This is a genomic window from Vibrio variabilis (assembly GCF_003263785.1).
Taxonomy (GTDB): domain Bacteria; phylum Pseudomonadota; class Gammaproteobacteria; order Enterobacterales; family Vibrionaceae; genus Vibrio; species Vibrio variabilis.
Map to the genome: position 1 here is coordinate 1 of NZ_JYJK01000010.1, position 44,331 is coordinate 44,331.

Sequence of the window (44,331 nt, forward strand, 5' to 3'; positions counted from 1 at the left end):
TACGCTAAAGCGTATCAGACGCTCACGCAATTGGACGCTGAGCGGAGAGCCTTCGGCATTATCAAAGTTCTCTATCGAGGCCAATGTCGGTTGGATCTCTGTAGCGATAGATAAAGTCCTAGATGGCTACAAGTCGCCCATTCAAGAAGTCCTAGAGAGAGAGCCTGAGATCACGGTTGCTGATTTGATGTATCAATCTGGGTGCACGCTGGCAGAAGCTCGTGCGGCGATTGATGAGTTTGAAGATTTGTAATGATAAAAAAGCCGCCTTGCTATGAGCAGAAGCGGCTTCTTTTTTACTTTTACTGTGTGATTACGCGGTCACGTAGCTAATCACAAAGTCGGTGATTTTCACCATGTCATCAACAGCGATGAACTCTTCTGTGGTGTGGACTTTAGACATACCGGTAGATAGGTTTACTGTTGTCAAACCTTTCTCGTTGAAGTTGTTCGCATCGCTGCCACCACCAGTGTGTTTGGTGTTCGCTTCAACACCGTTTGATGCAAACACTTCTTTGATCTTCAGCACGTGTGCATCGTCTTCAGCGATAACAAACGCATCGTAAGCGCGAGTTGACTCAATCTCAACCTCTGCACCAAACTTCTCAGCAGATGCTTGGAAAGTCTCAACCATGTGGTTAACTTGTGCGGTAAGCTTGTCGCTATCTAGAGAGCGCGCTTCAGCAACAACGGTTAGCTCAGGCATAACAATGTTTGTTGCCTGACCGCCGTTAACTGAGCCAATGTTTGCTGTGGTTTGCTCGTCGATGCGCAGCAGCTTCATGTTGGAGATAGCGTCTGCTGCAACCATAGCGGCACTGATGCCTTCTTCTGGAGCAAGACCTGCGTGTGCTGGACGGCCTTTGATCTTAGCAACGATTTTTTGCTGACCAGGTGCACCAGTAACGATAGTGCCGATAGGACCGCCGGTGTCTAATACAATCGCGTTTTTCGATTGAATGTAAGACATGTCGAAGTACTCCGAGCCAAATAGACCACCTTCTTCATGAACGGTGAATGCGACCTCTATCGTTTTGTGTTCGCGGTTTTGCTCTTGTAGACAGCGTACGGCTTCCATTACTGCCGCGATACCTGATTTGTCATCGCCACCAAGGATAGTGTCGCCCTTTGAGCGGATGATGCCATCTTCGATGATAGGCTCGATACCGATGCCTGGTGTTACTGTGTCCATGTGAGCACTGAAGACAATGCTGCCTTCTTGTTTACCCTCTAAACGTCCGTAGACGTTGAAGCCATTGGTGTATTGCTCAGGTACTGGCAATTTGCTTACCACAAAGCCTAGCTCACCAAGTTGCTCAGCGATCGCTTCAGCGACGGCTTTTTCGTTGCCAGATTCACTGTCGATTTTTACTAGTTCACAAAAATGGTTTACGAGGCGCTCTGTATTTACTTGAGTCATGGGGTCACTTCACGTTATGAAACAGGGAAGACCACTTTACACGTTACCGAACCCCCAAGACCTGAGATAAATCAATAAAAGTGTCGCCTTGTAGTTAATCTGACTGTCTTTCTCGCTATTTTTGTTCTGAAAATTTGTAACAAGCTGCAATAGTAGTGGTTATGACAATGAAGCATCCAAGCCACTGCAATATTGACATGGTTTCACTTAGGAACACGCTAGCAAACAGCAATCCAAACATGGGCTCAGTTCCCATAAGCAGCGATGCCTGACTGGCGGGCAAGTGTTTGACGGCGTAATTTTGCACGAAGAACGCGAGCAATGTGCAGCACAGCGCCAAGTAGAGAAGACTCATCCAGTCGCGGCTATTGAGCGTTTGCAGAGTGCTTATCAGTGCGGGTCTATCAGAGTCCAATAAAACGAGACAGAAACTGATGAGCGTCACTACCGACAATTGGATTAGGGTGATGATTTCAATTTGTAATGGTGTTCTAGTAAACGCTTTTCGGCATGTAACCACCATCACAGCTCGAAGCAGGGCTGCAATGATCACTAAGCCAACACCCAGATTTAAGCTCAGCTCACTAGGCTTGCGATCATCACCATGCCAGCAAAACCTATGCTGCAAAACAGCATGATTCCCTTGGGAAGTTTAACTTTGAGCCAAGCCGTTTCGAGTAATGGTGTAAACAGCACGCAAAGACTAATCAGTACCGCAACTTGCCCAGCTTGAGCCAATTTAACAGCCCACGTTTCAGTTAAGAAAATGCAGCTTAAGATAAGCCCTGTTGAGATTCCGACTTGTAGGTAGCGGCACCACCGAGAAGTGAATACTCTGATTTGTTGTTTGAAATAGATAACGCTCATCAGGACGGCGCAGCTAATGGCAAAGCGAACCAAAAGCAGTTCAACTACGGAGAGTTGATTCAGTATCTGCTTGGAGACACCGTAGCTCGTGCCCCAAACAATCGAAACTATCAGTAAACCTATGATTGCCCAATGAAATGAGATCTTGTTAGCGAAATTTGTTTCCATATGCGTCGTTGTAATAAAGTCTAATGCAAGTATATGTTCTACTATGCTAGCTTATGAATATAAGCGTGATAATACTTCCAAACTTCATAGGACTTGTGACTAATGGACACAAATAAGCTCATGGCACTACTGCCAGACATCGTGGCGTTCGTCACGGTTGTTGATTCAGGTAGCTTTACAGCAGCGTCGCAAAGATTGGGAGTAACCCCATCAGGTGTTAGCCGTCAGATCAGTCGTCTAGAGGCCGCTTTAAATGCAGATTTGCTCGAGCGCACGACGAGAAAGCAAGTGACAACTGAAATGGGCAAAGTGGTGTACGAATTCAGTCAGAAGATCATTGATTCTGCTGACGATATTGTCCACGTGACCAGCCAAGAGTTAGGTGAGGTGACAGGCGAGCTGCGCATTGCAGCGCCTAAAGCGTTTAGCCGCCGTATTTTACAACCACTGATGCTTGAATTTTTAGCCAAATACCCCAAAGCCAAACTACGTTTGATGGTCAGTGACGAGTTTGTTGACCCGTTTGGGCATAACCTTGACTTTGTGTTTGAACTGACTCACTTCCCGAGGGAAAACCTGGTTGCGAAGTCGCTAGGGCATACCAATGCGGTTCTGTGCGCCAGTCGAAGTTATTTGCAATCACGTGGTATTCCTTTTCATCCTGACAACTTAACGCAACATGATTGCCTCTACCTTAATGAGCAGCCAAATGACAATGTTTGGCGTTTTTCTAAGGGAGGCGAGGATGTCAAAGTAGAGGTAGAAGGGTCTTACTCGGTCAACCATTCAGAAATTCGCCTTAACGCAGTTAAGCAAGGATTAGGAATAGGCATATTCCCAGAGTTTGTGGTTGAAGAGGCGATTCAAAACGGTGAAGTCATTCAAGTGCTTCCTGAATGGCGAGTGATCTCACGCTATCAAGGTGAGATCACGTTGCAGTTTCCTCAGTCTAAGTTCATGCCGGCTCGAAGACGCGCGTTTATCGACTTTATGGTCACATCGCTAAACCCAGAACCTTAGATCGACCGGAGAGCGGTAAGTTAAGCCCCGGATGATCTCGATTAAACAAAGCGTGTTGGATAGTCAGTAAAGATGGCGTCTACTCTATCTATGTGTTTGAACGATTTAGGGTTGTTTACGGTGTAACACCAGATTTCGACTTCGAGTTCACGCAGCATATTAATGTGATTAGCGGTTAGCCATTTGTAGTCTAAATGGCAACTGAATGCGTTGACGTTTTGAATGCTGGCAATTGCTTTGCGGTTTAAACGCTTGGCGAGAACCCCCAGACGTGTACCCAATTTTGCTTCGAACAGTGCTTGCATCACTTCAGCGCTGAAGCTGGAGATAATAAGGCATTCTCTATCAATCGGATGGATATCCAGCACTGATTTGAGCAAAGAGACAACATGGTTGGCGTCGTGGCGATCGATCTTGATCTCAAGGTTGATGCACATATTGTGCTGGTGACAAAAATCGAGCAACTGTACTAGCGTCATGATGCGTTGTTGCTCGAACGCTTCTGACTTCCAAGCGCCAAAATCAAGCTTACTAAGCTGTTCTAGCGTTTGTTCGTCAATGCGCCCCTTTCCGTTGCTGCAGCGGTTCACTGTGTGGTCGTGACAGACCACTAAAACATCGTCTTTGGTTGGTTGAATATCCACTTCAATCCATTGCAATCCTAGCGCGTGCGCCTGTTGAATACTGACCATGGTGTTCTCTGGGTGAGTCCCTGCTACACCTCTATGACCAACATAAATGACACTCATAAATGAACCTCAGAAAGCGATGTCTATCGCTATATATAATAGGGCTTGTTGCAATGTTGTTAATATCAGGTTATCTTGCATCAAGGTTGTCTGACCAGTTAGCAAGGCTTATGAAAATCCATCAGATTTCAGGTTATATCCAACAGATCTATCTCGCTGAGTATCCAGATAAATTGCTGTTACTGGACGGCGCAAGCCGAGCCGATGTCGGCACGATTTTACGCTATATTCGGGACGAACTGAATCGTCCTGTTTCCGATCTCAAAGCCATAGTCGTCACGCATATGCACCCCGATCACGCCGGAGCCGCTCATAGATTGAAAGCGCTGACTGGGGCGGAGATTGTCTCCAATGAGCAGCCAAAAGCTTGGTATGCGGGGATCGATGGTGTGGCCATGCACCTGACCGATTTGATTTTGGTTGGTATATGGCAAATCGAATGGGTAAGCCCAAGCGCAACTTATGGTACCGACGTAAACTCAAAGTCGACCATGCGGTGGGTGATGGTGACACATTACCGTATTTTGACGATTGGCAGGTGCTCACGACGCCTGGCCATACAGATCGCGACATTTCAGTATACAATGCCAAGCAGTCGACGGTTTATGTGGCGGATCTTATGGTCGAGGTCAAGCAGCGGCTGATTGCACCTTTTCCTGTATTTCATCCCAATCAATATCGAAACTCGATCGATAAAATATATAACCTCAATGCGGAGCAGGTGCTACTTGCTCATCGTGGCCCCGTCTCGTTTGATGAAAAGGCGAAGCAACATATTCTCGAAACAGCGCCAAGAAGACCGGTGACTCATTGGCGCGTGACGAAGATTAAACTTAAAAGCTTAGTCAAATCTCTGCTCGCTAGAGGTTAGCGAGCAAGCGCTAGTTCACTTGAGCTTTGTCGTGTTTGGGGAAGATTAAGTTCTCAGTATCAAATCCAGCGACGTTTGCGCGTTCTACATACTTCTCAAGCTGATTGGATTCAATCGACGGTGTTCGAGAAAGGATCCAAAAATAATCAGAGTTATAGCCGCTTACCAATGCGACTGAATAGTCAGGTTCTAGGTAATAGACAACATAACTGCCATAGAACGGTCCGAAGAAGGATACTTTCAGATGAGCAACGTCTTCAGACTCGACAAACTTAGCTTTTCCTACCGCTTCAGACCATTCCAAATCTTCCGTATCCCAACCACGATTGAGTACTTTTACGCTGCCGTCGTCATTAAGGGAGTAGGTAGCAGAGACGTTATCCAAACCGCGCTCAAAGCTGTGGTCGAGTCTCGCGACTTCGTACCATTTACCAAGATAACGGTCGAGCTCAAAGTTGTTCACGGGTTTAACGCTCTCCGGCATGCCTGTACAGCCAAGGAGTAATACGCTGATAGAAATCAGCAAACATTGACGTAGTAGTTTCATCCTAAAACCTTTAGTAGATTGGTTACTTATTGAATATACGTCATTTTGTGTCGGTAAGACTACAAAGATTGCATCTATTAGGTATTGCGCTTAATCTGAGCAAGTATTGTCTATTTAGCCATTGGGTATTGCTAAAAACATGTTTGAGATTTTTATCGTCTTTGCTCTGCTGGTGGGCTTTTCCATGGCTGCGCTTAAATACTTTGTAAAACAGGAAGATACCAAGTCGTATCAATACAAAGTGAAAGGCCCCATTTTATCTTCTGCGCAAACGGCGTTTTTATAATGCTTTAAAAGAGGCCGTGGGCGACCATGGGGTGATACTGACCAAGGTTAGTATGGCAAACGTTGTGACACCCCAGCAAATGAAAAGCAAGAAGCAGTGGTTTATCGCCAATAACGTGATCGCCAAAAGTTATTTTGATTTCGTCGTCTGTGACCCAAGAACCATGCAGCCGCGCGTTATCATAGAGTATGATAATGGCCAGAAGCTGCACAAAGGCAAAATCGAGCGTCAGCGGCTGATCATGCAAGTGTGTAAATCAGCGAATATCCCGCTGATTGGTGCTTCGGTAAAGCTCAGCTATCAAGTGGGCAAAATTCGCCGTTTACTTGCCGCTCACATCGACTTGATAGAGCCGGACAAAGAAGTTCGCTTCTGTAAGCGTTGCGGCAGTCCAATGACCATTAAAACAGCCATGCAAGGTGAGTTCAAAGGACGACGCTTTTTCACATGTAGCCGCCAACCGCTGTGCCAGTACACAGAGAACTATAATGTGGTGTTTGACGACGAACAATCGGCATAATTCGTCAGTTTATTGATTGCAATCATTTGCCAAAGAGCTGATAGCCTTCACATTTTTTAGGCTCCGACGCATAAAAAAGAGTCGATTTGATGGCGATTAGACCAAACGGTATCAAAAACACAAAAATGTGCTTGCACAGCTAAGGTAGTCTGGTTAATATCCTTCTCGTTCCAGAGAGATGGGTCCGTAGCTCAGTTGGTTAGAGTACTACCTTGACATGGTAGGGGTCGGCGATTCGAGTTCGCCCGGACCCACCATCCTTCTCTGAATGCTTATTCAGAATGGAACAAAAATTTGGGTCCGTAGCTCAGTTGGTTAGAGTACTACCTTGACATGGTAGGGGTCGGCGATTCGAGTTCGCCCGGACCCACCAAATTTTCGAAAAAGCCCGCTTTTAAAGCGGGCTTTTTTGTATCTGGCGCTTACGAAACTATCTCCGAAGCGCTAAGATTTAGTAGAGTGTTTTTTACCTAAAAGACTAATATACCCCACTTAACTAGCAACTTTTTGCCCTAGACCTTTGTTAGGAGATTGGGCCTGCTTCTAAAGCGAGCCTTTCTGTATGGTGCATGTTTGATCATTCAAACTGGAGCAACCTCTGATATTGACGCCTTGAATTGAATTTACTGTGTTGTATCTCTGCAAGTGACGTGAAGTCGCATCAATCGCAAGGTTGAGAAGAGCGGTGATGAAGATATAGAAAATTGCACGATCAAAACGAATATCTTCAAATGCGGAGTCTACATAAAAACCGAGTGTCGCCACTCCCAACACACCAAGGATCGCGGTTTCACGCATAATCACTTCCCAACGATAAAAAAGTAGTGCGAGAAAGCGGCTGTATACTTTTGGTAGTACTTCGTACAGATAGATAGATACCAAACACCCAACGCGAAGACACCCAGTATTATCGATTGGTGTATCTATTCGCAGTTGCACTTTATTGGCAAAGTTTGCGATTAAGAAGCGAGAAGCCCGCCATTGTGAAGTGCCAGTGCAAGAACGGCCGGTAACATTGACGGCCCAAATAATAGTAAGAATACAAATGCTAATATTACTTCTGGTGTTGAGCGCAAAACTATCAAAAAACCTTGACCAAAAACGCGGAAGTGACTGCCAACAAAGAGCTTCATGTTGAGCGGGAATAGCATTAGAGTGAGAATAGCTGATGCTACCAGTGCAATCTGAGTGAGCACTATAGTGTTAATCACGCCTTTTAAAACTTCCCCGTTCATTAATGATGAATACCATTGTAGTGTTTCAGCAACAACTTGTAGATTCACGTCGTCCGCATTACGTAGCGGTGCGGGCCAGATATCGTTTGTTAGAAATTGTACAAATAATGGCCAGTTGGTTGCTTCAAAGTCCGGAAGATAAAACCAAGCCATAACAATCAAGATCGGTAGTGCTTTTGGCTTTAACCAAATGTTAATTGATGCAACCAACAGATAGAAAAGGATTAATATTGCGCCGGCTTGAGAGTAGTTGCCTTCGCTAAAGGCACTCTCTAAATGAAATCCTAATGTTGGCAAACCTACAAAACCAAGTACAGCGCTGGTGCGAAGTGCACACTCGAAGCGGTATCGGGTGTAACTGACTAATTGATGCCATGCTGGGGCTAATTTGGTATAGATGAAAAGATTGACGGCACCCGCTAAGTGGGAGATCGCGAACGTTGGTGTTTTGTCAATCTGATCCAAAGTTTCAGCGTAAACTTTGGCGAATGTACATGCGTAAGGAACAGTGATCGCGAGCAGTCCGGTAAGTGGACTGAGTCCAAAAAGCTGCAGAAAAATAAGTGCCCAAAATAGTTCATGGATTGAGCGAAAGAATGCGCAACAGAGTCTAATCAGGCGATGATGGAATAGCAGCGAGAGGAAAATACCAATAACTGCGCCAAAACAAACCCCAACAAAGCAAAGCTTAAGGTGTAGCAAAGGGCTTCAATGAGGTTTTCTGTCGCATTAAAATCTGGGGTGAGTAGCCCAATTAGAATTCTTCCTAACTCAGTCCACGGGTCGAAAGTGCTGACCTCGATGTCTCCAACCATTGCGCATGCGATGGCGACAACGACAAAAGTGACACTCAGTTTCCATTGAGTACGACCAGAGCTATTAATCATGGTTGGTAGAGTTGGTTGAGCGACACAATGCTAACTTGGTTAGCGGGCTTATCAAAAGCGATGCGCCCCTGCTTGAGACCAATAATTCGATTGAAACATCTGATTGCCAATTTACGATCATGAATAGCAACAATTACGGTATCATGAGTGTTGCAGATGTGTGAAAGCAGAGAGAGTGCTTGGAGCTCATCTAAGTTTGATACGGGTTCATCGCCCATAAATACGGGCTTGGCTCGGTACAAAGCACGTCCTATCGCTACTCGTTGTCGTTGTCCCCCGATAGCTTATCTACTGAAATTGTCATCTTGTCCGTCAAGTTCAAAACGTTAGCTATCGCTTTCACTTCATTCCAGCGCTTGGAAATAGGTTTGATGAGATTGAATAGGTTACTAAATGTACCAAATTGCTCTAACCGGCCCATGTAGATATTGTTGTAAACGCTCAGCGGTTCTACTAGACCATGATCCTGAGGACAGAGAGCCGTTTGTTCTCTCAGGTGCAAGTAAAGTTCGTGAAGCAATGTTGATTTACCGACACCGCTCGTACCAACCAGCGCAATCTTCTCCCCTTTATCAATGGTGAGGTTGACGCCTTGCATCACTGTATTGCCTTCATAGCCCAGTGATGCATTATTAAGCTCTAAAAGCTTCATTAATCGATCAGGCCAATTGAACGGGCGACATCTTCTACCGGTTGAAAGTCTTTGTTGCTAGCCGGAACAAACGCCTGTCGAGGGAAACTGGCTAGCAATTCAGGGTCTTTCATTTCAAGGAGAGCTTGTGTGAGCTTCTCTTTTAAGCTTGTGCCGAATTGCTCATCAATGTCACCTCGAACACTCCATTGATAATCTGGATAAGCGGGTGTTTTCCAAACAACGGCGACTTTATCGAGGTCTATTTTTCCCGCTTTTAGCTCATTTTCCCAGACTTTATAATTAACTGCTCCAACTTGGTAAGCACCGGCTTGGACTTGAGCAATAGTACGACTGTGGTCACCTGAGAAGCCAACTCGTTTAAAAATCTGTTGAGGGGATTGGTTAAAATGCTCACGTAAGAAAAATTCAGGCATCAGACGGCCTGAGGTTGAGCCCTTGGAGCCGAAGGTAAATGTTGTACCAGCCATATTATTTGGAAGAGACTCAGAGAGCTTGATACCTGTTGATGAATGCGCGATGAAGTAGGTTTTAAAAAACTGATCTTCATACCCCTGAGCAATAGCTTCTGAACCGGGGACGATGCCTCGAGCACGAACCCCTGAGAGTCCACCAAACCAAGCCAACTGCACTTGATTGTTTCTGAATGCGGTCACAGCAGCAGCGTACGATTTTACAGGAACATATTTTACATCGACATTGGTCTGTTCACTTAAGTAGGCTGCTACTTTATCGAATCGCTCACGCAGGCGACTTTCGTCTTCGTCTGGTATAGCGGTAAAAGTTAGGGTCTTAGCGACACTGAAAAAACTCATAAAACATAAAAAGCATGCAATGGCTACTCGCATCTGTTCTTAACTCCTGTAATGGCGGTTTAACTTATGTAATTGATTTAAAGTTAACTTTTTCTTTGATGTTAGGAATGCGTTTCAACACTTAGTCTATACGAAGCACTAAGCGTGTATTCTCCCGGCGGGCTAAGTATCCGTCTCGTTCCATGCGATTTACCAAAGGAAGCAGGTACTTTCGCGAGAGCGCGACGCGTTGTTTGATTTCTTGCAAAGTTACTTCGTCCCTCGGTTGGAACCCCGCCAAAACTTTGTTGGTTAATGTTCGGTATATTGTTGTGTCAAAGTAGATGTTATCGCTTATCGCAGTGATGTATTTTTTGTGGGCTAATAGCCTGAGCCATTGCACTTTATAGCTGTAGTGACTTTTGTCGCGTTCAAACCCCTTTGAACCGAAGCTACGGATGTGCTCTAACAGTTGCAATTCCTCCGAAGAAAGATCGTCTTCACTTTCGCCATCACCCAACTGCCACTTGCCGTTGAAGCGCACGATTTTGGCCTTTTGCTTCAGGTTTAGGAGTATGATTTCGGTGATACCTAGCTCCAACTCAAGCAGATGAGCGAGTTCAGTATTCGACAGTGTCCTGTGAGCACTGATGGTTTTATATGCTTGTTCTTCAACTTGATTAAACCAATCTTGCTCAATGATGTAACCTTTTTGAGAAAAGGCGTTGTCTATCATTTCTAAAGGTTCACTGCTCTTGCAGTAACCCATTGACCTGAGAGTTATAGTCACTCTGTCGATATTGCCACGCGCCGAATACATACGATCCAGTTGTTGAAGCAATGCTCTTTTTGACGATCTTGGCACATGCTCATCCCATGCGATCATGCCTGCAGCAAGAACTTTACCCTCGTTGAGGGCGAGAAAGACCATGTTTTGATTCAATTGAACGGGCATCTTGGTATCAAAAACGACTCTATAGAAACGACCACCATTAACCTTTATCAAAGTCGCTTCTATAGCTTTAGTGCCCAAACACGCGAGCACTCGTTTATTGGGCCGACGGTTCATGGGTATTTGTCCAAGGCAGTTGGACAAGGTTTGGTTAATGCAAGGTTTTATTATGCATTGTGTTACTACTCGGATATTTTTGTTTTTAGCTGCGCGTAGTAAAGAGCCTCGTACTAATTTTTGTTTAGGAATCCCCTTAAGAATAAGAGCGACTCGATTCTTGCCCTCAATTTGTGCAACGTGATTACCAATGGCTTGAACCGCTCGTATCTTTCCCTCTATACCATCCGGCTCCAGCACCACTTTGTCACCCACAGCCAAGACTCCTTGGGACAGAGTGCCGGTAATAACGGTACCGACACCCTGAATCGAAAATGACCTATCGATATAAAGGCTTGATGATGCTTGCGTCGCGTCTGCTGGTGAATCTATTTCTTGTGCGTATTGGCATAGATGGCGTTTTACATCATCGACACTTGCTTCATCATAGATACTGGTCGTGATGATATCGGGAACCAGCCCTGAGCAGTCCATTATTGTTTCAAGGACTTCCTCTTCCACTTGTTCAAGTTCACGCTTGGAAACCATATCGGCTTTGGTTATGCAAACTATGATACGTTCTACACCCATTGCAACAGCAATTTGGGTGTGAGTAATGGTCATGGCCATACAGCCTTCTGTTGCTGCTACAACCAGTAACATGACATCTATTTGCGATGCACCAGCGACCATATTCCTCAAATACCTTTCATGACCTGGCACATCAGTGATAGCTACCTCAATGCCCGTTGTTGTCGTAAAGTGAGCAAAATTGATATCTTGGGTCATTCCCAACTTGCGTTCAAGCGCTCGCCGCGTATCTTTTCCTGTTAGTGCTCTGACGAGAGACGTTTTTCCGTGATCAATGTGCCCACCGAGCCCAACAATTAAACTCGGCTTAAAACGGGAGTCTTGGCTGGTTAGGTCGGAGTTTGACAAAGCAATGCTCCTTTTGCACTGTTGCAATCCACTTGGTACTTACTAGATAGTCGTTGAGCTGTCGACAGAAAACGTCCATCTCGTGTTCAAGGACGCTTGAGACGTTGAGTACAAAACGCCCTTTGCTGATGTAACCAATGATCGGAGTAGGCATTCTACGGAACTGTTCTAGGTGATCTTGTGGACTACCTGGTAAATGAAACTCGAATCCCATTGAACTATAGGTCTGAAAAGGTGCAGCTCCGCCGCCAATTTGGGTTTCAAGTTGGCAAACTGACAATAGCGGATTCCAATACTCGGCAAACTGCTCTAAGTAATTAACTTCGTCTTGTCGATTTAGCGAAGAGACACAATGGGAGGATTGCTTGTTCAACTTACGGATCAGCAGCGACTCTAAAAGAGACAATACTAATCGACCAGAGCGAAACGTACGAAACATGGGGTGCTTGTTTAGTTTAGTGACCAACTCTTGACGGCCAACAATCAGTCCGGACTGGGGTCCTCCGAGTAATTTGTCTCCAGAAAAACACACCAAATCAACTCCTTTCCGTAGATAGGTATCGATCGAACGTTCTCGAGGAAGGTCAAATTCGTTGCAAAACCCAGAACCTTGATCGACCATAATGTGAATATGCTTTGGGGTATTTTTGACAAGGTTGTCTAAATTGGGTTCTTGGCAAAAGCCATCAATGGTGAAGTTAGATTTGTGCACCAGCAGTATTGCAGCGGTATTCTCATTAATGGCATCTAGGTAGTCATTTTCGTGGGTGATGTTGGTGGTGCCGACCTCGACCAATTTGGCGCCCGTTGCTGCAAGAATATCTGGTATCCGAAATCCACCACCAATCTGAACCAGTTCGCCCCTTGATACAATAACTTCTTTATCTTTAGCGAGCGCAGATAACATAAGGAAAAGTGACGCTGCGTTGTTATTTACAACAATGGCATCCTCACATCCAACCCACTGTGAAAGTAAACGGGGAAGTAAGCCGTGTCTCTGCCCACGTTTACCTGTAGTAAGGTCAATTTCCAGATTACAAAAGCCGGTATTGATTTCTGTCACATCTTGCCAAACCTCTCGATCAATCGGTGAGCGCCCAAGGTTGGTATGAATCAATATACCGGTAGCATTAATCACTTTTTTCTGTTTGTAAGCAAATATTCGCTCGCACTCTTCAACGATGGAGGCGATGACAGCATAATCATGGTATGCCCCATGCTTAAATTCTTCCGTGGCTCTTATTTCGCTCAGAATTTGACGGACGATACTTGTGACGAGAGGAGTACTGAGTAAACGACAAAATGGATTGATTTGTTCATTATTAACTAAATTGTCAACTCGAGGAAGCCGAAAATTAATGTTCTGTAGTTCTTTTAAGTTGCTAACGTTCATATATTAGAAACTCACTATATATTCGTGGCGGAAGAGGCAGGAATCGAACCTACCAGAACTTATATAGCTCACATCGGTTTTGAAGACCGAGAGGGCCACCAGACCCCATCTCATTCCTTTTAATAAAAACTTATTGGATTATCTGGAATCAAACTTTGATTTAAATCATAAAATCCAACAATGAGTGGCTGATTATAGATATTGTGATTTTAATTGCAGAATTAATTATGGAGCTAAATAATCATAAATATATAGACGTACACGTAAACATATGGTGATTACAATGAAAGATGTAAGGCTCACTCAATACAGTCCCGGTGGAGGATGCGGTTGTAAGCTGTCTCCGAAGGTATTACAAAAAATACTTAACTCTAAAGTTCCGATTCTATCTGATAGCAATTTGCTGGTAGGTAATGACACTAAAGACGATGCTGCAGTATATGACTTGAATAATGGAACTGCGATCATTAGTACGACGGACTTTTTCACTCCAATCGTTGATAATCCTTTTGATTTCGGCAGGATAGCAGCGACGAATGCGATTAGTGACATTTATGCTATGGGTGGTCGCCCAATTATGGCGATAGCTATTCTAGGATGGCCAGTATCAAAGTTATCAGAAGATGTCGCATCACAAGTGATTGATGGAGCGAGGACTGTATGTAAGGACGCGGGTATCTCTCTGGCGGGTGGGCATTCTATTGATATATCCGAGCCTATCTTTGGGCTCGCGGTGACGGGAGTTGCACCAACCGAATCGATTAAGTGCAACAGCACTGCGCAGGTGGGCGATGTGCTTGTTTTGACCAAGTCCATTGGTATTGGTGTTCTCAGTCAGGCTGAAAAAAAATCGTTACTTAAGCAGGAACATCAGGGTGTTGCGGTAGAGACAATGTGTCAGTTGAACCGCGTAGGGGAACAACTATCAGAACTCAAGTATGTGACCGCTATGACTGACGTTACTGGGTTTGGGCTGGGTGGTCATCTTATCGAAATGTGTGAAGGTGCAGGCGTAAGCGCTCGAATCAATTTTGATGACATTCCGTTACTATCAGGCGTTGAATACTATATTGAACAAGGCTGTACCCCGGGAGGGACACGCAGAAACTTTGATAGCTATGGCGCGAAGCTGTCTGCACTTAGCGATTATCAAAAGGCGCTTTTGTGCGATCCTCAGACATCCGGTGGGCTATTAGTTGCGGTACGTCCAGAGCGGGTGTCAGAGCTAAAAAGCATGTTGCATGCTTGTGGTTTTAAAGGTCATGAAATTGGAGAAATTACAGAGTCTTGCGGGGAAGCACACCATATCGCAATTGTAACTGTCACATAAATTTTCAACGTTTCTAATATAAAAAAGAGATAAGTAACTATTTTTTATCTCTTTTTTTATATTCAAATTCCAGTGACGATATAGTCACTAGTGTCGATTAGTGTGTCGAAATATCCCTCTGTTCGTGATTTTAGTCACATAGATACACGTAATTTGTTAGCTTTAACTTGGCTCAAAATTTGCAATTAACTACTTAGTGATCATGTCGTGTCTTTTTTGGAAAATGGACTCGAGAAGTAGGTCTTTTGTAGCGAGTTGTCTGGGATATGACAACGATAATTTTGAGGACGAAAATATGTCAACGAGTACCGCAAAAAACAACTTGTTATTTTCGCCACCAGAGATGATGGCGGAAGCTGAAAAGTTCGCGCTCAGTAAAACTAAAAAATCAAATAAGATGACTATTGGGTTAGCTATGATGGCTGGCGCATTTATTGGGATTGCGTTTTTATTTTATATAACGGTGACGACGGGAAATAGTGCAGGCTGGGGGTTAGGTAGGCTGGCAGGAGGTTTAGCATTTAGTTTGGGTTTGGTGCTGGTTGTATTGTGTGGGGGTGAACTTTTTACTAGCGTTGTACTTTCAGCAATATCCTATGCCAATAAACAAATTAGCTTCTCCAAAATGTTATCTGTTTGGGGAAAGGTGTATGCCGGCAATTTTATAGGGGCATTAGCGCTTTTGGCCATCGTTATGACTGCGGGTATGTACGGGATGAATGGAGGTGCCTGGGGGTAAATGCACTTAATATTGCCCAGCACAAAGTTCACCATACGTTTGGTCAAGCCTTTGCCCTTGGTATTTTGTGTAATACTTTGGTGTGTTTGGCTGTATGGCTAACATTTAGCTCTGCCAACGCAATGACCAAAATGGCCTTAATTATTATGCCTGTTGCTATGTTTGTCTCGAGTGGCTTTGAGCACAGTATTGCAAATATGTTCATGATCCCACTTGGAATTGCTATCTACAATTTTGCACCAGCAGAGTTTTGGTCTGTGACCGGTTTAAGTGCAAGTGCCTATGCTGACCTCACTGTTTCTAACTTTCTATTTGCTAACTTAATTCCAGTGACACTCGGCAATATTGTCGGAGGGGCAGGTTTAGTAGGGCTCGCCAATTGGGCTATTTACCATAAACCAGAGGTGGCACAGGTGAGGACCTCTTCAGTAACACACCTGCCTCAACTTGCACCATCAAAAGGCGGTGAACAAATAGATCAGAGCATTTTAGTCAAAGACTTTATGGATAAATCTCCGGTAGTGCTGCTTGAAAAAGCGCCTATTGGTATCGCAATGGATCGCATGCTTGAGGCTAATGTTTCGGGCGCTCCAGTTTGCGACCATGAGGACAACCTTGTTGGTTTCGTTTCTGCTCATGACGTGATGGTTGAGCTGTGGTGTAAAGAGTACAACGTGAAATCGGGTCAAAGGGTTGGAGACTTAATGGTTCGTGAGGTATTGGCAGTCAATGCGAGTGACCGACTATTGGATGTGGCAGAGTTCTTATGCATTGACAAGGAACAGTTGTATCCATCTACGAGTAGCGGCGTCATTACAACGATGAGCAGCGCGTCACTAGAAGAAAGGGCTCGCTCGATGCGTGTCAATAAACCTCATACTTTGCCTGTACTTGAAGACGGTAAATTTGTCGGTGTTCTGAGTCATCAACACATTTTGAAAGCGATGCGACCAATGTACGAAACCACGGCGCAAGTTGAAGGTGGTGTTGAGGCAGTAGGTGCGTAGCGCGTTTTTCAGTGTGGCTGGTGACTAGGAAGTGAAACCAGCCACGTTTTTAGAAGGGAAAGCTATGAAAAGTTTTGTTGTTGCAGACCCAAAGAAGTGTATTGGATGCAGTACGTGTATGGCGGCATGCTCTGAAGTACACAAAGCGCAAGGTCTGCAGGGGCATCCGAGGTTGAACTTGGTAAAACATAACGACAGCACTGCGCCAGTCGCATGCCGTCACTGTGAGGATGCGCCTTGTGCAGCTGTTTGTCCGGTGGGAGCAATCGTTGCAGACGATGCAGGAGTCTTTATTAAAGAAGCCGTTTGTGTGGGGTGTACTTTGTGTTCAGCAGCCTGTCCTTTTGGCGCCATTTCGTTAGATGGCAGTCGTCCGGTCGCTATGGCGACGAGTTATGACACCTACATCCCATCGACACCACGAAGCAGTAACCCAAGTACGTCGGTGCCATCAACGTTCGGCTCGGACTTGCTGGTGTGGGAACCTGGTGTAAAGAGTATCGCGGTCAAGTGTGACTTGTGTCGTTCTAGAGGTGAGGGGCCAGCGTGTATCGCTACTTGTCCGATGGATGCAATTTCATTGGTTGATGTAGAAGCTGTGAACGTTGCATCTGACACGAAACGTAGACAGGCTGCCTGCGATATGCAAATTGAAGGGATGTCCGCTAAAGGACTGGAGGGCTAAATGATGGTCGCGACAGATTGGTTGTTGGTTGCGGTAGGGTGTCACCTTCTAGCAAGTATTGTCAGTTTGCTTGGTAATAGTAAGCGCGAGGCTCAATTGCTTGTTATAACAGGGGTGCTTACCGCTTTAGCAGGGGCAGTGGTGTTATTGCTGCTGTGTTTTCATTACTGAGTGGTGGTTCAGTTCCAATTGAATTGCCGAGCGTTTTTTTATTTCTCTGAACTTGTAGTGCATTTTGACATGCTAGCCAGTTATATGGTGTTGGTTATCTCTTTAATTGCGCTAGCATCTGGTATTTATGCGATAGATTACTTGCAGGAATATGTCGGAAAAGGAGCGTGGGCAATTACGTTTTTCTTGAACATATTTGTGGTCTCCATGATAGCTGTGATCGTCGTTGCGAACAGTTTCTATTTCATTATCTTCTTCGAGATGATGTCGTTCGCTTCCTATTTTCTCGTATTGGTTGAGCAGAATGGCAAGAGTGTTCGGGCTGGTTTGCAGTACTTTATTATCGCCCATGCTGGGTCAGTCTTTATTATGGTGGCGTTTTTCTTACTGTATCAAGAGACGGGCAGCCTAAACTTTGCAGATTACAGCAATCTAGCACTCTCTCCAGCCAAGGCATCCATTATCTTTGTGTTAGCGTTTTTGGGTTTTGGAGCCAAAGCAGGGATGATTACTTTGCACGCTTGGTTGCCTCTAGCTCACCCAGCGGCTCCGTCTCACGCTTCGGCGTTGATGTCTGGCGTTATGGTCAAAATTGGTGTGTTTGGAATCATCAAATTTGGCTTAGTGTTTCTTGGGGCGTCTCAAGCGTGGTGGGGTTATGTCGTTTTAGCATTTGGCGCGCTGTCTTCCGTTCTCGGCGTTATGTACGCGCTTGCTGAGCATGACATTAAACGATTACTGGCTTATCACACCGTTGAAAATGTGGGTATCATTTTGCTGGGTGTCGGTGTTGCGATGATCGCGACAGCACACAATAGTCCAGTGATTGCTGCTATCGGTTTGTTGGGTGCCTTGTATCACTTACTCAATCATGCGGTATTTAAGAGCTTACTCTTCTTTGGTGCGGGATCTGTCATCTACCGCATTCACACGAAAGATATGGACTCCATGGGCGGCCTCGGAAAGCTGATGCCATACACGGCCGTTGCTTTCCTCATCGGAACAATGGCCATTTCTGCATTACCACCTCTTAACGGGTTTGTTAGTGAGTGGTTTATTTATCAATCGTTGTTTTCTATCAGCCAGCAACCTCAGTTGGTGATGATGATTGCAGGTCCTATTGCCATCGTGATGTTAGCGATCACCGGCGCATTGGCATGTATGTGTTTTGTTAAAGTCTATGGCCTCTGTTTTGGCGGAGCTCCTCGTTCTGAAGCGGCTCAATCTGCGACTGAAGTTCCTGCCACTATGGTGACCAGTACATGGTTCCTCGCGCTCTTATGTGTCGGTTTGGGAGTTGGCGCACCCTGGGTTGCTCCTCATATCAGCGCGGTAGCGAGCAGTGTTTTGGCGATGCTACGGTTGAGGTAGCGCAGGCAACAACAATATACCCTGGTGATATTAGTCAAGCCACACTGTCGACACCAGTCATGGCAATAATGCTTGGGGCAATAGCGTTGGTCGTGCTACTTGCAGTGAAACCTTTTGGTCGTCATCGTTTGGAGCGACGAATTAAGGGTGAGCCTTGGGCTTGCGGCTATAAATTTGAGAACAGTATGACGGTTTCTGCAAGTGGCTTCACTCAGCCACTGCGCTCAATGTTTGCGCCTGCTTACCGTATCAGAAATATCCTTGACCCATCTCATTGGATGGCAGGGACACTCAGAACGACGACTCAATTTGCCAAGCGTATCGAACCATCATTTGAGGTCTACTTAATTGATCCAGGACGCAAGGCAATTAGCTACCTATCTTCTTATGCCAGTAAAGTGCAAGGCGGTGATTTTAGAGTCTATTGCATCTATATGATCGTTGCGCTTTTGGCTTTACTCATCATCCCATTTACATCGGGAGTTAAATAATGCCTGAACTCACGACTTTATCTACCCAATGGGTTGTTCTTGGCGCGCTTCAAGCAGCATTGGTGCTGACGTTGGTGCCCTTGGCAACCGGGTTTTCACGCTTAATTCGAGCCCGCATGCATTCGCGTCGAGGGGCGGGAATTTTACAGGAATATCGGGATCTCAACAAACTGCTCAGACGACAAGCTGTCGGCCCTGCGAACTCAGGTTTGTCTTTTAAGATCATGCCCTGGATTTTGGTTGTGACGATGCTTCTCATCGTCATCGCCCTTCCTGTGCTGACCTACCGCTCTCCAGTGCCAATGTCTGGAGACTTAATTACCGTCATCTATCTGTTTGCTATTTATAGATTCTTCTTCTCATTGTCTGGCATAGATAGCAATAGCATGTTCGCGGGCATCGGCAGTAGTCGGGAGCTCACTATCGGGGTGTTGGTAGAGCCTGTATTAATGCTCGCGACAATTGTTGTCGCTCTTGTCGCGGGTTCGACGGACTTGAGTGTGATGGGGCAAGCGGTCGCAACTGAAGCGAGCGAATACCCCATTGTTTTGATGCTTGCCTGCGTGGCCTGTGCATTTTCTGTGTTCATTGAAATGGGCAAGATGCCATTCGATGTTGCAGAAGCGGAACAGGAAATACAGGAAGGACCATTGACAGAATACTCTGGTCTGGAACTGGCGTTAATTAAGTTGGGTCTTGGACTGAAGCAAGTTGTGATTGCAATGTTCTTTATCGCTATGTTCATACCGTGGGGTAAAGCCAACGATCTCACTGTTATTGGTTTGATTGGTGCGTTCGCGCTGTTAGTCATCAAGGTGGGCGTGTTGATGCTGTTTGTGTGTATCTTTGAAAACAGTGTCGCTCGTGTTCGCTTTGTTGATTCGGGCCATATCACTTGGTCTGCTTTTGCCTTTGCTGTGTTGGCAACGGCGTTCTATATCTTAAGTGTGTGAGGACAAGGTTATGGAATTGATTGCGTTGCTCTCCATTTTCGTTCCATTTATAGGAACATTATTCATCTTTGTATTACCTCAGTTGCGAATAGAGTCCACTCTTGAAGTGAACGGTGGTGTCGCCAGTTATGCTTATAAAGATAACAACAATTTAGTTCGCAGTTTGTGCCAGTTTGGGGCTGGTATCGCGACGTTACTTTCAGTGCTACTGGCTTTTCAGTTCTACAGTAGCGGTATGGTACCCATTACGATAGATATTGTTTCGCTTGGCAACACACTTTTGTTTGGTTTGGTTATAGACAAAGTCAGTACATTGATTTTGGTTGCTGTAGTCGCGATTGGCTTTGTTGTTGTGATGTATTCGCAAGCATACATGAGCCAAGACAACAAAGAACATGCACAAGTCGCGACACCGAGGTATTACGCTTTCCTATTAGCTTTTATTGGCGCAATGGCTGGGGTGGTCTTATCGTCAACCATCTTAGGCCAGTTGCTGTTCTTTGAGATTACTGGAGCGTGTTCTTGGGCATTAATTAGTTACTACCAAACCAACAAAGCCGGGTCCTCAGCGCTTAAAGCGCTAGTTGTTACTCACATTGGTTCACTGGGTCTATTTATTGCCGCTGCATCTTTGTTTGTTTCCACGGGTACTTTTGAACTTGCAGCGATTGCCAAGCTATCACCTGAAATGAAGGTGTTTGTTTTATTTGGGATCCTATTTGCGGCATGGGCTAAATCAGCCCAGCTGCCTCTCCATATGTGGCTTCCTGATGCGATGAATGCACCTACACCGATCAGTGCCTATTTACATGCGGCATCTATGGTCAAAGTTGGGGTGTATATTTTTGCTCGCGCAATATTGGGTGCTGATGGTGTTCCAGAGGTGGTGGCTTACATTGGCATTTTTGGAGCCACTGTCACTATGCTCTACGGCTTCCTGATGTACCTGCCGCAAAAAGATATGAAGCGCTTGTTGGCCTATTCAACCATCGCACAGTTAGCCTACATATTTTTGGCATTGTCGGTGGCGGCTCTGGGCTCGGATTTGGCATTTGAAAGTGCGGTGACATACATATTCAATCATGCATTTGCCAAGTGCTTGTTATTTTTGATAGCAGGTGCACTGAGTTATGCCTGTGGTACGCGAATGCTAAATGAGATTCGAGGACTATTGAAAGGGTCTCCAGTGCTTGCGGTCGGTTTTTGTATTGGGGCAATGACTATCGCAGGTGTTCCACCTTTAGCTGTTTTTTTCAGCAAGTTTCCTATGTTCATGGCGGGCTTTAGCCTGATAGATACGCATCCCATATTGGCGGCAATTCTTGGGATTGCTTTGATTGAGTCCCTTGGTACGTTTGCTTGGTTGCTCTATTGGTTCGGTAAGACAGTGATAGGTGAACCCTCAGAGAACGTATCGTCAATGATGCCACTTCCAATGGTTATGAAAACGACGCTCATCGCCTTGATGGTTATGTGCTTTCTATCCAGTTTCATTGCTTCTTCATGGCTAAGCTAAGGATGTGTTATGAATGAACTCATTAATAATTTAGCGGGCCTTCTTGTGGTGACTTCTTTTTTAGTTGTGATCGCTAGAGGAGTCGGTATTAGTGCTGGTTTATATGCAATACAGTCTATGGTGCTAGTCTTGCTGTTCTGCACTATTGCATATAAATATGATGCTCATAGTCTATACAGTTGGTCGGTCACGGCAGTGCTGACCAAAGTGATTCTTCTCCCCGCGATCTTGTTCTTCCAGCTACGAAGATTAAGTGATCCTGATGCGGATAAAAATCGTTTCCACCCGCTTGCGATAGCTTCAGTCGTCGCACTGCTGAGCGTTGCGAGCATACTTGTGGTTGAACCTGTTGCGCTTCCGTTAGTTGCAGACCTTAAGCCTGTATTGGCTGTGTCATTAGCTCACTTTTTTATTGGCATTCTTTGCATCGTCACAAACCGCAACATCCTAAAACAACTCTTTGGCTATTGCTTAATGGAGAATGGTGCCTCTCTAATGCTTGCACTAATGGCTCATAGCGCACCGCACTTGTTAGAAGTTGGGATCACGATTGATGCGTTTTTCACTGTGATCATTATGGTTGTTTTGTCACGTCTAGTGTTTAAAAACATTCAAACGCTTGATGCAAGCAAACTGAATGTTTTAAAGGGGTAGCGTTATGAATACGTTAGAAAACTTACTCCCGATATTAATTGGTATCCCTTTTTGTGTCGGTGCAATATCGTTATTGAACGCGTTTTTTAAGCACAGCTCTAATCGAGTGTTGGTAACCCTTCATGTTGTGAGCATTGTTTCTATTGCCGTTATCTCCAGTTTACTGGCAGTAGATGTGTTTATGTCGGGAACCTTACTCACAAGCGGTGAGTGGTTCATTTTAGATCCGTTGTCATCGCTATTCTTGGTGGTGCTTGCACTCGTTACTGTGATTACCGGAGTCTACTCAATTGGCTATATTGGTCATGAGTTTACTCATGGTGAACTTAGCGTCACTCAGTTCTCTCTTTACTATGGGCTGTTCAATGTGTTCGTAGCCACAATGATAGTGGCACTTACCACGAATAACATTGTCTTGATGTGGGTAGCAATTGAGGCGACGACAGTGAGCTCTACATTCCTAGTGGGTATTTATTTTCAGCGCTCTTCATTGGAGGCTGCATGGAAATACATCATGTTGTGCAGTATTGGTATTGCTCTAGGGTTATTTGGCACCGTGTTAACGTACGCAAATGGTGTCGCGGTGTTTGATTCGGCGACGAAAGCGTTGTTATGGACCGATATTAGAGACAACGCTGCGCTGCTTGACCCACAGCTTATCCAAATTGGATTTGTTTTCATCATGATAGGTTTTGGCACAAAGATGGGGTTATTCCCAATGCACACCTGGTTACCGGATGCACACTCTGAAGCTCCGAGTCCGGTATCTGCTTTGCTATCAGCCGGCCTATTGAACTGTGCATTTCTGGTTATTCTCAGACACTATGTCATTGGCACTGAGGTGTTAGGCAGCGATTTTACTAACGCATTTTTCATTGGGTTTGGGCTGCTATCCATTGGATTTTCCGCGTTCCTCATTTTAGTTCAGAGCGACGTTAAGCGGCTGTTGGCTTATTCAAGTGTGGAAAATATGGGTTTGATTGCACTTGCGGTAGGTCTTGGACCTCTCGGGGTGTTCGCCGCAATGCTGCATGTCATTAATCATAGTTTGGGTAAAACGCTGATGTTCTGTGGCGCAGGCAACATTATGCTCAAGTACGGGACCCGAGATATGAATGCGATTAAAGGGATTGTTAAAGTCGCTCCTTGGACCGGTGTTCTATTTGGTTGTGGTGCACTGGCACTTGCTGGAATGCCGCCTTTTAATCTCTTTATCAGTGAATTTTTGGTTATCTGCTCTGGGATTTATAGTCAGCATCCCGTGCTGACGATAGTGGTTCTTCTATTGTTAACCATCGTTTTAGCAGGTTTTGCTCGCCTAGTTTCAAAATGTGTGTTCGGAACTTCTCCAAAAGCGATGGAGAGAGGTGAGTTTGGTATCTCGACGGTTGCACCTTTGGTCGTTGTTATCGCCATGATGTTAGTAATGGGGACCAATATCCCTGCGTTTGTTGTTGATGGTGCGGATATGGCTGCACAAGTTGTGCTCAATGAAACTGAGCACTCAGTTCTTGATTCTCTCGATTTACCGTGGGGAACGTTTACTAATAATAGTGACGCTGTCACTTTGATGAGCCAAGAGTAGGAGTAGACCCATGTTGGATAGCATTCTAGATAAAGTCACGACAAGCAAAGTCGGGCAGCAGTATGTTCAGGGAGTAAGGGAGCTCTTTCCTGGCGCCATTCAAAATGAAGAATGGCAAACCAGTAATCAAGTGACGATTACCGTAAAGATGACGGCGTTGGTTGATGTAATGAAGTGGCTGTATTACGAGCAGGGGGCTGGCTAACTGTTTCCTTTGGTAACGACGAACGAAGCCTCAATGGAGGGTTTGGCGTTTATCATTCACTTTCTATGGAGGGTGAGGTGAAGTCATGGGTTGTGGTTAAGGTACTGGTGCCGGAACATGAGCCGGAGTTTATCTCAATCACACCAGATATTCCCGCTGCGGTTTGGGGGAACGCGAAATTCGGGATATGTTTGGACTTAAACCAGTAGGGCTGCCTGATGAGCGTCGCTTGATCTTACCAGACGATTGGCCAGAGGATTTGCATCCATTAAGAAAAGATGCAATGGATTACCGCCAGCGACCACAGCCGACCACCGAAGCGGAAACCTATCCGTTTGTAAACGAGCTGGGTGATGAGAGCAATCGCGTGATACCAGTTGGCCCGATGCATATTACCAATGATGAACCAGGACATTTCCGTCTCTTTGTTGAAGGAGAGCGAATCGTTGATGCGGATTATCGAATGTTCTATGTACATAGGGGTATGGAGAAACTTGCAGAGACTCGAATGGGCTATCAAGAAGTCGGCTTTTTGGCTGACCGAGTCTGTGGAATTTGTGGTTTCACACATAGTGTTGGTTATGCGAATTCAGTTGAAAACGCATTAGATGTGCCAGTTCCGGACCGAGCAAAAATGATTCGCACTATCTTGCTTGAAGTCGAGAGGTTGCATAGTCATATGTTAAACATTGGTCTCTCTAGTCACTTTGTCGGATTTGATTCCGGATTCATGCAGTTCTTCAGACTTCGAGAGAAAACAATGGAACTGGCTGAAGCATTAACCGGTGCAAGGAAAACGTATGGTCTTAATCTCATCGGTGGTGTTCGTCGAGATTTGTTAAAAGAACAACGTAAGTTAGCCATCAAAATGGTTAAAGAAGTTCGACAAGAGTTTACGGAGCTAGTTGAGGTGTTGCTCTCAACGCCAAATATTGAGAGCCGTATCTCAGGTGTTGGTGTCTTGGATAAGACCGTAGCGAGAGACTTTAGTCCTGTAGGCCCTCTAATTCGTGGTTCTGGCTTTGCTCGGGATGTTCGAGTTGTGCATGGTCAAACTTTTGAAGCCTACTCTGCTGTCCCTTCTGAAATACAGTTTTTGGATACTGGGGATGTTAAGGCAAGGGTGCTCATACGCGTACGTGAGACTTTTGACTCGCTAGATATCGTTCAATTTGGACTTGATCACCTTCCCCCAGGTGCGATCCTCACAGAAGACTTCGAGTACGTACCACACAAATTCGCTCTTGGTTACACCGAAGCGCCTCGCGGTGAAAACATTCACTGGAGTATGACCGGAGATAGTCAGAAGCTTTTCCGTTGGCGTTGCCGAGCTGCTACTTATGCAAATTGGCCAACATTACGTTATATGCTACGTGGCGCTAATGTGGCCGATGCCCCATTAATTATTGGTAGTTTGGATCCCTGCTATTCATGTACAGACCGAGTTACTGTTGTGGATACGAAAAAGCGCAGAAGCAAAACTATTCCTTACAAAGCGATTGAGCAATACAGCATCACTCGTAAGAACTCACCACTCAAAGATCTGTAGGGGCAATATGTTTAAACTGATAAAAACGGTTCTTAAAACAGGCGATCAAACGGTCAAATACCCGTTTGCCCCTCTTGAAGTGGCGAAAGACTTTCGAGGCAAGCCAGAGCTAATTGCTAGCCAATGTATTTCCTGTGGGGCATGTGCACGAGCGTGTCCCGCCAATGCGATCGTCATTGAAAATGATATTCCAGCTTTAGTTCGCCAATGGGAACTGTCGATTGCACGCTGCATTTATTGTGGACGCTGTGAAGAAGTGTGTCCTACTCGGGCTATTCGGTTGTCGGAAAGTTTTGAGCTTGCTGTCACAAATAAGCGTGACCTTTATGAAGTCGCAAAGTCAGATATTGCGTGCTGTTTACAATGCGAAAAGCCTTTTGTACCTCAAAAGTTGCTGGACTATACCATAGGCCTACTGAAGCAAACTGGCATGAAGGCTGAGCAGCTTGAGCATAGTCGAGAGCAAATAAAAACGTGCCCAGAATGCCGTCGCAAAGACAATATGCTCGACGCGGCCAATGTGGCGTGCTCTGCATTTCTTCCTAAGTCAGAAAGCTCATTAAGTGAGCCAAAAGAGGAGGTGTTATGAAAGGTATCAAACAAATTGTATCGGCCGACCATACTCAAACTGTCCCAGTCCCTTTATCAAAGGAGCATCAAGCCTTAAAGCAAGAGCTGGCTAAAACCATTAAGCGTTCAGCGTATGTCTATCGGGTTGACTGTGGTGGTTGCAACGCTTGTGAGATTGAGATTTTTGCAGCGACTACCCCTGTTTATGATACCGAGCGCTTTGGCATTAAGGTTGTAGCAACCCCTCGTCATGCCGATATTTTGTTGTTTACAGGTGCAGTTACGCGTTCCACAAGGGGACCTGCTTTACGAGCTTATGAATCGGCCCCTGATCCAAAGATTGTTGTCTCTTATGGAGCTTGTGGCTGTGATGGGGGATTTTCCACGATCTTTATTGTGTATGGGGGGCAGTGACAAAATTGTGCCTGTGGATGTGTATATTCCGGGGTGTCCTCCAACGCCAGCGGCAACGATTTATGGGTTTGCAGTCGCGTTAGGTCTACTTGAGCAAAAAATGAAAGCCAAGACTCATGATGTTGATTCGACCGCCGCACAAGTTCGCCACCCGACCGTACCAATGGACATTCGAGTGATGGTGGAGGCTGAAGCGCGTTTATTAGCAGGCTACCGACAAGGTGGAGATATTGCTGACGAACTTATGGTGATTTTTAGTCATTCAGACAGTCGAAACATTGACGAGAACATCAATACTTACTTAGCTGAGCGTGGCGATCCGCGTCTTACGGAAATTGTTCGACGATTGATGGCAAAGGTATCGGCCTCCTTAACAGGGTGTAGCAAACAAGCCTCGTCGAAGGGTATGCCGGCATGATAGTAGATAAAGTGTACTTTTATTGTCTGAACAGCAAGTTTGTTGATAAAGACGATGTGCCCGAACAAATAAAGCAAGTGATGTATTACAGCTTAACTATCGGGCACCACCTTGGTGTAGTTGATTGCCTAGATGCTCGCGTGACTTGCAGTCGAGACGAATATCGGCGGTGGATCTCGTTATTTGAGTCAAACGCGTCCGTTCATCGAAAGCTATCTGGTTTTATGAAGTATGGCGAGATCACTATTTTTCCTGAACATATTCATCAAATGGCGTTGGCAATGTCAAAGCTAGATGGAAAAGCCCTAGACCAGAAGCAGCGTGATATTACGAAAACCATGATGGAAATGTTGCAGTCCATTCACCAAGAGCCAAGTATGTACATTATGATTCGAGGGCATAACAGTGACTAAACAAGTATTGGTAACAGTAGGTAATGCGATGATGGGTGACGATGGAGCGGGTCCTTACTTGGCAGAGCGCTTGTTAAGCGAACCCATTGAGAACTGGATGTTACTTGATGGTGGTACGATGCCGGAGGATAGTCTCTACAAAATCAGACAAATTCAGCCAGATAGAGTGGTCGTTGTAGATGCTGCTGACTTTGGTGAAAAGGCTGGAGAAATTCGCATTATCGGTGCAGAAACGATCAACGACATGTTTATGGTTTCCACCCATGCCCTTCCTTTGAACTTCTTCATAGAAGAGCTGGAAACGTTTGTTCCTGAGGTGACTTTTGTTGGCATTCAGCCAGCCATTGTTGCTTTCTCATTTCCCATGACTGAAATGGTAAAAAAGAGCGTTGATGAAATCTATAACAGATTAACGTCATGGAAGGGTAGCACTGAGTTTGAACATTGTTAATTGGTGTCGAAATATCGACAAAAGTGTCGATATTTAATTCTTTGCATATTTGATTGCTTGTATGGAGTGCGATTGTCAATTAAAACTCTGAATTTTAGGGGAAATGATCACATTGTTGACTAAGGAGGCTTTGCTAGAGTCTGGCATGAAACATGCTAACTATTAATGGTTAGTGATTTATATTAACACTAAAGGATATCGTATGAATCGATTTATAATTGCCGAAACCAGTCGGTGTATTGGGTGTCGGACGTGCGAAGTGGCTTGTGCGGTGTCACACTGCTCGGATACAAATGCAACTACGCTCCATGATCCGGCTGAGTTTACACCTAGATTACAACTGGTAAAGACCTCTACTGTGACTGCTCCAGTAATGTGTCGTCAGTGTGAAGATGCTCCTTGCGCTAAAGTGTGTCCTAATCACGCGATCGTACAAGAAGACCATTATGTCAAAGTACTGCAGTCTCGTTGTATTGGTTGTAAAACTTGTGCCATTGCATGCCCGTATGGTGCTATGGATGTGGTAACCAAACAAGTTGAGCAGACTGAAGGCGCTTATGCTCTGTTTAATCGTGTGGTTACAGAGAGCCGAGCCTTGAAATGTGATCTTTGTAGTCATCGTCAAGGGGGACCTGCGTGTATGGAGGTATGTCCAACCAATGCTCTGAAATTAGTGAGCCTTGAAGAGGTGGAAAGTCTGAAAAAGAAAAAACGGACGGCTGCCGTTGATGAAGCAGTGTCACTGAGTTTTTGATGTATCAAGAAGTGAGAAATAAGCTATGAAAAAAACTGAAGTCGTTTGCCCCTATTGCGGCACTGGATGCAAGATGAAATTGCATGTTGAAGGCAATAAGGTAGTAGGTGCAGAACCCATGCACGGAAGAACTAATGAAGGTCAACTGTGTCTGAAAGGGTATTACGGGTGGGATTTTCTTAATGATACCAACTTACTAACCCCAAGATTAAAAAACCCAATGATACGCCGAGAGAAAGGTGCTAAATTTGAATCAGTCAGTTGGGATGAAGCAATCGAGTTTACAGCAAGTAAAACTGCTGAAAATCAAAAAAGAACACGGTCCCGACTCTATTATCACAACAGGCTCAGCGCGCGGTCCCGGTAATGAGGCGAATTTTGTGATGCAGAAGTTCGCACGGGCAGTCATAGGGACGAACAACGTCGATCACTGCGCTAGGGTGTGACACGCCCCATCAGTCTCCGGTCTGGAGTCAACAGTAGGTAATGGTACGATGAGCAACGCCATTCCCGAAATTCAAAACACTAATTGCTTATTCATCATCGGATATAATGCCGCTGATTCCCACCCAGTTGTTGCAAGACAAATTATCAAAGCGCGTGAAAAAGGCGCAAAAGTCATTGTATGTGACCCAAGGAAAATTGAGTCGGCTAGAATTGCAGACCAATGGTTACCTCTCAATAACGGTACCAACATGGCAATGGTCAATTCCATCGCCTATGTCATTATTGAAGAAAACTTGTACGACCAATCTTACGTTGAAAACTATACCGAAGGATTTGAAGAGTTTAAGAAGATAGTTTCGGCGTACTCACCAGAGAAAATGCAAGCTATAACAGGGCTTGACCCGAATGATGTTCGACTTGCAGCGAGAACCTATGCCTGTGCCAAAGATGCCATGATTCTTTGGGGTATGGGCGTTACTCAATTTGGACAAGCTGTTGATGTTGTGCGCGGTATCGCAGGCCTTGCTTTGATGACAGGTAACTTTGGTCGTCCAAGTGTGGGGTGTGGCCCAGTCCGTGGTCAAAACAACGTCCAAGGTACCTGTGACCTCGGAATGCTCCCACATGTATACCCTGGATATCAACTCGTTTCAGATGACGCAGTTAGAGAGAAATTTGAGCGAGCCTGGAATGTTGAACTATCGCCAAATCCTGGTTATCGCCTGACACAAGTTGCCCACAAAGTGGCAGAAGGTGCATGTAAGGCGTACTACATCTTTGGTGAAGATCCAGCCCAAACGGAAGCCGATATAGCCGCCGTTCGAGATACATTGAGTAAACTCGACCTTGTCATTGTTCAAGACATCTTTATGACCAAGACAGCAGAATTGGCTGATGTTGTCTTCCCTGCAACAAGTTGGGGAGAACATGAAGGGGTTTATACCAGCGCCGATCGCGGATTCCAGCGCTTTTTCAAAGCGATTGAACCGCCTAAGAATTGCAAACCAGATTGGGAAATTTTCTCATTGCTGGCGACGAAAATGGGCTATCCAATGCATTACAACAATACCAAAGAGATTTGGGATGAGTTGCGATCACTGGCTCCGCATTTCGCAGGCGCAAGTTACGAAAAAATTGAAGCTCAAGGCTCTGTGCAATGGCCATGTCCTACAGAAGATCACCCTGGCACACCATACTTGTTTGAGGGCAATCAATTTTCAACACCTTCAGGCAAAGGGCAGTTTATAGGTGCGGATTGGCGTGCTCCTATCGAGCTACCTAGTGAAGAGTTTCCACTTGTTTTGTCGACAGTTAGGGAGGTCGGGCATTACTCATGTCGTTCGATGACTGGTAATTGCTCTGCGCTGACGACATTAGCTGATGAACCTGGTTATATTCAAATTCATCCTGAGGATGCACAAAAATATAACGTCAATGAGGGTGAATTGGCATGGATTTCTTCTAAGCGAGGTAAAGTAATCTCGAGGATTTCTGTAAACGATCGTGTCAATAGAGGCGCTGTATATATGACCTATCAATGGTGGATAGGTGCTTGTAATGAGTTAACCATTGAACATCTCGATCCTATTTCAAGTACGCCAGAGTATAAGTACTGTGCTGTAAACTTGGTAAGAATCGACGATCAGATCCAAGCGGAAAACTATGTACAACAAGAATATACAAGCCTGAAGTCAAGATTAAAGAAACAGGTTGAACATTCTTAATTTAGATCACAATACTACTCCGTCTATTTTTATAAAATAGACGGAGATTTTGATTGGGAGAGTGTGTTATTTACAAGTTCGTCAATAAAATATAATTTAAAGTACGGGGTGGCTATGAGGTTGGATGATGTTTCGAATAAGTTGCTAGTTGATGTCACCAACGCAGTAATTACTTCTACAGACAAGAAGGAATTATTAAAAATTCTTGCAATAGTTACGTCGAAGCAATTGAGCATTAACAGTATCTCTTTAGTTGACTTAGCAGACAGAAATAATAATTTTGAAAACGCTGACGTTAACAATGTGTGACAAATCAAAGTCAGTGATAGATACTAAAATTCAAAATACAAAACTGCTTGGAAATAACCTTGAATCTGTTATGGGAAGGTTAATAAAAGCTAATGAGAAAAACGAGGCTGAAATAGAGGGAATCTAACCTTTCTTACCTAGTGATACTGGTTGTTTCTGCATTTGGCCTTTGAAGTTTCGCAATTTTCATTTGGGACATATTGTCTACGCCTGGAAAGTTCCATTTTCTGTCGATAGTGAGTGGGAGACACTCGAGTTGCTTGAGCATGTATCTGATAGAATTGCGATATCTATGTATAGCTTTTGCCGACATTTTGTTCAACATAGTGTCGCTCCAGTCGAAGGTTTGATTCCATTAAAACGAAGCTTCTCCAAGTATAAAATCGCCGAGGGGATTGTCGCCCAAAGCGAACAAATGCACGCATTGATTGCACGAGCAAACCTTGTAGCTCAGTGTGATAGTACCGTGCTCATAACAGGAGAAACAGGAACTGGTAAAGAGTTGGTCGCGAGGGCAATCCATGATTCTAGCCAAAGGAAGGATAACAAACTGGTAAAAATGAATTGTGCCGCCATACCAGAATCTTTGTTCGAAAGTGAGCTGTTTGGTCATGAAAAGGGAGCCTTCACAGGGGCTGTTGCTAAGCGAAAGGGGCGATTTGAAGAAGCGAATCTAGGTACGCTATTTTTAGATGAGATTGGAGATTTGCCATTAATTCAGCAACCCAAACTGTTGCGAGTATTACAAGAGAATGAGTTTGAGAGGCTGGGTAAAAATCACTCTGTCGCAGTAGATGTTCGATTGGTCGTTGCAACCAATGTTGATCTAGTCTCAAGGGTGGAAAAGAAGGCATTTCGTAGCGATTTATACTATAGATTGAATATATTCCCTATTGAAGTCCCTCCGTTGCGAGAGAGAAAGGGTGACATTCCAATTCTGGTTCATTATTTCACTCACAAGTTGTCAACAAAATTTGGGAAGAATATTGATTATATTAGCGGCCCAGCGATGGAGGCCATTATGCAATATGATTGGCCTGGCAATGTTAGGCAGTTAAGGAACTTTGTTGAGCGAGCGCTAATATTATCTACTGGCGGCGTACTAACGATTCTTGATGAGCAACTAGCTGAAATAGGGTCATTTAGTCATAAGCCAGTTGCTGCTAATAACCAAACTAGATATCAAAAAGTGAACATTGATAGAGACCTTGTTGTCCAGGCACTAAAGGAAAGTAATGGAATAGTAGCTGGAAATAGAGGTGCTGCCGCTAAATTGGGCATAAAACGTACCACGCTATTATCACGCATGCAAAGAATGGGTATTGATAGTAAAGATTACCTATAGATTATTTGTGGAGAATTTTATGAAAATCTCGCTGAACTTCCAAAACAGAAGTGTTGTTTCTAATAGGGTGATTACGAAATACTTAAAATCGGAAAACTATGTTTTCAATAATGATAGCCTTATTGAGGAAATACCAGTTGCTATTTCCTATAACGGTATTTCATACACCACGATGATGTGTACGCCTTGTGATCTGGAGCATTTTGCTATTGGGTTTTCAATTACCGAAGGAATTGTTGATAAAAGGGCAGATATTCGAGATATAGAGGTTGTTACCGAACATCAGGGCACTACGATTGACGTAACGATTTCTAATCAATGCACTTATAGATTAAAAGAAAGAAAACGTAGCCTAGCTGGCACAACAGGATGTGGGATATGTGGAACTGAGAGGCTGAAAGGTATCTTGAAAGTCAAGCTCCCTGTGTCTAACGAAAGCAAGCTTAACGTATCTGGGCTTGATTTAGCTACTAAAGATCTTGAACGGAAACAGTACCTAAGTCATCGCACAGGTGCGTGTCATGCGGCGGCGTATTTTAGTGCTGAGGGTCACATGTTGGCGATATTTGTAGATGTTGGCCGTCATATCGCACTAGATAAACTCGTTGGTTGGTATGTTCAAACGAATCCTACAGCGACTGGGTTTGTATTGGTGACAAGCAGAGCGAGCTTTGAAATGGTGCAAAAAGTGGCAGCGGTAGGCATTGAGTCTCTTGTGGCCATTTCTGCCGCTACAGAGCTTGCGGTCGAGCTTGCAGAAAAATTGAACCTAACTTTGGTCGGGTACTGCCGAAGAGGTAACGCGACCATCTATTGCCATGCAGATCGTCTAATACTTCCTCAAAGGGAGTCACACGATGCGTGTTTCCAATGAACCCCAAGTATGTCCTTAAAACAATATTTACGCTGATTAGGAGAAAATTATGACCATTAAACGAATTGTATTGTTGGGAGCGTCGTTGCTTAGCTTTTCCGCTTTTGCGCATGTCGGCCACCATGACGGCCAGCATGGGTTCGTGGAAGGTTTTCTGCATCCATTAACCGGTCTGGATCATATGGCTTATATTTTGGCGGTTGGACTAGCTATTGCATTTGCAGTGCCGAAGTTGAACTGGCATTACTTGATTGGCTACGTCGCTGTGCTATCTCTTGGACTGGTCGCTGGCCTAATAGGTATAACGGCCTCTATGTTAGAACTAGTACTTGCTTCTAGTGTCCTGCTTGCAGGGCTGACGGTCGCCATCGCAAAAGTCGACAAAATTTGTTGGTTAGTATCGTTTACCATTCTTGGTGCTTCATTTCACGGCCTAGCACATGCCAGTGAAATGCCAGTCGGTATTTCTACTCTGGCTTATTTTTCTGGGCTACTGCTATCGAGTGTTAGTTTACTTGTGTTTGCTGGTAGTGTTGCCCGTTGGATAGATGCTCGAGAACTGCCCGTTATACGCTATGTGCTGGGAGTGAGTTTCAGTGCACTAGGAAGTATCTTTTTGTTTTTGCAATAGGACAAGTAGGTATGCAGCAACGTCGTCTCATCACTGTTTCTGGTATTGTTCAAGGGGTGGGGTTTCGACCTTTTGTCTATCAGCAAGCAAAAAGGCTTTTACTTTCTGGGCGGGTGCTCAACAACCCACAAGGGGTTAAGATCGATGTTCAAGGGGGTATGATAGCCTTGTCGAATTTGAGTCTCAGCTGAGGCAGAATCCGCCGCCGCTAGCATACATAGAAACAATTGAGGTGAATGAGGCACCGCTAATTGAGGTTCGGGATTTTGTCATTGATGCGAGCGAATATACGGGAAAGACTATTGCGAGTATTTCTCCAGATCAGGGTACTTGCCATGACTGTTTAGAGGATATGAGTGATCCAGCGTCGCCATATTACAAGTACGCTTTTACCAATTGTACCAACTGTGGACCTCGGTTTTCTATTTTGAAGCTCTTCCTTACGATAGGCCAATGACGTCGATGTCGCCGTTTACTATGTGTCGCCAATGTGCGAGCAAATACGCAGATGCGATGGATAGGCGCTATCACGCTCAACCTATTGCATGCCCAGATTGCGGCCCCCAAATAACACTTGTTACGCGAGATGGTGACGTTCAGGTAACAGAGCAAACCAAAGCGATTACCCAATGTGCTCAAATGATAAAGCAAGGGAGCGTCGGCGCCGTCAAAGGTGTTGGGGGTTTCATTTGGTTTGCGATGCGACTGACTCTAGTGCGGTTGCCAGATTACGTACACTTAAGCGAAGAAATCGTAAACCCTTGGCTATTATGACCGCCACAGAGTGGGTAGCCAGGTCTTATGTCACCGGAGTTTCAGAAGAATGGCAAGCTCTTAATTGTTCTTCTAGGCCTATTGTGTTGATGGAAAAAGTTGTCTCAAAGGATACCATAGGTCTGGATGGTGTCGCCCCAAATGTACCTTATTTAGGTGTAATGCTGCCATACAGTCCGCTTCATTATCTTTTATTTGAATCCCTACGCGAAATTTCTGCAACTCAAGTTTTGGTTATGACAAGTGCGAATGTTTCTGGAGACGTGTTAGCGACAGAGTATGCTCATGTTGTCTCAAGCTTCCCAGAGCAACTTGATTTTATACTTGACCACAACCGAGACATTCAAAACCCCTGTGACGACAGCTTGGTGCATTTTGTTGGTAATAAGATCAGACCACTTCGATTAGCTCGGGGCTACGCCCCTTTAAGCGTCAATATTGAGGGCGCTGATCAAGCTTTGTTGGCTATGGGAGCACAGCAGAAGTCTACCATCGCTTTTGTGTCACAAAATATGTTAACTCTCAGTCCTTATTTAGGCGAGTTAGAGTCTTTATCGGTTCAAGAACGCTACCAAAATATGATGCATTGGTTGCCTTCCATCTACCACACACAGATCACCAAAACGGTGACCGATCTGCATTCGCGCTATTTCTCTACACATTGTGGTCAATCTATGGGTATTGAGCATGAGTCGGTACAACACCACTTTGCGCATACCCTGGCAGTTTTAGCAGAGCACAATATAAGTACCCCAGTGATGAGTTTCGTATTTGATGGCACTGGGCTGGGGGACGATGGCACGATTTGGGGGAGAGGTTTTAAAAGCCACTCGTGATAGCTATGAGAGAATTGGGTGTTTGTTTGGGTTTCGTTTGATTGGTGGCGAGCAAGCGATACGAGAGCCCGCTCGTATCGCCTTCGCAATGCTTTTGGAGTGCTTTTCGTTCGAACAGATAAAGGCGATGCACCTAAAGGTATTTTCCAACTGGAGTGACAATAAAATAGACAATTTACATACGCTGTGGTTGAAGGAGCAAAATAGCCCGAAATGTACTTCAGTGGGTAGGTTGTTCGATGCGTGGGCAAGCCTTATTGGACTGATAGACGGCCTGGACTTTGAAGGAGAAAGCGGATTAATAATTGAGAACCAAATCATAAAAGAGACGCACTCCCTGACAAGGCGACCAGTCGCTTACAGCGAGCTGAAGAGAATAAGGTTCGAACTGTCTGATGATGGCATCATTGATTGGCGCCCTGCGTTGCGTGAAGTCGTTCAGAGGATCCAAAGCGAGACAAACGTGAGTCAAGCATGGTTCTGTCACCAACTTATTGACGCAATTGTATCAACCATTTGCCAATGGGCTGGCCGCCACCCTGAGTTGCCAGTTGTGCTTGCTGGGGGAGTGTTTCAGAACCGCTGCTTAGTAAATGAAGCTGTGAGTAGACTTCATCAATGTCAAGTTGATGTTTATATGGGGGAAAAAGTCCCTGTAAATGATGCTGGCATAGCGGTTGGGCAGGCCTATTTCGGTTTGCGCCTCAAAACAAAATAGAGATAGCCATATGTGTTTAGGAATTCCCTCGGAAGTGGTTCAGATCGGATCGACCCCGAACTCGGTGATAGTCAACACTTTAGGTGTTAAGCGTGAGGTCAATACCGAATTGATAGAAGCAAATATAGAACTTGGGGAGTATTTATTGATCCATGTTGGATTTGCGATTGGCAAGATCAGCGTAGATAAGGCGAAGCAAACGCTCCAAGACTTTGACAGTATTCTCGCTATTCAAGAAGGAGAAAATAGTTGAGTAATCTTAACCTACTTGTCGATGAGTTTCGCGATAGCGCCAAAATACGAGCAATGGTCGATCATTTGAATCGAATGTCAGAGTCGTTGAATGCGCCTATGTACGTGATGGAGGTTTGCGGTGGCCATACCCATGCGATTATGCGTCACGGGTTACCACAACTTTTGAGTGATAAAATTCAATTTGTTCATGGACCAGGCTGCCCGGTATGTATTATGCCCAAAGAGCGTATTGACCATGCAATAAGCCTAGCGATGAAGCCAAATACGATATTGGTGACGTTGGGAGACATGGTTCGAGTACCAGGCTCAAAGTTATCGTTAGCTCAGTGCAGAGCTAACGGTGGGAGGGTCGAAGCCGTTTATGATCCCTTGGACGCACTGACTATTGCTCGCCAAAATCCAGAAAAGTCAGTGGTGTATTTTGCCATTGGTTTTGAAACTACGACTCCAATGACGGCGATAGTGTTACGCCACGCCGTGGAGCAAAACATTTCTAATCTCTCTTTCCATGTCAACCATGTGCTCGTCCCCCTGCTATGAAAGCGGTTCTTGAAGGCAACGATAGTCTAGTCAATGCTTTTATTGCGCCGTCGCATGTTAGTGCAATTACCGGCTACGACGTTTATCAATCCATTGTCGACGAGTACCAGGTTCCGATCGTGGTCGCTGGCTTTGAACCGGTTGATATTCTACAAGCATTAGAGCAGCTATTAGCTATGCGGCAATCAGGGAAACCAGCGCTTGGCAATCAGTACAGCCGGATTGTCAGTAAATATGGAAATCAGTTAGGACAGTCATTAGTTGATACTTATTTTGAGGTTCGCGAGGACTTTAACTGGCGTGGACTTGGCAATATTGCCAATAGTGCTTTGAGCTTACGTGATGAATATCGTCATTTGAATGCAGAAATTGTCTTTGCTGGTGACTTCAGTAACAAACCGATAAAAGACAGTGCCAAATGTTGTTGTGGCGCTATCTTAAAGGGGCAGAAAAATCCTGCCGACTGTGCATTATTTGGTAAAAGTTGTAAGCCCAACAAACCAGTGGGAAGTTGCATGGTGAGTTCGGAAGGGGCTTGCAATGCTTACTATCGTTACGCTTCGATTTTGGAGAATGTTGATGAATACAGATAGAAAAATCCAGATTGCTCATGGTGGTGGGGGGTTGAAACTCAGGAGTTAATAGAAAAAATAATTAAACCATGCTTTGCGAACTGTGCTGAATTCGATGACGAGGACGCTGCAACTCTGTCAGTTTCTGGGGAGATTGCAATGAGCACGGACAGTTTTACGGTTTCTCCTATCGCATTCCCAGGAGGCAATATTGGTACTTTGGCTGTCGCAGGTACTTGCAATGATTTGAGTATGGTGGCTGCTCGTCCCAAGTATTTGTCGTGTAGTTTCATCTTAGAGGAAGGCTTGGCGTTTAACACCTTAAAAGACATTGTAAGTTCTATGGCCTCAGAACTTGAAAAAGTAGGAGCGAAAGTGGTGTGTGGTGACACCAAAGTGGTAGCTAAAGGCTCAGTAGATAAAATATTTATCAACACGACCGGGGTTGGTGGTGTTGTCCGACGAGGTGTGAGTGCAACAGCACTTAAACAAGGCGATGTGGTGATTGTTTCGCGCGATATTGGTTGTCATGGTGCTTGTATTCTCGCTTTACGCGAAGGCCTAAAGCTTGAGCACGATATAAAGTCTGACTGTGCAGTAGTTTGGCCTGCCGTCAGTCAGTTATTGAGCAGTGGAATACCTATTCACGCAATGAGAGATGCAACTCGGGGTGGCTTGGCGTCTGTGTTTCAAGAGTGGTGTAAAACGTCAGAGGTCCAAATACTGCTGCAAGAGGCTGATATTCCTGTTTCTGATCCGGTGCGAGGTGTGTGCGAGCTTTTTGGAATGGAGCCTTTCGATTTGGCCAATGAGGGGACTTTTGTGATGGCGTTGCCTGAACAATATGCTCCAATTGCAATTGAGATACTTAGAACGTTCAACGAAAACGCTGCCATCATTGGTCGAGTAGAACTAGCGAAGCCAAGATTACCGGTTTTGAGCTCTGAAACAGGAGCCAAGCGAATAATGGACTTCCCGGTAGGGGAGTTACTGCCAAGGATTTGCTAGGGGGCAAAGTGCACGAATTATCATTAGCTCTAAATACTATCGATACAGTAACCAAACTCGCCACGGCAAAGCATGCTACGCGAATTACGACCATCACATTGCGTATCGGTGAGCTTTCTTGTATCGAGGAGGGAGCGCTGAGGGTCGGGTTGGAAGTTGCAGCGCGTGACACCATTGCCAATCGAGCGAAAGTGATCATAAAGACGATCGAATCATCAGCGACTTGTTTGGATTGTGGCTGTGAATTTAGGGCGCAGAACTATGTACAACAGTGTCCGAACTGTAACGGATTAAGCGTTGAATTGAATAGCGGAAATGAAATGGAAATTGAACATATGGAGGTCATCTAGTATGTGCGGAGTTTGTGGTTGTGATGAAAACGGTAATGGAAAACATTCACATACAAATGAGGAACATCACCATCATTCAGAAGTCGTGTCTAAGCAACGATTGATAGAGGTTGAACGCTCAATATTATCGAATAACGATCGAGTGGCAGCGCATAACAGGGCAAATTTCAAAAAGAATCGTCAATTGGTGCTTAACTTGATGTCGAGTCCTGGTTCGGGTAAGACGACGCTTCTGACGGAGACATTAAACTTACTCTCAGGCAAGATCCGCTGTGCTGTAATAGAAGGTGACCAACAGACAGAGAATGATGCTAATCGCATTCGGGCAACTCAGACGCCGGCGTATCAAGTGAACACAGGCAAAGGGTGTCACCTTGATGCAGACATGATTCATCATGCGATGCATCATCTTGCGTTTGAAGGCGAGGGTATAGTATTCATTGAGAATGTAGGTAACCTCGTTTGCCCTGCTAGTTTTGACCTAGGAGAGCATAGTAAGGTCGCAATTTTGTCAGTGACCGAAGGGGATGATAAACCGCTTAAATACCCCTACATGTTTGCCGAAGCGGATTACATGATCATCAATAAAATTGATCTTACTCCTTACGTTAGCTTTGACATAGCGAAATGTATAGAGAATGCAAGGAGTGTAAACCCTGCGATTAAAGTGATTGAGTTATCGGCGACAACGCATGAAGGGATGAATGATTGGCTATCTGTACTAAACTCTATGTTAGCCAGTTATTCAATAGCATCGGAAGTGCCACCCACCGCTGCGACGAATGATGTGATGGTATAAACATTTACTGAGGACAGTTTGAGTGAATAACATGTGTATTTAATGAACTCTAGATTGTAGTGTATGTGTTATATTTAACCGACTTGCATTGCGGACTTTAATATAAGTCGGTTTTCACATGAGTAATGTGTGAATGATGACAAATGACAAATCGGTGTCATTTTCAGTTGTGTAATGAGCACCTTTCCAAGCGTAAGTCCCGCCAGAATATCGATAAACACTGGTACAACCCATTTCTATAGCCCAAGATGCTGCATTATGGCTTCGACAACATTTCACAAAAGACTTTGTTGCTGAAATCGAATGAGTTAAATCAAAATCCTACGATCAGATCAGGGACATTCACTTGCTGAATTTGATTTCATGTCGAAGCCTTGACTTAAAACCACCAACTGGCGTGAGTACAACAACTCCCTAGTCAATCGAGGTTCACTATCGTTTCCAAATTGCAACGCACAAGTTACTGAGAATTACGTCATGACAAAAACACTCAACAAGCTAATTGGGTTAGGTATGCCCGAAACTCAGTATGTTGTTTAAAATGCGAACTATTTAGCTAGAGTTCTGCCTTTCGCTGAGTGAGGCAACAAAGCCTTATCTCGAACCAGAACAATTGATAGAGGTCACTAAAGTTGATCTAAGTACAGCGCTATATAGTTATACTCAATATTTACTGATAAGTAACGCAAATAATAGAAGACATTTTCATGGCAAAATATTTTTTCTTCGGGCTTCAAAAATATCAGATAGAGTGTATTAAGAAATTCCATACCCCTACATAATGTGAACGACATGTGTTTTATAAAATAACGTCGTTGAATATTCATCGCTAAATAGATAGTGTAGTAAATCGTTGTGATAATTCAATTTACAACAAAGAATTGCGGGGTCTATATGAAAATTTCCAGGTGGATATCAATAGTCGGCACCCTCGCTATTACTAGTTTTACAATTACCCATAAATGCACGTTGGCTCATTAGATCGTTATGGCAATGTTCTCTATCATGACCCAGCTGATCCTTTGCCATATTGGAAGGATATGGGCGTGCGAGGTTCAGCTGTATGGAACTCTAGCAATATTCCAACACATGGCTGCAACATCGGCGAGGAATGGCTTCAAATTATTGATTACTACAAAGTCAGAGTTTGGAAATGTGTTCAACACTAAGGGCTTGGTTAAATGAAAAACAAATTTAAAACACTCTTTATTGTGATAATACCCATTCTATTTGGCTGTGAAGATGAGCATCTTGATGAGCAAGCCTGTCCGTCCGTTGTTTCTTCGACATTAGAAGTACTAATTATCGATGCTGATACAGAGGAGTCATTAAAATGTGACAGCACGCTAACGGTAAAAGGGCCTGGGGGTGATGTCACAAAAGATTTCACGAAAGACCAGTGCGACCCAGAAATGATTGAGGTTTTCGGCTCGCAAGCGGGATTTTATGATATCTATGTAAGTGCAGACGAATATGAAACGCTATCATTACAAGGTATTGAAGTAGTTGATGGTCGATGTGGTGTCGAAACTCAACGTATAAAGGCCACGTTAAAAAAACTTTAATAGTTGATATTTAGGTGGTGAATGTCAGAAATATTTTTTGCTCTATAGTTTGAATAGGTCGAGGCATTTAAGATTTACTCATCTTAAAACATGAAGGCAAAACATCATGAAATTAACCTCGATTCAAAAATCTAAACTCCTTTGCTCTGCACTTGCTGTCGCTTTACTTGCTGGCTGCTCATCAAGTGGCGGAAGTTCATCTCCGACAGAACCACTGCCTGAGTTTGATGGTGACCTGGGCTTTGAGAATGTGGATGCTGGTTATGGTAACAGTGCGCCAGAAGGATCGGAGCCAACGGAGCCAGGTTTGGGTTTTGACCTTGGTTATGTTTACATTCCAGATTTAGACCTAGGTGTCCCGGTACATCTACCAGAATATGAGTCACCGGTTAACCCGAATGCGAAGATTTCTACGGTTAAAGAGCGTGAAACAGAAGGTGAGACGCTGTACTCCATTACATACAATGGTTACCGTATTGGAGAAATCTTAGTTCAAGACGACGTGATTACTATCTCTTCACTGAAAACGGATCATACGATTACAGGTAGCAAGAACGGCAATGGTACTTGGACGGTCCGAGACTCCGATGGCAATGTTCGCGGAGACGTGAAGCGTATCGATGACGGTAAGTGGGTCGTACGAGAGGAGATTAGCCGCGCGTCTTATATCGTTGTTTATCACGAGGGTGAATGGAAGGCGGTGCCAGTGGCAGACATCAAACCTAAGTTAAAAGAACGCATCAATAAAGAGCGCTTTGACCGAGTTAAACAGCGAGTGAAAATGAGCCGTCCGAGCTGATTGTCTCTTCTTTGAGTCTTAAAAAAGCCCGTTTAACCTAGGGCTTTACATTTGGTTATGCGCAGAAATTTGACCGGACTAACATCCCCTAGTGGGTCAATCGTAAGACCAGCACATCGTCTATAATGACCGCGTTCTCTGGCCTAAAGGTGGCGAGGTTTTCAGCAAAGCTCCAATCCCCTTTACCCCAACGGTTGCTATCGAAGTAAGTAAAGTCATCGCGCCATTCAAGGGTAAATTCCCCATTGTCATAGGCGTAGTACTCAATCCAATCGATAGTTTGCTCCAGCGGTAGGTTGTCTGTGTTGAAGCGCCCGGCCCAATCGATTGAATCTGCAACCCAAAGGTTCATTCGATAGCTTTGTGGCGTATCACGCATGTCTTGAATTTGCAGAGACTGCGAAGCCAGTTCTTGATGTATTGTCACGCCATCAACTTGCCAGGTAATTTCGTCCGGTGTCCAGATAAGTGTATGTTCATGAAACTCATCGATATCATCAACAGTGTGAAGTTGTTCTGAGTGGATACGATGGCTTGCTTCACCAGTGATTAAGTTGGTTTGCAGCAAATCGGCTCGTTTTCCTACCGACTCAATATCGATTTCACGCCAAGGTATCCCACCAGCCCAGCTTTCGTTGTCATAGGTAAAGAACGATGAAATGACGCCGGGACTAGAAACCATTTTCATGCGGATAACGAACTTTCCAAACAGTACTTTGTCGTGACTAAACACTTCAGCGCCATACAAAGGTTGTTCTGTCGTGTTGAAGGAGGCGGAAGTACCGTCGTTGCCTAGCGGCGGTGTTTTGCTTTCTGAGCTGCAAGCGGATATCAGTATCGCAGGGATAAGCCAAACGAGTTTTAACATTGTGGTCATTATGAACCTCTTCAAAATAGACAATAGGCCAGCTTAGGGGGCTGGCCATGTGGATTGATTCAAAAAGCCCAGTATTAGTGCAGTTTTCCCTCGTCCAAAGCGGATGCAACCCAAACCAGCGGAGCGTTCCAGTTGATGGTGATTTCATTGAGTGACCATGCACCAATGTTATCTCGATAGCAGGTTTGTCCGATGCATTGTCCTTTCATTGTTGCGGCAATAGGGTCGGAAAAGCTGATCGAGTTAGGCCCACCAATTAATGCACCAGGTGCAGGTGCCGGAGAGTTTTCATCTGCCGCCTTTGCCCAAAAACGGTGGTGAGGATTTTGCGCCGCGTGGCTGCCATAACCGGTCACGTAGGAGATGTTCATTGGATTGGCACCCAGAATGTAATCCATCGCGTTCGCTGCTGCTTTTAGAAACTTCATGTCGCCACTAAAATCATTGGCATAAACCAAGAACAAGCTTCGGTTAACCAAGTTTGAGTTTGAGCCCCAAGGGTACTCTTCGACAGAGTAAGGAATGTGGTAACCCTCTTTAGTTACCTGCGCTTCATAGTTAGAGGCGGTTTGAATAATATTGGCTCTAGCTTGTGAAATCGCTTCTTTCTCTAGGTTACTAGGAACAACGGCTAGGCTAATGGTGCCGAGTGGCGCAGTGTATTGCCAAAAAATATCGCCGTCGGTGGCAAGGTTGCCTTTTGGTGTTTCTAGATAGTGTGGAGAGCTTTTCAAGAAATCGAGATATTGAGCATTACCCGTGGTAATGAACAGCTCACTCGCCGCCCAATAAAACTCATCACTCAAAACCAAGTCATCATATGGACCTGACCCGGTGAAGTTGTCATAAGCAAAAATGTTCGGATGCACTAATGCTGCCGTCCACGCTTTTTCGGCGGCTGTTAGACAACGTTTTGCGAAGCTAGGATCGATCTCTTTCCATAATCGTCCACATTGAGCGCCAATCGCCGCAAGGTTAAGAGTCGCAGCCGTACTTGGCTGGCCAACATAGCGTTTTTTATCGTCTTTGTGCGGTGGTAATGGCATACCAGTCCACACTTCGTCGGCGACTTTATGAAACGCCAAGTGAGAAGCATCAATGGCGGTTAGTTCAAGTGTTTTACTTGCAGATTGATTGCCGACAGGAACACTGACAATTTGCCCTTCGGGTACTTGCATTGCGAGCATGAACTCAACATTCCAGCGCGCCTCCGACAGTACTGGATTTACATCTTGC

At 44.8% G+C, this 44,331-nt stretch carries 48 protein-coding genes, 3 tRNA genes and 6 pseudogenes; 42 read left to right on the forward strand and 15 right to left on the reverse strand.

The features are described 5' to 3' along the window. The coding region (locus TZ48_RS02180) for a ribosome recycling factor family protein (protein ID WP_112478103.1) at positions 1 to 253 on the forward strand (253 nt) is incomplete at its 5' end. 60 nt (positions 254 to 313) lie between these two features. Here TZ48_RS02180 and TZ48_RS02185 read toward each other — a convergent pair. The 3 genes from TZ48_RS02185 to TZ48_RS02195 all read right to left on the reverse strand — a co-directional run bounded on the left by TZ48_RS02185 (position 314) and on the right by TZ48_RS02195 (position 2,455). Then, positions 314 to 1,420, reverse strand: a complete 1,107-nt coding sequence (locus TZ48_RS02185) for a M20/M25/M40 family metallo-hydrolase (protein ID WP_112478104.1) — start codon at positions 1,418 to 1,420, stop codon at positions 314 to 316. Between the two features lie 115 nt (positions 1,421 to 1,535). Then, a complete protein-coding gene (locus tag TZ48_RS02190) occupies positions 1,536 to 2,048 on the reverse strand; it encodes a DMT family transporter (protein ID WP_162674457.1) in 513 nt (170 codons plus the stop codon). Beyond that, positions 1,997 to 2,455 (reverse strand): DMT family transporter, encoded by a 459-nt coding sequence (locus tag TZ48_RS02195; RefSeq protein WP_112478106.1) that lies wholly within the window; start codon positions 2,453 to 2,455, stop codon positions 1,997 to 1,999. Before TZ48_RS02195 ends, TZ48_RS02190 begins: the two co-directional genes overlap by 52 nt. A 102-nt stretch (positions 2,456 to 2,557) precedes the next feature. Between TZ48_RS02195 and TZ48_RS02200 the strand changes: the two genes are divergently transcribed. Further along, positions 2,558 to 3,475: a LysR family transcriptional regulator gene (locus TZ48_RS02200; protein ID WP_112478107.1), complete on the forward strand. Its 918-nt coding sequence runs from the start codon at positions 2,558 to 2,560 to the stop codon at positions 3,473 to 3,475. A 41-nt stretch (positions 3,476 to 3,516) separates the two neighbouring features. On the opposite strand, the gene TZ48_RS02205 is transcribed toward TZ48_RS02200, so the two are convergent. Then, entirely contained in the window at positions 3,517 to 4,224 is a 708-nt protein-coding gene (locus tag TZ48_RS02205) for a glycerophosphodiester phosphodiesterase family protein (protein ID WP_112478108.1), read from the reverse strand. A gap of 110 nt (positions 4,225 to 4,334) precedes the next feature. Between TZ48_RS02205 and TZ48_RS02210 the strand changes: the two are divergent. Next, positions 4,335 to 5,095: pseudogene (locus tag TZ48_RS02210) on the forward strand (MBL fold metallo-hydrolase). A gap of 10 nt (positions 5,096 to 5,105) precedes the next feature. On the opposite strand, the gene TZ48_RS02215 reads toward TZ48_RS02210, so the two are convergent. Further along, a complete protein-coding gene (locus tag TZ48_RS02215; protein ID WP_112478109.1) occupies positions 5,106 to 5,642 on the reverse strand; it encodes a lipocalin family protein in 537 nt (178 codons plus the stop codon). A 139-nt stretch (positions 5,643 to 5,781) separates the two neighbouring features. Here TZ48_RS02215 and TZ48_RS02220 point away from each other — a divergent pair. The 3 genes and pseudogenes from TZ48_RS02220 (at position 5,782) to TZ48_RS02230 (ending at position 6,821) form a co-directional block, all read left to right on the forward strand. Next, positions 5,782 to 6,448 (forward strand): annotated as a pseudogene (locus TZ48_RS02220) (DUF2726 domain-containing protein). Between the two features lie 180 nt (positions 6,449 to 6,628). Then, positions 6,629 to 6,705: transfer RNA gene (locus TZ48_RS02225), tRNA-Val, on the forward strand. A 39-nt stretch (positions 6,706 to 6,744) separates the two neighbouring features. Then, positions 6,745 to 6,821, forward strand: a tRNA-Val gene (locus TZ48_RS02230). A gap of 170 nt (positions 6,822 to 6,991) precedes the next feature. On the opposite strand, the gene TZ48_RS24615 is transcribed toward TZ48_RS02230, so the two are convergent. From TZ48_RS24615 to TZ48_RS24290, 8 genes are all read right to left on the reverse strand, one after another. Further along, the gene (locus TZ48_RS24615) at positions 6,992 to 7,246 is read right to left on the reverse strand and encodes a hypothetical protein (protein ID WP_239670664.1); all 255 of its coding nucleotides are present in this window, start codon (positions 7,244 to 7,246) and stop codon (positions 6,992 to 6,994) included. A gap of 161 nt (positions 7,247 to 7,407) precedes the next feature. After that, on the reverse strand, positions 7,408 to 7,980 hold the full coding sequence (locus TZ48_RS24620; RefSeq protein ID WP_239670665.1) for a hypothetical protein: 573 nt from the start codon (positions 7,978 to 7,980) through the stop codon (positions 7,408 to 7,410). Between the two features lie 317 nt (positions 7,981 to 8,297). After that, on the reverse strand, positions 8,298 to 8,570 hold the full coding sequence (locus TZ48_RS24625) for a hypothetical protein (RefSeq protein WP_239670666.1): 273 nt from the start codon (positions 8,568 to 8,570) through the stop codon (positions 8,298 to 8,300). 256 nt (positions 8,571 to 8,826) lie between these two features. Continuing rightward, positions 8,827 to 9,222 carry an ATP-binding cassette domain-containing protein gene (locus TZ48_RS24635; RefSeq protein ID WP_275426392.1) on the reverse strand — a complete coding sequence of 132 codons (396 nt, stop codon included), beginning with the start codon at positions 9,220 to 9,222 and terminating at the stop codon, positions 8,827 to 8,829. After that, complete coding sequence (locus tag TZ48_RS02245) at positions 9,222 to 10,070, reverse strand: putative selenate ABC transporter substrate-binding protein (RefSeq protein WP_112478110.1); 849 nt, start codon at positions 10,068 to 10,070, stop codon at positions 9,222 to 9,224. The genes TZ48_RS24635 and TZ48_RS02245 overlap by 1 nt, the downstream gene beginning before the upstream one ends. Positions 10,071 to 10,158: 88 nt before the next feature. Further along, positions 10,159 to 12,003 carry a SelB domain-containing protein gene (locus TZ48_RS02250; RefSeq protein ID WP_162674458.1) on the reverse strand — a complete coding sequence of 615 codons (1,845 nt, stop codon included), beginning with the start codon at positions 12,001 to 12,003 and terminating at the stop codon, positions 10,159 to 10,161. Beyond that, a complete protein-coding gene (gene selA, locus TZ48_RS02255) occupies positions 11,963 to 13,396 on the reverse strand; it encodes an L-seryl-tRNA(Sec) selenium transferase (protein ID WP_112478112.1) in 1,434 nt (477 codons plus the stop codon). The genes TZ48_RS02250 and selA overlap by 41 nt, the downstream gene beginning before the upstream one ends. Before the next feature lie 25 nt (positions 13,397 to 13,421). Then, a tRNA-Sec gene (locus TZ48_RS24290) sits at positions 13,422 to 13,513 on the reverse strand. A gap of 166 nt (positions 13,514 to 13,679) precedes the next feature. On the opposite strand from TZ48_RS24290, the gene selD reads away from it, so the two are divergent. From selD to TZ48_RS02420, 36 genes and pseudogenes are all read left to right on the forward strand, one after another. Continuing rightward, positions 13,680 to 14,726, forward strand: a complete 1,047-nt coding sequence (gene selD, locus TZ48_RS02260; RefSeq protein ID WP_162674459.1) for a selenide, water dikinase SelD — start codon at positions 13,680 to 13,682, stop codon at positions 14,724 to 14,726. Positions 14,727 to 15,021: 295 nt separating this feature from the next. Further along, positions 15,022 to 16,472 (forward strand): annotated as a pseudogene (gene focA, locus TZ48_RS25675) (formate transporter FocA). Between the two features lie 64 nt (positions 16,473 to 16,536). Then, entirely contained in the window at positions 16,537 to 17,157 is a 621-nt protein-coding gene (locus TZ48_RS02270; protein ID WP_112478136.1) for a 4Fe-4S dicluster domain-containing protein, read from the forward strand. Next, a complete protein-coding gene (locus tag TZ48_RS24295; protein WP_162674460.1) occupies positions 17,158 to 17,328 on the forward strand; it encodes a hypothetical protein in 171 nt (56 codons plus the stop codon). Positions 17,329 to 17,397: 69 nt separating this feature from the next. Beyond that, the gene (locus tag TZ48_RS02275) at positions 17,398 to 18,699 is read left to right on the forward strand and encodes a proton-conducting transporter transmembrane domain-containing protein (protein ID WP_239670667.1); all 1,302 of its coding nucleotides are present in this window, start codon (positions 17,398 to 17,400) and stop codon (positions 18,697 to 18,699) included. A 59-nt stretch (positions 18,700 to 18,758) separates the two neighbouring features. Further along, complete coding sequence (locus tag TZ48_RS24650) at positions 18,759 to 19,190, forward strand: hypothetical protein (protein WP_239670668.1); 432 nt, start codon at positions 18,759 to 18,761, stop codon at positions 19,188 to 19,190. Beyond that, complete coding sequence (locus TZ48_RS02280) at positions 19,190 to 20,143, forward strand: respiratory chain complex I subunit 1 family protein (RefSeq protein ID WP_112478113.1); 954 nt, start codon at positions 19,190 to 19,192, stop codon at positions 20,141 to 20,143. Before TZ48_RS24650 ends, TZ48_RS02280 begins: the two co-directional genes overlap by 1 nt. 10 nt (positions 20,144 to 20,153) lie before the next feature. Continuing rightward, on the forward strand, positions 20,154 to 21,659 hold the full coding sequence (locus tag TZ48_RS02285) for a hydrogenase 4 subunit D (protein ID WP_112478114.1): 1,506 nt from the start codon (positions 20,154 to 20,156) through the stop codon (positions 21,657 to 21,659). Positions 21,660 to 21,668: 9 nt separating this feature from the next. Continuing rightward, positions 21,669 to 22,313 (forward strand): hydrogenase 4 membrane subunit, encoded by a 645-nt coding sequence (gene hyfE, locus TZ48_RS02290; RefSeq protein WP_112478115.1) that lies wholly within the window; start codon positions 21,669 to 21,671, stop codon positions 22,311 to 22,313. A gap of 4 nt (positions 22,314 to 22,317) precedes the next feature. Then, on the forward strand, positions 22,318 to 23,898 hold the full coding sequence (locus TZ48_RS02295; RefSeq protein WP_112478116.1) for a hydrogenase 4 subunit F: 1,581 nt from the start codon (positions 22,318 to 22,320) through the stop codon (positions 23,896 to 23,898). Between the two features lie 10 nt (positions 23,899 to 23,908). After that, a complete protein-coding gene (locus tag TZ48_RS25680) occupies positions 23,909 to 24,103 on the forward strand; it encodes a hypothetical protein (RefSeq protein ID WP_275426393.1) in 195 nt (64 codons plus the stop codon). After that, positions 24,073 to 24,312: a hypothetical protein gene (locus tag TZ48_RS25685; RefSeq protein ID WP_275426394.1), complete on the forward strand. Its 240-nt coding sequence runs from the start codon at positions 24,073 to 24,075 to the stop codon at positions 24,310 to 24,312. Before TZ48_RS25680 ends, TZ48_RS25685 begins: the two co-directional genes overlap by 31 nt. Then, positions 24,291 to 25,652: a hydrogenase large subunit gene (locus TZ48_RS02300; RefSeq protein ID WP_275426395.1), complete on the forward strand. Its 1,362-nt coding sequence runs from the start codon at positions 24,291 to 24,293 to the stop codon at positions 25,650 to 25,652. Before TZ48_RS25685 ends, TZ48_RS02300 begins: the two co-directional genes overlap by 22 nt. 7 nt (positions 25,653 to 25,659) lie before the next feature. Continuing rightward, complete coding sequence (locus TZ48_RS02305) at positions 25,660 to 26,241, forward strand: formate hydrogenlyase complex iron-sulfur subunit (RefSeq protein WP_112478117.1); 582 nt, start codon at positions 25,660 to 25,662, stop codon at positions 26,239 to 26,241. Next, positions 26,238 to 26,636 carry an NADH-quinone oxidoreductase subunit B family protein gene (locus TZ48_RS25690; protein WP_275426396.1) on the forward strand — a complete coding sequence of 133 codons (399 nt, stop codon included), beginning with the start codon at positions 26,238 to 26,240 and terminating at the stop codon, positions 26,634 to 26,636. Before TZ48_RS02305 ends, TZ48_RS25690 begins: the two co-directional genes overlap by 4 nt. Then, positions 26,623 to 27,054, forward strand: a complete 432-nt coding sequence (locus TZ48_RS02310) for a hypothetical protein (protein ID WP_275426397.1) — start codon at positions 26,623 to 26,625, stop codon at positions 27,052 to 27,054. The genes TZ48_RS25690 and TZ48_RS02310 overlap by 14 nt, the downstream gene beginning before the upstream one ends. Beyond that, positions 27,051 to 27,467, forward strand: coding sequence for a formate hydrogenlyase maturation protein HycH (hycH, locus tag TZ48_RS02315; protein ID WP_112478118.1), 417 nt, complete (start codon positions 27,051 to 27,053; stop codon positions 27,465 to 27,467). Before TZ48_RS02310 ends, hycH begins: the two co-directional genes overlap by 4 nt. After that, positions 27,460 to 27,918: a hydrogenase maturation peptidase HycI gene (gene hycI / locus TZ48_RS02320; RefSeq protein WP_112478119.1), complete on the forward strand. Its 459-nt coding sequence runs from the start codon at positions 27,460 to 27,462 to the stop codon at positions 27,916 to 27,918. Before hycH ends, hycI begins: the two co-directional genes overlap by 8 nt. Positions 27,919 to 28,276: 358 nt before the next feature. Beyond that, on the forward strand, positions 28,277 to 28,672 hold the full coding sequence (locus tag TZ48_RS02325) for a 4Fe-4S dicluster domain-containing protein (protein ID WP_239670669.1): 396 nt from the start codon (positions 28,277 to 28,279) through the stop codon (positions 28,670 to 28,672). A gap of 25 nt (positions 28,673 to 28,697) precedes the next feature. After that, positions 28,698 to 30,843: pseudogene (gene fdhF, locus TZ48_RS02330) on the forward strand (formate dehydrogenase subunit alpha). Positions 30,844 to 31,408: 565 nt separating this feature from the next. Then, positions 31,409 to 32,497: a sigma-54 interaction domain-containing protein gene (locus TZ48_RS02340; RefSeq protein ID WP_162674461.1), complete on the forward strand. Its 1,089-nt coding sequence runs from the start codon at positions 31,409 to 31,411 to the stop codon at positions 32,495 to 32,497. Between the two features lie 19 nt (positions 32,498 to 32,516). Next, on the forward strand, positions 32,517 to 33,371 hold the full coding sequence (gene fdhD, locus TZ48_RS02345) for a formate dehydrogenase accessory sulfurtransferase FdhD (RefSeq protein ID WP_112478137.1): 855 nt from the start codon (positions 32,517 to 32,519) through the stop codon (positions 33,369 to 33,371). A gap of 49 nt (positions 33,372 to 33,420) precedes the next feature. After that, positions 33,421 to 34,002, forward strand: a complete 582-nt coding sequence (locus tag TZ48_RS02350; RefSeq protein WP_112478123.1) for a HupE/UreJ family protein — start codon at positions 33,421 to 33,423, stop codon at positions 34,000 to 34,002. Between the two features lie 11 nt (positions 34,003 to 34,013). Beyond that, positions 34,014 to 34,193 carry an acylphosphatase gene (locus TZ48_RS02355; protein ID WP_112478124.1) on the forward strand — a complete coding sequence of 60 codons (180 nt, stop codon included), beginning with the start codon at positions 34,014 to 34,016 and terminating at the stop codon, positions 34,191 to 34,193. A gap of 41 nt (positions 34,194 to 34,234) precedes the next feature. Then, entirely contained in the window at positions 34,235 to 34,459 is a 225-nt protein-coding gene (locus TZ48_RS26235; protein WP_112478125.1) for a hypothetical protein, read from the forward strand. After that, complete coding sequence (locus TZ48_RS02365; protein ID WP_112478126.1) at positions 34,456 to 34,776, forward strand: hypothetical protein; 321 nt, start codon at positions 34,456 to 34,458, stop codon at positions 34,774 to 34,776. Before TZ48_RS26235 ends, TZ48_RS02365 begins: the two co-directional genes overlap by 4 nt. Further along, positions 34,692 to 35,612: a Sua5/YciO/YrdC/YwlC family protein gene (locus TZ48_RS02370; RefSeq protein WP_162674462.1), complete on the forward strand. Its 921-nt coding sequence runs from the start codon at positions 34,692 to 34,694 to the stop codon at positions 35,610 to 35,612. The genes TZ48_RS02365 and TZ48_RS02370 overlap by 85 nt, the downstream gene beginning before the upstream one ends. Before the next feature lie 22 nt (positions 35,613 to 35,634). Beyond that, a complete protein-coding gene (locus TZ48_RS02375) occupies positions 35,635 to 36,330 on the forward strand; it encodes a Kae1-like domain-containing protein (RefSeq protein WP_162674463.1) in 696 nt (231 codons plus the stop codon). Between the two features lie 10 nt (positions 36,331 to 36,340). Then, positions 36,341 to 36,583 carry a HypC/HybG/HupF family hydrogenase formation chaperone gene (locus TZ48_RS02380; RefSeq protein ID WP_112478129.1) on the forward strand — a complete coding sequence of 81 codons (243 nt, stop codon included), beginning with the start codon at positions 36,341 to 36,343 and terminating at the stop codon, positions 36,581 to 36,583. 74 nt (positions 36,584 to 36,657) lie between these two features. Then, a pseudogene (hypD, locus tag TZ48_RS02385) lies at positions 36,658 to 37,718 on the forward strand (hydrogenase formation protein HypD). 60 nt (positions 37,719 to 37,778) lie between these two features. Further along, positions 37,779 to 38,705: a hydrogenase expression/formation protein HypE gene (hypE, locus tag TZ48_RS02390; protein WP_338062239.1), complete on the forward strand. Its 927-nt coding sequence runs from the start codon at positions 37,779 to 37,781 to the stop codon at positions 38,703 to 38,705. A gap of 8 nt (positions 38,706 to 38,713) precedes the next feature. Continuing rightward, positions 38,714 to 39,055: a hydrogenase maturation nickel metallochaperone HypA gene (hypA, locus tag TZ48_RS02395; protein ID WP_162674465.1), complete on the forward strand. Its 342-nt coding sequence runs from the start codon at positions 38,714 to 38,716 to the stop codon at positions 39,053 to 39,055. A gap of 1 nt (position 39,056) precedes the next feature. Beyond that, positions 39,057 to 39,854 (forward strand): hydrogenase nickel incorporation protein HypB, encoded by a 798-nt coding sequence (gene hypB / locus TZ48_RS02400; RefSeq protein WP_239670670.1) that lies wholly within the window; start codon positions 39,057 to 39,059, stop codon positions 39,852 to 39,854. 426 nt (positions 39,855 to 40,280) lie between these two features. Continuing rightward, positions 40,281 to 40,394 (forward strand): annotated as a pseudogene (locus TZ48_RS02405) (IS5/IS1182 family transposase); the annotation flags it as partial. A gap of 641 nt (positions 40,395 to 41,035) precedes the next feature. Next, on the forward strand, positions 41,036 to 41,419 hold the full coding sequence (locus tag TZ48_RS02415; RefSeq protein WP_112478133.1) for a hypothetical protein: 384 nt from the start codon (positions 41,036 to 41,038) through the stop codon (positions 41,417 to 41,419). Positions 41,420 to 41,525: 106 nt separating this feature from the next. Next, positions 41,526 to 42,218 carry a hypothetical protein gene (locus tag TZ48_RS02420; protein WP_112478134.1) on the forward strand — a complete coding sequence of 231 codons (693 nt, stop codon included), beginning with the start codon at positions 41,526 to 41,528 and terminating at the stop codon, positions 42,216 to 42,218. Between the two features lie 88 nt (positions 42,219 to 42,306). Here the strand turns inward: TZ48_RS02420 and TZ48_RS02425 are convergent, their stop codons facing one another. Then, entirely contained in the window at positions 42,307 to 43,095 is a 789-nt protein-coding gene (locus TZ48_RS02425; RefSeq protein WP_239670671.1) for a family 16 glycosylhydrolase, read from the reverse strand. 74 nt (positions 43,096 to 43,169) lie between these two features. Then, positions 43,170 to 44,331 (reverse strand): glycoside hydrolase family 9 protein (locus TZ48_RS02430; protein WP_239670672.1); only part of this gene is annotated, 1,162 nt, incomplete at its 5' end.

Bases quoted from the DNA above. Each gene is read 5' to 3' on its own strand.
- TZ48_RS02185 (WP_112478104.1), bottom strand. From the start codon at position 1,420: ATGACTCAAGTAAATACAGAGCGCCTCGTAAACCATTTTTGTGAACTA.
- TZ48_RS02195 (WP_112478106.1), bottom strand. From the start codon at position 2,455: ATGGAAACAAATTTCGCTAACAAGATCTCATTTCATTGGGCAATCATA.
- TZ48_RS02200 (WP_112478107.1), top strand. From the start codon at position 2,558: ATGGACACAAATAAGCTCATGGCACTACTGCCAGACATCGTGGCGTTC.
- TZ48_RS02205 (WP_112478108.1), bottom strand. From the start codon at position 4,224: ATGAGTGTCATTTATGTTGGTCATAGAGGTGTAGCAGGGACTCACCCA.
- TZ48_RS02215 (WP_112478109.1), bottom strand. From the start codon at position 5,642: ATGAAACTACTACGTCAATGTTTGCTGATTTCTATCAGCGTATTACTC.
- TZ48_RS24615 (WP_239670664.1), bottom strand. From the start codon at position 7,246: ATGCGTGAAACCGCGATCCTTGGTGTGTTGGGAGTGGCGACACTCGGT.
- TZ48_RS24625 (WP_239670666.1), bottom strand. From the start codon at position 8,570: ATGATTAATAGCTCTGGTCGTACTCAATGGAAACTGAGTGTCACTTTT.
- TZ48_RS24635 (WP_275426392.1), bottom strand. From the start codon at position 9,222: ATGAAGCTTTTAGAGCTTAATAATGCATCACTGGGCTATGAAGGCAAT.
- TZ48_RS02245 (WP_112478110.1), bottom strand. From the start codon at position 10,070: ATGCGAGTAGCCATTGCATGCTTTTTATGTTTTATGAGTTTTTTCAGT.
- selA (WP_112478112.1), bottom strand. From the start codon at position 13,396: ATGAACGTTAGCAACTTAAAAGAACTACAGAACATTAATTTTCGGCTT.
- selD (WP_162674459.1), top strand. From the start codon at position 13,680: ATGAAAGATGTAAGGCTCACTCAATACAGTCCCGGTGGAGGATGCGGT.
- TZ48_RS02270 (WP_112478136.1), top strand. From the start codon at position 16,537: ATGAAAAGTTTTGTTGTTGCAGACCCAAAGAAGTGTATTGGATGCAGT.
- TZ48_RS24295 (WP_162674460.1), top strand. From the start codon at position 17,158: ATGATGGTCGCGACAGATTGGTTGTTGGTTGCGGTAGGGTGTCACCTT.
- TZ48_RS02275 (WP_239670667.1), top strand. From the start codon at position 17,398: ATGCTAGCCAGTTATATGGTGTTGGTTATCTCTTTAATTGCGCTAGCA.
- TZ48_RS24650 (WP_239670668.1), top strand. From the start codon at position 18,759: ATGGCAATAATGCTTGGGGCAATAGCGTTGGTCGTGCTACTTGCAGTG.
- TZ48_RS02280 (WP_112478113.1), top strand. From the start codon at position 19,190: ATGCCTGAACTCACGACTTTATCTACCCAATGGGTTGTTCTTGGCGCG.
- TZ48_RS02285 (WP_112478114.1), top strand. From the start codon at position 20,154: ATGGAATTGATTGCGTTGCTCTCCATTTTCGTTCCATTTATAGGAACA.
- hyfE (WP_112478115.1), top strand. From the start codon at position 21,669: ATGAATGAACTCATTAATAATTTAGCGGGCCTTCTTGTGGTGACTTCT.
- TZ48_RS02295 (WP_112478116.1), top strand. From the start codon at position 22,318: ATGAATACGTTAGAAAACTTACTCCCGATATTAATTGGTATCCCTTTT.
- TZ48_RS25680 (WP_275426393.1), top strand. From the start codon at position 23,909: ATGTTGGATAGCATTCTAGATAAAGTCACGACAAGCAAAGTCGGGCAG.
- TZ48_RS02300 (WP_275426395.1), top strand. From the start codon at position 24,291: ATGTTTGGACTTAAACCAGTAGGGCTGCCTGATGAGCGTCGCTTGATC.
- TZ48_RS02305 (WP_112478117.1), top strand. From the start codon at position 25,660: ATGTTTAAACTGATAAAAACGGTTCTTAAAACAGGCGATCAAACGGTC.
- TZ48_RS25690 (WP_275426396.1), top strand. From the start codon at position 26,238: ATGAAAGGTATCAAACAAATTGTATCGGCCGACCATACTCAAACTGTC.
- TZ48_RS02310 (WP_275426397.1), top strand. From the start codon at position 26,623: ATGGGGGGCAGTGACAAAATTGTGCCTGTGGATGTGTATATTCCGGGG.
- hycH (WP_112478118.1), top strand. From the start codon at position 27,051: ATGATAGTAGATAAAGTGTACTTTTATTGTCTGAACAGCAAGTTTGTT.
- fdhD (WP_112478137.1), top strand. From the start codon at position 32,517: ATGAAAATCTCGCTGAACTTCCAAAACAGAAGTGTTGTTTCTAATAGG.
- TZ48_RS02350 (WP_112478123.1), top strand. From the start codon at position 33,421: ATGACCATTAAACGAATTGTATTGTTGGGAGCGTCGTTGCTTAGCTTT.
- TZ48_RS02355 (WP_112478124.1), top strand. From the start codon at position 34,014: ATGCAGCAACGTCGTCTCATCACTGTTTCTGGTATTGTTCAAGGGGTG.
- TZ48_RS02365 (WP_112478126.1), top strand. From the start codon at position 34,456: ATGACGTCGATGTCGCCGTTTACTATGTGTCGCCAATGTGCGAGCAAA.
- TZ48_RS02380 (WP_112478129.1), top strand. From the start codon at position 36,341: ATGTGTTTAGGAATTCCCTCGGAAGTGGTTCAGATCGGATCGACCCCG.
- hypB (WP_239670670.1), top strand. From the start codon at position 39,057: ATGTGCGGAGTTTGTGGTTGTGATGAAAACGGTAATGGAAAACATTCA.
- TZ48_RS02415 (WP_112478133.1), top strand. From the start codon at position 41,036: ATGAAAAACAAATTTAAAACACTCTTTATTGTGATAATACCCATTCTA.
- TZ48_RS02420 (WP_112478134.1), top strand. From the start codon at position 41,526: ATGAAATTAACCTCGATTCAAAAATCTAAACTCCTTTGCTCTGCACTT.
- TZ48_RS02425 (WP_239670671.1), bottom strand. From the start codon at position 43,095: ATGACCACAATGTTAAAACTCGTTTGGCTTATCCCTGCGATACTGATA.